The organism is Bradyrhizobium sp. 62B (assembly GCF_030272265.2).
GTDB lineage: Bacteria > Pseudomonadota > Alphaproteobacteria > Rhizobiales > Xanthobacteraceae > Bradyrhizobium.
The window spans coordinates 6,402,313-6,458,833 of the sequence record NZ_CP092841.2; the positions used below are offsets into that span (position 1 = coordinate 6,402,313).

Genomic DNA, 56,521 nt, shown 5'->3' on the forward strand with positions numbered 1-56,521 from the left:
AGATTGGCGTTCATCGATCTTCCTTCGTGGTCGCGCGGATCGCGGCCTGATCCTCGGGCGGTTATTTTGGGCCGTACGAGGAAATCCCCAAGGAATCCTCTCGGTTAGACGCATACAATTTAGGTGCCGCCCCGGTCGCTGCCAAGGGAACGAGATGGGACTATTTAGCCCATCTTAGAGCGATTCCCGCTGAAATAATGGCGCTTGAGGCGGGGTTTTTCCTGCCTGGTTAAGGTGTCCTGACGCTGCGGGGCCGAAATGGCCGGTGTCATGATCCGACTTCATGCGGCCCTCGGGGCCCTTCATGCACCCTTGCGCCGCCGGGCCGGCGCCGGCGCGATCTGGATACGCCCGCCAGCGAGGCTGATCAAGGCTCCCGCAAGCGTCTGCCTCATGGCTGGCCGGCCATTTGGGGCTGCGCGAGGAGGTGCGGCGATGGCCTGATCGAGCGCCGCCAGGAGGGTTTCGACCTTGCCGAGTTCCGCAGGACCTTCATGCCCGAGCGCGTTGATGGCCCGCAGCAGGAGCCGCAGCCGGACCTCGTCCGGCAGGGCGGCAAAGGCCGAAGCCTCGAAGCTTCGCACCCCCACCTGCGGCGCTTCGCCGCGATCACGCAAACGGAGGAAGCGCTCGGCGCCGTCGGCCAGCACCTCGACCGCCGCATTGGCCCGCGCCAACCTCGTCGCAAGCCGCGCCAGATTCCTGACATCGCCGCCCTCGGCCGCGAGAAGCGGCAGCAGCGCGCGCAGCCGCGGCCGGGTGAAGGCGGTGTCGCGGTTGGTGGGGTCGTCGGCGAAACCGATCTTGGCCCGCTTCAAGGTCGCGATCAGCTGCGCCTTCGGAACGTCGAGCAGCGGGCGCGCCAGCACGATGCCGTCGCGCTCAGTCAGCTGCGCCATCGCCGAGAGCCCGGCAAGTCCGCTGCCGCGGAGCAGCCGCATCAACAATGTCTCGGCCTGGTCGTCGCGGGTATGGGCGGTCAGCACATGGCTCGCGCCGAGAGCACGCGCGGCCTCTGCGAGCAGGCGGTAGCGCGCTTCGCGCGCGGCGGCCGGCACTCCCGTCTTCGGCTTGGCCCCGCGCCAGCGCAGGGTCCGGTGCGGCAATCCAAGCTCGGTGGCAAGCCGCTTGACCTCGCGCGCCTCGCGCGCCGCCTCTTGCCGGAGGCCGTGATCGATCGTGACGGCGGTGAGAACCGGCGCGCGCGCCAAGCTGCGCTGCCAGCGCTCCGCAAGCCACATCAGCGCGACCGAATCGGGGCCGCCTGAGACGGCGAGCACCAGCGCCGGCGCGCTTCGCAGGCCGGCGAAGAGCCGCCTCGCCTCGCGTGCCGAGATCGGAGAATTGTCGTCGTCTGACATGACGTTGCCCAGCAATCGCCAGCGAATGGCGGGCGCAATCTAGCGCAGCACCATCCGCGTTGTCAGGACCCAGGCGTCAGCACTTCACCCGCTTCTGCTCGCGGTCGACGGCGGCTTTGACGCCGGCGGAGGCGCGCGGATATTTGCGGCCGACCTCGCCGAAGGCGGCGCAGGCGGCCTCCTTCTCCTTCAGCGCGGCGAGCGACTGGCCGAGCCGCAGCAGCGCATCCGGCGCCTTGGCCGATTTCTCGTACTTCGTGGTGACGGCGAGGAAGGCTTCCGCGGAGTCGCGATATTGCTGGCGCTGGAAATAGCTCTCGCCCAGCCAGTATTGCGCGTCCCCGAGCAGCGGATCGCTGGGATATTTCTGCGTGAAGTTCTTCATGGTCTGCTCGGCGAGCGCATAGTCCTTGCGCTGCATGTAGCCGATGCCGAGGTCGAACTCGTCGCGCGGCGTTGCCGAGGGCGGCAGCGTGGTCAAGGCCGGAGCGCCAGCTTGTGGCGGATAGCCTTGCTGGGCGGGCGGATAGCCCGGCTGGGCCGCCGGCGGGGCGGCCTGCGGCTGATAGCGCGGGCTGGTGTTGGCGAGATCGAGCGGCTCGCCGGCGTTACGCCCGCCCGGAGCTCCTGCCGACATCGGCTGCTGGCCCCCGCCGAGCGCGCGCGGCGCGCCGGGCGCATTCGGGTTCTGGCCGGGGTCGAACGCATCGCCGCGGCGGCTCTTGCCGGGGGCGCCGGGCGCCGGCTGCTCCTGAACGATCGGCGCGGGAGATGCGACCTGCGGCTGCTCGTAATTCGGCTGCACGGCCTGCTGCTGCGGCTGGCGATAGCCCGGCGCGACCTGATTTGGTGCGATGTGGGCGGGCGGCATGGCCGCGACATTGGGCGCCTGTCCGGGTGCGGCCTGCGCGCCGCCTTCGAGCGCCCGCAGCCGCTCTTCGAGCTGGCGGTTGCGGTACTGCAGCTCCTCGTTCTGGCCGGTGAGCTGGCGCAGCTGGTTCTCCAGCCGCTCGATCCGCATCTCGGGATCATCGTCCGTCTGCGCGAATGCAGGCGAGCCCAAAGAGAGCAGCGTGGCCATCGCCACGGTGCCGGTAAAGACCTTAAATCTGGATGACATCTTGCCCTGACGACGAAAGCGAAATGGCCTGCGACGGAACATGCGACGCGCCACACATTGAAGGGGAGTACGCCAAAACTGTGACAGGCACCACCGGGTTTTAGGTCACGGATTGCTGAAACGAAACCGGCGCCCGAGAGGGCGCCGGCATGATCGGTTTCTGAAGATGAACGGCGCCTGACTGAGTGTCAGTGTCCCGGTATCAGGAGCTCGCGTTCAGCACGGTGACGGCGCGACGGTTCTGCGACCAGCAGGAGATGTCGTTACAGACGGCGACCGGCCGCTCCTTGCCGTAGGAGATCGTGCGCATGCGGTTCGGATCTATGCCGCGCGAGGCGAGGAACGACCGCACCGACTGGGCACGACGGGCGCCGAGCGCGATGTTGTATTCGCGGGTGCCGCGCTCGTCGGCGTGACCTTCGATGGTGAAGCTGTAGCGCGGATAGCTCTGGAGCCACTGCGCCTGCTTCTCCAGGGTCACGATCGCCTGCGGGGTCAGATCGGTCTGGTCGCTTTCGAAGAACACGCGGTCGCCGACATTGACCACGAAGTCCTGCTGGCTGCCCGGCGTCGCCGCATTGGCCATCGCATCCGTCGCAGCATTCTTGTTGGCGCAGGCGCCCATCGACAGCGCGATTGCGACCACTGCCGCCAGCTTCAATCCCTGGAGGATACGCATAGGATATTTCATTCCGGAGCCTCCACGCTCACGTTCGTCCACTGCTGTCCGGTCTACAGGGGGTTGGTTAAGCGAACGTTCCGTCAACCTTGACGGAACCTTGCCTCAGCCGGTCAAATGCCCCCAACCAGCGAAAAGCACCCGTCATGGTTAATGGGTTGTAAATGTGGCGCGAGGGTGAAGGCAAGCCGGGCCCGTCAGCAAAAACGCCGCCTTTTGCCGGAATTTTGGGTGGAGGGCGTGGTGCCGGTGGGCGACATGCCGGCACCCGGCTCATGGCCAGGTCCTGCCCTGAGGCCTTGGGATCCCGGCGGGGATCCAGGACCGGGCCGGCACGGTCTCAGGCGTGCGCGGCGTCCGCCAGGTCGGCCACGAGCACCGGCCGCTGCGGCACCTGACGCTGGCCGCCGCGTCCGAACAGCATCCGCCGCTCGAAAGCGGTCGACCGCATGATCGGATAACGCTCGAACACCTTCTTGCGGAAGGTCGGGAAATCCGCCGCCATCAATCCGAACGGCTTGGTGAGGCCGGGAACCAGCCGCGGCTCGGCGATGGTCTCGTGCAGGAAGACCCGCCGGTAGAAGGCCTGATGCTCGGAACGCACGATGGCGAGGCCGAGATCGGCATTGAAATGCTCGCAGGCCATGTAGGCGAGACGGGTCGTCAGATAGGGCAATTCCGGAACCCGCTTGACCTGGTCGGGATCGGCGACGAAGCGGGTCGGGTCGATCATGACCTCGCCGCGGTCGAGCCGCGGCAGCAGGATGTCCGGGAAGACGTCGGCCGAAGTGGATTCGCGCCATTCCGACGTCAGCACGCTGATGCGCACCGAGCTGCAGAGCTCGCCATGGAGATAGACGCCGAAGGTCCACGCGTTCGGCAGCTCGTCGTAGCGGTCGGTGACCCTTTGGTCCGCAGACGGCTTGACGGCGCCTTCCCTCAAATAGGCGCGATAGCGGAGATTGTAGATCTCCTCTTTCTCCGCCGCGGTTTCCGCAAGGTGATAATCGACGTCGGTCAGGAGTTCTGCTCCTCGTCCAACAGCCGAAATGACAGATCTGGCTGAGGACTGCATTCCAACTCCCTTACCCACACTCACGCCGCGGTATTCGAAGGTCTTTCCTGCAAGACAACTTGCGCGCGCGTGGGAATTTATTAACACCTTCTTAACAAGCTTGCAAAGCAATCGAAGGGTTAGGGTTAACCCCCGTAGCACTACGGTGACCCTGCAACGGCGTGAAATGATGAGACGTTTCGGGAAATGGACTTAAGCGATAGAGCGCGAGCCGACGACCTGAAGCTGACCTTCGCCGCGCCGTCCATGCGAAGCGTTGAGCAGCTGGCGCATCCGCACGGCAGGCACCGGGCGGCTGAACAGATAGCCCTGCGCCTCGGAGACGGTGCCGTCGGCGCTGATCAGATCGAGCTGCTCGTTGGTCTCGATGCCCTCGACCACGACGGACATGCCGAGATCGGCGGATAGACGCGCCACGCCGCGCAGCAGCGTCAGCGGGCGGTCGGTGTCGATGCCCTCGAGGAAGGAGCGATCGATCTTCACCTTCTGCATCGGGAAATTGTGCAGATAGCTGAGGCTGGAATAGCCGGTGCCGAAATCGTCGAGCGAGATGCGCACGCCGAGCGCATGCAATTGCGACAGGATGTCGTGGGTGAGCTGGGTGTTGCGCAGCAGCGAGGACTCGGTGATCTCGATCTCCAGCCGATGCGCCGGCAGGCCCGACACTTCGAGCGCGTAGCGGATTTCGCTCAGGACGTCGCGCTGGTGGAATTGCTGCGGCGAGAAGTTAACGGCGACGCTGACGCCCTCCGGCCACTTCATGCATTCCATGCAGGCGCGGCGCAGGATCCAGCGGCCGAGGTCGACGATCAGGCCCATGTCCTCGGCGACCGGAATGATGTCGACCGGCGAGACCGTGCCGCGCACCGGATGGTTCCAGCGCAGCAGCGCCTCGCAGGTGGTGATCTTGCCGGACTTCAGGTTGACCAGCGGCTGATAGAAGAGCTCGAACTCCTCGTTGGCGAGCGCCTTGCGCAGATCGAGTTCGAGGATGCGGCGCGCCTCGACGGTCGCCGCCATCTCGTCGCGGAAGAAGCAGAAGGTGCCGCGGCCATCCGCCTTGGCACGATACAACGCCATGTCGGCGTTCTTGAGCAGCGTGTCTGCGCTGACGCCCTCCGGCGAGGTCAGTGCGATGCCGACGCTAGCGCCGATCTCGACGAGGTGATTATCGATGCGGTAGCGCTCGCTCAGCCGCTCGACGATGCGGCGGGCAAGCGCGGCGGCGTCCTCGGGCGAAGCGATGTCCTGCTGGAACACGACGAACTCGTCGCCGCCGAAGCGAGCGACGAAATCGTCGGGACGCAGCATCTCGCGCAGACGATTGGCGACGGCGCAAAGCAACTGGTCGCCACAGGGGTGACCGAGCGTGTCGTTGACCTGCTTGAACTGGTCGAGGTCGACAAAGAGCAGCGCCGAAAGCCGCTCGGCATGATGCGAATTCTTCAGCAGCCGCTCGATCTCGTCATGGAAGCTGACCCGGTTGGGCAGCGCCGTGAGCTCGTCGTAACGGGCCAGATGGCTGATGCGGGCTTCCGCATTGGTGCGTTCCGTGATGTCTTCCAGCAGCAGCACCGTGCCGCCGCGGGACATCGGCTGGAACGTCCAGGACAGCGTGCGGCCGCGCGAGGAATCCGGATCGGCGGTGACGATCTCGCAGACCCGCGCATGCTCGATCTCCGCCAGGATCTGGTCGCCGCTCTCCGCCGAGATCGATCCGGCGGAAACGCAAGCCGACACGATGTCGGCGGCCGTGGCGCCGCGCTTGACGAGATCCTCCGGCAAGCTCATCAGCTCGCCGAAGCGGTGGTTCATCACCGCAAGGCGGCCGTCGGCGCGGAACATGCACAGGCCGTGCGGCATGTTGTTGAGCGCGGTGTCGAACTGACTCGCCAGCGCGGATTCGCGGAAGCTCGAGGTCAACGCCTTGACGAAGATCGCGTGCAGGCTGAGGTTGATGTTCTTGAGCCCGATGAAGAAGAACACGAGCAGGATGGCAAGACCGATGTGATAAAAGCCGCCGTGCAGCAGCAGAGCGAGCGACATCGGACCGCAGGCCAGCGCGACGTGCCACTGGATGACGCGGGGCTGCCCGTAATTGCGGGCGGCGCCGCCCGCGGTGTAGCCGATGCCGATGGCGACACAGAGCATGTCGGCGACCGGATCGTTGTTGTTGTAGATGACGACGAAGGCCCACACGCCAAGCACCGCCGCGTAGCTCAGCGCGCCGATCCAGTAACGCGGCTCCAGATGCTTGGCTTCTTCGAACGACAGCGGCTGGGTGCGGTTCTCGTATCCGCGCATCTGGAAGGCGCGCGCGGTGCCGATGGCGATCAACAGGAATGCGATCGGCCACAGAAGGACGTCGCCCGTCTTCAGCGCAGTCATCACCGCGGCCACGGCCGCGGAGGCCGAGCCGAGGAAGATCGCCCAGAAATTCTGCACCATGGAGTTGATGAGAGCGGCGAAGAGTATCGGCTCCAGCTCGTCTCGATCACTCTGCTTCTGGTCGGCCAGTTGCATTGGCTTGTTACGCGTCCTGTTTGGCGCGTACTTTTACTCAAGCCATATGAAGTCTTTCTGAGGGAACATCGTTAAAGTCGAGTTGTTTTTCGGTAACGGCGAACCGATTTCCGCTTAAATATCAAGCAACTGGGCAAGCCGTGCCGGGCGCAAGGTGAAGAAAGGATTGCTTTCCTCACCGAATGCCAAGAATCGATGCACTTTTCTTCGAAGAAATCGCGCGTTGCGAACGTGCGAGTCTATTGACCTGCCGTCGAGGACAACAGCGGCGACCAGGCCGGGTCTGAGGCGAAGCCCGGCGTCGGCACCTTGAGCTCGTTACGACCGGAGATGTCGACGCTGTACAGCGATGGCCCGCCATTGCCGCCGGGATCGCGGAAGAACATCAGCACGCGGCCGTTCGGCGAGAAGGTCGGACCTTCATTGTGGAAGCCGGAGGTGAGCAGCCGCTCGCCAGAGCCATCCGGCTTCATGACCCCGATCGAGAACTGGCCGCCGCCTTGCCGGGTGAAGGCGATGTAATCGCCCTTCGGCGACCATACCGGGGTCGAATAGCTGGCGTTGGTGTCGTCCTTGGAGAACGAGATGCGCTGCGCCTGCCCCCCGCCCGCCGCCATCACGTAGATCTGCGACCGGCCGCCGCGATCGGACTCGAAACAGATGCGGGTGCCGTCCGGCGAGTAGGACGGCGAGGTGTCGATCGCCGGCGTGTCGGTGAGGCGCGTGGTCGAGCGCGAGCGCAAATCCATCACGAACAGGTTGGAATTGCCGCCCTGCTGCAGGCTCATGATGACGCGCTGGCCGTCCGGCGAGAAGCGCGGCGCAAAGGTCATGCCGGGGAAGTTGCCGACGATCTCGCGCTGGCCGGTCTCGATGTTGAAGAGATAGACCTTCGGATCGCCCTGGCCGAACTCCATGTAGGTGATCTCTTGCGAGCTCGGCGAGAAGCGCGGCGTCAGCACGAGATCGGAGCCGCGGGTCAAATAGCGCACATTGGCGCCGTCCTGGTCCATCATCGCGAGCCGCTTGACGCGGCGCTCCTTCGGGCCGCTTTCGTCCACGAACACCACGCGGCTGTCGAAATAGCCCTTCTCGCCGGTCATCCGCTCGTAGATCTGGTCGGAGATGATGTGGGCGATCCGGCGCCAATATTCCGGCGAGGTGAAATATTGCTGGCCGGCGAGTTGCTGGCCGGTGACGACGTCCCAGAGACGGAATTCGGCCTTGAGCCTGCCGTCCGGCTGGCGCGTCATCCGGCCTGTGACCAGCGCCTGTGCGTTGATGGTCTTCCAGTTCTGGAATTGCGGCGCGACGTCGATGTTGCTGATGCGCTCGATGAAGGCGGCCTGGTCGATCGGCGCGAACAGGCCCGAGCGTTTCAGGTTGTTGGTGATGACCTGTGTGACGCCATTGCCAACGTCGCCGTCGGAGGGCGAGCCCGGCACAAAGCCGGAGATCGCGATCGGGATTGGCTGGAATTCGGTTGGATCGATGCGAAGGCGCCCCTGCTGGGTCTGGCCAAAAGCATGCCCGCCCCCGAGCATCGCGAGCGTCGACCCCGTCAGGGTCATGAAGCGGCGGCGGTTCATCGATCGGACGTCATTCATTGCAAAATTCTTTTGTTCGGATGTCACAACATATCTTTCAGGCCGAAAGTCATCGGGATGAGCTTCCAGCTGTCGTACTGCTGCTTCGGCAGGAACGAATAGACCTGGCACTGCACGATGGCGCGCTTGGCGCTCTCGGCGACCGCCTGGGCGATCGACCGCGAGGGCCCTCGCACCGCGACGATGATGGGCTCGGAGGCGAGCGAGCCATCGACCTTCATGGGAATGTCGATGTCGGCTTCATAGAGATTGGCGTCCTGCCCATTATAGGTCGGCGTGAAGCAGCGCTTGACGGCGCCCTGGAAGGCGCCTTGCCAGGTCGCAACGTTGTTGGCGGAAGTCCCTGTCGCTGCCCCCAGCGAGGCTGACGCATTCAGCGCCGAGCCGGTCTGCTCGTGCCGGGTCGCAGCGCGCTTGTCGAGATCGCGCTGGATCTGCGCGGGATCGAAGCTACGCTCCTTCGGCTTCGGCTGCTGCTGCGGCTGCACCGCCGCGACCTTCTGCTCCACGGGCTTGGGCGGCGGCTTCTTCGTCTCCAGCTTCTTCTGCAATTCGGCGATCGGATCTTCCTTGGCCGGGTCAGGCTTCTTTTCCTGCGGCTTCGGCTCTTCCTTCGGCTTGGCCTCAGCCACGGGCTTCGGCGGCTCGGGCTTCTTCTCCACCGGCTTCTCGACGGGCTTCGGCGGCGGCTCCGGCTGCGAATTGGTCTTGATCAGCTCTTTCTTCTCGGTGACCTTGCCGACCGCGTCTTCCTCGGGCTTCGGCTCCGCGATCTTCTCGACCTTCGGCTTCGGCTCTTCCTTCTTGCCGGTCTTCTGTCCCGCCATCATCTTGGCGAGCTGATCGGTGGAGATGATGTCGACCGGCAGCGACTCTTCCGGCGCGATGTAGGCCTTGCTGCTGAAGGTGACGAGCCCCCATCCCAGCACGAGGACGTGGAGGGCAATCGACGCAACGAGTGTCTTGTCGACGTTCACCTTCACGGCTTACCCCTGATCCGCTTCCGTGACGAGGGCGAGCTTCTTGAAACCGGCGCCGGACAGCAGGCCCATCACCTTGGCCACCGTGCCGTAATCCGCCTTCTTGTCGGCGCGCAGATAAATGCGCTCCTCGAGCCCGCCGCGCGCGTCCGTGATCGCCTTGAGCTTGGGGATCAGTTCGTTGATCGCGATCTCGGCATCGTTGATGAACACCTTGCCCTTGATGTCGACCGACATCTGGATCGGCTTCTGGTCGTTGTTTTCGAGGCTCTTGGCCTGGGTCTGCGGCAGGTCGAGCGGCACGCCGACCGTTAGCATCGGCGCCGACACCATGAAGATGATGAGCAGCACCAGCATCACGTCGACCATCGGCGTGACGTTGATCTCGGCCACGACCGGCTTGCGCCGGCCTCGGCGCCCGCCGCCGCCGCCGGACGAACTCGCAACGTTCATCGCCATGATCGCGTGCCCAAATTGCCCTTCACACTATACATGCCGCCCGTCAGCCCCGCTCGTCGATCTGACGCGACAGAATGGCGGAAAATTCATCAGCGAAGCCCTCCAGCCGCTGGGCCTGCCGGTTCACCTCGGACGTGAACTTATTGTAGAAGATAGTGGCAGGAATGGCGGCGATAAGGCCGACGGCGGTCGCAAACAGCGCCTCCGCGATGCCGGGCGCCACCACCGCCAGAGAGGTATTTTTCGACGCCGCGATCGACTGGAAGCTCGACATGATGCCCCAGACCGTGCCGAACAGGCCGACGAAGGGGCCGGCGGAGCCGACCGTCGCGAGCACCAGCAGGCGGCGCTCCAGCCGCTCGACCTCGCGCGCGATCGAGACGTTCATGACCTTGTCGATACGCATCTGCAGGCCCGCGACCGAGCGGGCGTGGCTCTCGAACGAGCGCTTCCACTCGCGCATCGCCGCGACGAAACAGGCCGCCATCGAGTGCGTCGGCTTGGCGGAGAGCGTCCGATAGAGCTCCTCGATCGACTCGCCGGACCAGAACGCCTGCTCGAACCGGTCCATCGAGCGGCGGGTGCGGGCAAACAGGAAGATCTTGTCGATGGCGATCGCCCAGACCCAGACCGAGCAGGACAGAAGTCCCAGCATCACCGCTTTCACGATCCAGTGAGCCTGCCAGAACAGCGCGATCAGCGACACGTCCGCGGAAGCGGCAACCGGAAGGGCTGACTGAGCCACGTCGGCCGGATTCATAAGCAGTATCCTCTCAAGGCGATCGTTACCCGATGTGCCGGCCAGCAAATGGCTGCCGGTTCCCCAATGGGCCGCGTCAGAACCGGCGCGGCCGGCAAGCCCGCTCAAAGCCTTGTCTTTCTGGGGTGCAGGGGCTCATCCAAAGCGGCCGTCTGCATTCCCTGCCAAGATGTCAAAACTATGGGCCTTTGGCCCCGGGCCTTGACGGGGCTCGGCTGCGGGCTTTGGGCGCGACTGTCCGCCCTTACCAGAGCCCGGCGTTGGTTAATGCCGGGTTACCAGAGTTGAATTAGGCCGCGGGAAAGGTAGGCGGCGCAGGCGGTTGGGGGGTGGTGGGCAGGCCTGGCCCGTGTCCCGGTTCGACCCGAGGAACCACGCCCACCCCGGAAAATTGTCCCGAAAATCACTTTCCGCCAATCGCCGCGACGTGGCCCGGGGTTACAGGCGGCGCCGCCGGCGCAGGCTGAACGCGTACAGCCAGCCACCAGCGGCGATCAGCACGGGCAGACCGAAGAGGGTGAAATCGCGCAGCAGGATCACGGGTCAAGACCCGCTTCGGCGAATGAGACCGCACGCCTGAGCGCGAAGGCGGCGAGTTGATAGAGGGCGCCGCTGAAAAAGAGGTGCCAGGCACCGCCGTCTACGAACTCCTGATAGGTTTTGACCTCTGTCGGCCATCCATTGAGGAATGCAAGCGCGAGCGGCAGCCAGCACCCGAACCGCTCGAACAGATCTGAGGCACGCGCGAACAGAGCGATGCGCTGCCTGGTCTCCTTGCATTCAGCAATGGTCATGGCCCTACCCGTCGGCACAGGCGAAAAAGCCGCCGTTGCGGCTTGGTCGGATCTCGTCGCGACCAGGTTCTATGGGGCGCACGTTTTCAGACGGGCACCGGGACCGCGACGTCGCCATTGGAGGCGTGTCAGGCCGCCGAGGCGGGCTCGGGGCAGTTGGTCAATCGCGCGGGATTTCCGACCGCGGTGCAGCCGCCGGGAACATCGGAGATCACGACCGTATCGGCGCCGATCCTGGCGAAGTCACCGATCCGGATATCGCCCAGAATGGTCGCGCCGGCGCCGATGAAGACATGGCGGCCGATGCGCGGCGAGCGCGGCGGCAGCTCGTGGCTGCGGCCGATGCTGACATTCTGCAGGATCGTGACCTCGTCGCCGATCACGACATCGGCGCCGATCACGATGCCCGTGGCGTGATCGAGATAGACGGACGAGCCGATGCTGGCGGCCGGATGAATGCTGACCTGCAGGACGTTCGACGCCTCGTTCTGAAACAAGAGCGCGGCATCGCGCTGGTCATGGCGCCAGAGCCAGTTCGAGACGCGCCAGGCCTGCAACGCGACATAGCCCTTGAAATGCAGCAGCGGCGCCAACAGACCGCTGATGGCGGGATCGCTGCGCACGATGGCCTGCAAGTCGCGGCCCGCAGCTTCGATCAGTTCCGGCGAGGCGTGAAACGCGTTGCGGGCAAACGCTGCGAAGCGCGCCTGCTCGGCGAGGTTGCCGCCAAGCCTGCGCCCGATCAGATCGGCGAGAGCCGCGGCAAGACTCTCATGCACGAGGACGGTCTCGGCCAGCGACTTGCCGAAGACGGGATCGGATGCAAGCGCACGCTGCGCCTCGTCGCGAATCTTCTGCCAGAGGCGATCTTTCGTCGCGGTCACAGCTGGCGTCATCGCCGCCTCCGGTGCTTGGGTACTTGCTTCACATCTCGAAATATAGGCCGTAGGCAGCCCGCTCGCCACGCCGCGAGCACGGCGCGCGACCCGAGCACCATGCCGCAGCTCCCCGTGAGGCTACGAGCTTGCATGCCAGGCATCCACGCCCATATAGTCCGTCGAATGTCCGGCCGACGCTGCTTTGGCCGGGACTGCCCACGTCAAGCAGCTGGTTCAACCCCGCGGTGGTCCGCCATCCGCGGGTTTTTCGTACCCGGCGGCTCGCAACGCTGCCGACACGAATCCCGGATCCCCGTTACCTGAGGTCACGCCAAGACATGTCGCCTAACGCGCCCGCCGACGACCACCACGACGACGTCATGTACCCCTCCGCCATACCGTTCGTGCTGGTTCATCTCGGCTGCTTTGCCGCCATCTGGACTGGCGTCACCTGGCAAGCCCTGGCGATCTGCGTTTCACTGTATGTCGTGCGCATGTTTGCCATCGGGGCAGGCTACCACCGCTATTTCTCGCATAAGGCTTTTGCCACCGGCCGGGTGTTTCAGTTCATTCTGGCCTGCCTTGCGCAGAGCACTGCCCAGAAGAGCGTGTTGTGGTGGGCCGCCAAGCATCGCCACCATCATCTGCATTCCGACACCGAGCTGGACGTGCATTCGCCGCGTCAACGCGGCTTCCTGTACAGCCATGTCGGCTGGATCTTCTATCGCGAACACGATGCGACCGACCTCGTGAAGGTCGGCGATCTCACGGCCTATCCGGAGCTGTTGTGGCTGCATCGGCTGGAGCTGCTGCCGGCCTTCGTGCTTGCAGGACTCTGCTTCCTGGTTGGGGGATGGTCGGGCCTGGTGGTCGGCTTCCTGTGGAGCACGGTGCTGGTCTATCACGCGACCTTCTGCATCAATTCGCTCGCCCACGTTCACGGACGCAAGCGCTATGTGACCGGCGATGATTCCCGCAACAACTGGCTGCTTGCGCTCCTCACCATGGGCGAGGGCTGGCACAACAATCATCACGCCTACCAGAGCAGCGTGCGACAGGGCTTTCGCTGGTGGGAGATCGACGTCACCTATTACGTCCTGACAATGCTGTCGTGGTTCGGAATCGTCTGGGACATGAAGGCACCGCCCGAACAGGTGCTACGCAACGAGCAGCCGCTCGGCGCCCGGGTGATCAATCGCGCCGCCCGCGAGCTGGCCGGACGGTTCGATGCACAGGCTCTCGCGCACGCGATCTCGTCGGCGCTGCACCGGGCCGACCTCGCCCAGCAATTGCCGACGCTGCACGACATCCTCAATCGCGCGCATGACGGGGTGGACGCGCTGACCCACCTGCATCTGCCGAAGATACCGACCCGCGAAGAGTTTCTCACGGAGGCCAAGGCGATCTTCGCGCGGACGCGATCGCTCAACGAGATCGTTGATCACGCCTACGAGCACTTCCTGGCTTCGGTTCGGTCGCAGCTCGTGACGGTGCGCTGAAGCTTTTCTCAGGTGAAGCAGCTCGGAGCCGGTGCTGCTGCCGGCGCGTGCGTCGTACGCGCCGGCAACTGAAAGAACTGCGCCAACCCTAGAGCTCGACCTTCAACCGCTTTGCCGTCTGAGGCCCGACCTGGCCGTCGACGACGAGTCCCTTGGTCGCCTGAAACGCCGCGACCGCCGCCACCGTCAGGTCGTTATATTCACCGCCGATCGGCCCCGGATTGAACCCCAGCTCCTTCAGGGCGCGCTGAATATCGCGAACCACGGACGCCTTCATGCCCGGGCGCCCGAGCGCATAGAGCTGGGTCGGCTCGGCCACATCGAGATCTTCACCGGCCTCCCCGTATGTGAAGTTTGGGAGAAAGACGCCCGTATCCCAATTCCGGCCCGACACCTTGCCGCGACGGACGCCATAGGCCGAGCCCATCGCCTCCACGGTGCCTCCCTCGCCGTCACATACGACGATGTGTCCCATCATGCCGGGCCCGGGCGGGTAGCGAAGCAGAATGCCTCCGACCGTTGCAGCTGCCTTCTGCCACGGAACACGCTTTCCGAGTCTCTGTGAATCGCTCTTCCAGGCGCCGGTATAGGCCTCGACCGTTGCGGGATTGCCGTTGTCGTCGACGCAGCCGTACAGAAATCCGCCGACCTGATACACCAGCCAGGACATGAACTCCGCACAGTCCCATGGACCGTGCCAGTTCTTGTTGTTCTTCGGCACGCAGACGTTGACGTATTTCTCGCCGATGCGGGACTCGGCCAGCTTCAGCATCTTTTCGCCGTCGGTCATGCTATTTCCCTTCTGCGTGATCAATTCGCTAAAGTTCGGCCCTCAATATCGAGACATCCATCTGCGAAGCTCTGGCGAAGCTCGCACGTCAAAGGCGACGAGCGCTCAAGCGCGCTCTGAAGCAGTCCTCGCGTTCAAGCGGAGCTTCAGCGCCGCCAGCGTGACCATGCCGGCATTTCCATCGACCGGTATCTTGGCCTGGCGTTGAAACCACGTGACGGCCTTCTCGGTGGCAGGACCATATCGTCCGTCCACGACAAGCGCCGGGTCGGCGCCAAGATCGTTCAGGGCCTCCTGAAGCTCGCGCGTTTCATCCGAAGTAGCCGCGGCTTTCCAGGCCACCTGGTTGGCGCCGCTCTTGCCGATTGCGCTCCACACGGTTTCGAACAGCTCCGTACGACCGCTGAGGCCGTTGTAGCCGCCGTTGATGATGCGCGTGATCGTGCGGATATCGTTCTGATCCGCGTAGGCGTTCAGTCCTCCCTCGTTCCATTCGTGAAGCGCGGGAAGGAGAGATGCTTCGGGTGCGACGATCAGGTCCGGATCATTGTAGAAATCCACGCCTGCAAGTTTGCCCATGCGCAGATAGTTGGCGCCGCCCGTCGTCTGCATCAGGCCGCCGCCGCGATATTTGTACCCGTCTCCGGGCTTGGTGTTGCCGAGCTCCTTCGCCTTCTTTGGATTCCCCAGCCCGTAGACGCGCTCGGCCAGAGCGCGATCATTGTTGAGATATTGATCGACCTCGTCGGAGCGGATGGCCGCGGTGTGATTGCCGACGCCGAAAATCTCGAGGAGGCGCGCTGCCGTCTTGTATTTGAGGTTCTCGAACAGGACCGTACCGCGGCCCGTCTCGTAGAGCGCCTGGGCGAGGAAGTGCGAGATGCGCAGGGGTGTGTTGATCTTGAAGCGGTCGAAGATGTCGTCGCCGTCTTCAAAGGCCTTGAGATAATTGGGATAGCAGCGAGGGGCCACTTTCCGAACGATCGATACGATCCGCACGAAAATACTCCCGAAATATTCAGCCAAATATCATCGCATGAAACGCCCCGAGGTTACGCGTGGCACCCTCTGGTTGCAAGAGCTGATTCAATTTCGGGGCGAGCCGGATCGCCGCAGTCGGCGGCATGAGAGGTGGTTGCCCGGCCAATAACTACGGTTGCTGTCGCGCGCAACTACAACCCGCCGTCCGGATGTCGTCCGAACTCCGCCCCTCCTCTTCGCGCGCGGAGAATCGAAAGCAGATCCTCAAAACCAAACCGCCCGCCTGCGGGTTGCGCAGACGGGCGGCTCGGGGCCATCAGGACTTTGGGGGCATGCGCCTGAAGGCTTTGAGAGATGTCAGGCTTGAAGGTCAGCCCTGCTGCTGATCGGTCGGCGGCGGGGTCGGACGCGTCTTGTGCTGCGCCATGAACTGGTCGAACTCTTCCTTGTCCTTGGCGTGACGCAGACGATCGAGGAAGTTCCTGAACTCGACCTGCTCCTCTTCGAGGCGCTGCAGCGTCTCAGAGCGGTATTCGTCGAAGGCGCGGTTGCCGGAGGACGGCGGGCCGAAGCCAAAACCGAAACCGCGGCGCTCCATGCGGCCGCGCATGCGGTCCATCTTGTACTGCATCTTTTCCATCTTGTTCTGCCAGCGATCCTGGTGGCTCCAGCACGACATTCTTCTGCTCCCGAGTGTGAAAAAGAGAAGGGCAAGTCCGATCGGCCACCAGATGATGAAGCCGAGGATGGTCACGGCGATCCAGCCGGGATGCCAGGGCGTATCGAGCATATGGGGGCGCTCGTAGTTTTGGTCCGAAGGGCCGCGCCAGCGATTGACATCAGCGGTGTAGGCCATTTCCTTCTCCATGACGGCATCAGCCGTTGTGAATGTAAATAACATTTACATAGCTAGACCATCCCGCGATTTTGTCAAGCTGGCTGCAAGACACGCCCGCGTGATGATCTGCGTAATTTTATTTCGGCTTGCCCCACGGACCGCCTGGCGAGCCGCCGGGCGGCACGCCTGAACCGGAGGACGCCTCCGGTGGCACCGGCGGCGGCTCGGCGCTCTTGGCTGGCGGACGGCGATCGGTCGGGAAGCCGAGACCGCGCAGATAGATCAACACCTCGGCTTCGAGCAACTCGTCCGGCGACATCGGCAGTTTTCGTCGCGCGGCGTCGCCACGGGAGAACAGCGAGGCGACGCCGTGCGCCATCGACCAGATGTGCAGGGCCATCATCATCGCCGGCGGTCGGGGCATGCCGGGCGGCGCCAGCGCTGCGAGCCGCTCGGCCGCGGCGCGAATGATGTTGAAAGCGCGCTCGCTCGCGGCCTGCAGCGCCGGATTGGCATCGACCGGCAGACCGGACTCGAACATCGCGTTGTAGAAGGCGGGCTCCTCACGGGCGAAAGCAAGATAGGCCCTGCCGACGCGCTCGAATGCGGTGACCGTGTCGGGCCGCCCGTCGTCCCAGGCCGCGGTCAGGCGCGCCTCGAACTGCTCGAAACCGCGCTGGGCGATCGAGGACAACAGCTCGTCGCGGTCTCGGAAATGCCGATAGGGCGCCGCGGCGCTGACGCCGGCCATGCGCGCGGCATCGGCGAAGGTGAAGCCGGCCGCCCCCTTCTCGGCGATCAGCCCGAGAGCGGCCTGCAGAAGTGCTTCCTTCAGATTGCCGTGATGATAGCCGCGCTCGGCGCGGCGCTGCTCCTTGCGCCAGCTCATGTGAACGACTTTTACATGAGCCGGCGGTGAAGGTCACTAGCGGGAATCGGGGGTGATTAACCCCGTGCTTCCACGGCGATGCCGGGCCGGAGGGACGACATCGCCCGGAATTGGGCCTCGTCCGCAGCTACATCTGCGGAATCGGCAGCACGGGCATGACTTCGATCGCCTCGCCCGGGAAGATCGCAAAATGCGGATGGTTCTCGAACAGTTTTGCGGCTTCCTCCTGCGAGGCGGCGCGTACCACCGTGAAGCCGGTCAGCGCATTGCTGATCTCGGAGATGCCGCGGCCGTCGATCCTGCGGGTCTTGCCGAGCGGGCCGCCCAGCTCGACGATGACATCCTTGTGCTTCTCGACCCAGCCGTGCCAGGCGGCCATGCCCTCGCGCTCCTTTGCCTTACGCTCCGCCTCGGGCATCGCATGCCAGGCCTTCATCTTCTCGCCACTCATGCTGCCGAGGTAAATGGCGAGGAATCTGTGTTCGGTGCTCATCGGTCTCTCCCTTGTTGATATCGACGGCCGCGATCTCGTCGCGGCCAATGCGGGCTATGTCTTCAGGTCGCCAAAACCGGCGGCAGCGGCCTGCACGTCAGGCGGAAAGTCGGCCATCTCCTGCACCTGCCGGATCTCGATGATTTCGTTCGGCGATGCCGGACACCGCTTGGCCCAGGCAATCGCCTCGGCCCGCGAGGCCACCTCGATCATCCAATACCCGCCGAGGACTTCCTTGGCCTCGGCGAACGGGCCGTCGGTGACAATGGGCTCGCCGGTCGCAAACGACACCCGTGCGCCCATCGACGGCGGATGCAGACCGTCGAGCGTGATCAACACGCCGGCGTCCTTCAGCGCCTCATTGTAACGCATCATCGCCGCGACCCGCTCGGGATCGAGCTGCACGTCCGGCGGCGCGGTCTCGTAACCGAGCGGGATCATCAGCATCATGAATCGCATGGAGTTCCTCGTTGTTCGTCCTGCCGGGCTCGCGCCCGGGTCGCGCTCGCCTTCAAGACGAACGGAACCCTACGGAACCGACACGAGAGTGAAATTATTTCGAGGAGCCTCAGCGCGGCTGCGGCAGGAACCGACCGTCCTTTCTGGCAGCGCCGAAATAGACCTCAATGCGCCGGACCTTGCCGGCTGCGAAGGTGAAGAACTCCGTGTTGCGAAAACTCCGGCCATCCGTCGCAAAGCAGAGATAAGTGACGAAGGCCTCCTCGCCCCGGACGAAGATGCGCTCGATGTCATGGCGCGCGATCCAGCCGCTGTCGCCCCAGCAGCGCTCGAAATAGGTCGCCTTGTCGAGATCGCTGTCAAACGGGCTGGTGAAGCGGAAATCGTCGGCCAACGCGTCGGCAACCCGCGGCCGGTCGTTGGCGAGATAGGCGGCGAAGAGGTCTCGGATCAGGCGTTCATTGTCGTCGGGCATCAATCGTCTCCGCAGACAAACATCCTATAAGGACGGTTCACGCCTGAGCCTGCCGACACCGCCGGCCGTGCGCGGTTACACGACGCGAAAAATATTTCGCCTGGGCCTCCGTAAAAGTGCGGGTCCGAGTTATGAACTCCGCCGTGCATACAGATCAAAAACACCCGTTAGTTGAAGGAGTTGGACCGGCGCACATCGAATTGCGGAACCGGCGGAGGATTGAGCATGGTTTACAGATGATCAAGAAGAGCCTGCAACTTTCAGTTCGGGATAACGGTATTGCCGATTCGTTTCTGAGCATTGCGGAGCCAACGTGTTTAATTTCCAGAGCAAGAAGATCAGACATGCGATCGCGGAGGTCGAGGCACTCGACCGGTCACAGGCGGTGATCGAATTCGGTCTCGACGGCACCATCCTCGATGCCAATGAGAACCTGCTCAAGATGAGCGGCTACACGCTGGCCGAGATCAAGGGCAAGCATCACAGCATCTTCGTCAGCCCGATCGAGCGCGACAGCGCGCGCTACCGCGACTTCTGGGCCAGCCTGAACCGCGGCGAATTCCAGACCACGCAATACAAGCGTTTCGGCAAGGGCGGCAAGGAGGTCTGGATCCACGCCTCCTATGCGCCGCTGCGCGACGAGAACGGCAAGGTCATCAGCTTCATCAAGTTCGCCACCGACATCACGGCGTACAAGATCAAGACCATGGAGGATTCCGGCAAGATCGCCGCGATCAATCGCGCCCAGGCCGTGATCGAGTTCAACATGGACGGCACCATCGTCACCGCCAACGAGAATTTCCTTGCCGCGATGGGCTACTCGCTCGACGAGATCAAGGGCAAGCATCACAGCATGTTCGTGACGCCCGAGGACCGCGCGAGTGCGGCCTATGCCGCGTTCTGGGCCAAGCTGAACCGCGGCGAGTTCGAGGCGGCCGAATACAAGCGGCTGGGCAAGGGCGGCAAGGAGATCTGGATCATCGCCACCTACAATCCGATCCTCGACGAAGCCGGCAAGCCGTTCAAGGTTGTGAAGTTCGCGACCGACGTCACCGCGCAGAAGATGAAGGCGGCCGACAATGACGGCCAGCTCGCCGCAATTCAGAAATCGCAAGCGGTGATCGAGTTCAACATGGACGGCACGATCCGCACCGCCAACGAGAACTTCCTGAAGGCGATGGGCTATGCGCTGGCCGAGATCAAGGGCCAGCACCACGCGATGTTCGTCGAGCCAAACGAGAAGAACTCGGCCGCCTACCGCCAGTTCTGGGAGACGCTCAACCGCGGCGAATACCAGGCCGCCGAATACAAGCGGATCGCAAAGGGCGGCCGCGAGATCTGGATCCAGGCATCATACAATCCGATCTTGGACCTCAACGGCAAGCCCTACAAGGTGGTGAAATACGCCACCGACATCACCGCGCAGGCGATCGGCCGCAAGAAGGCCGACAATGCCCGCGGACTGATCGAGGCGGTTGCCGCCGGCAGCGAGCAGATGAGCGCCTCGATCCGCGAAATCTCCGAGACCATGGCGAAGTCGCGGGAGACCTCCAAGGTCGCGACCACGAGGGTCGAATCGGCGGATAACCAGGCGCAGAAACTGGCCACGGCCGCCCACGCCATGAGCGGCATTGTTGACATGATTTCGGGCATCACCAGCCAGATCAACCTGCTCGCACTCAACGCCACGATCGAATCGGCGCGAGCGGGCGAAGCCGGGCGAGGCTTTGCAGTGGTCGCTTCCGAGGTGAAGAACCTCGCCGGCCAGGCCAAGCGCGCGACCGACACGATCACCTCCGAGATCGACGCGTTGAACACCATCTCCGGCGACGTCGCGAGCTCGCTCAGCGCGATCAAGGTTGCGATCGCCGGCGTCAACGAGTTCATCGCCTCCACCGCCGCCGCGGTCGAGGAGCAGAGCATCGTGACCTCCGACATGTCGGCCAACATGCAGCGCGCCTCGGCAGAGCTGTCATAGGGCGTCGTCTCCGCTGTTTTTAGTCCTGTCCTCCTTCGGGGGCCTCTGAAAAAGTGGCCACCGCAGGGGGACGGTTCAAGCGTGAGCGCGCCGCTCCAGCGCCATAAGCTCTTCCTCATCGATACCGAAGCACAGTAAAAGGAGCGGCTGCTCACGCGCGCCCGTATTTCGACACAGGACAAATCGCCCATGCCCGCCTCCCCGCAAAAAGTCGCCCTCGTCACCGGAGCCGCGCGCGGCATCGGACTTGCGACCGCGAAGAAGTTCCTGGCCGAGGGCTGGCGTGTGGCGCTGCTCGACATCGAGGGCGAGTTGCTCGGCCGGGCGGTCGCCGGGATCGACCAAAACGAGGTGACGCTGGCGCTGACCTGCGACGTCTCCGACGCAGCTGCCGTGAGCGATGCGATGACGACGATCGAGCGGCGGTTCGGCCGGTTGGATGCGCTGGTCAACAATGCCGGCATTGCCGTGTTCGCACCGCTGATGGAGACATCCGAGACCGATTGGCGCCGCGTGCTCGAGGTCAATCTCACCGGCCCCTTCCTCTGCACCAAGGCGGCCGTGCCCTTGATGCGCGAGGGCCATGGCGGCGCCATCGTCAACATCACCTCGATCTCGGCGGTGCGCGCCTCGACGCTGCGCTCGGCCTACGGCACCAGCAAGGCCGGACTCGCACACCTGACCAAGCAGCTCGCGGTCGAGCTCGCCTCTCTCAACATCCGCGTCAACGCGGTCGCGCCGGGGCCGGTCGACACCGCGATGGCCAAGCAGGTGCACACCAAGGAGATCCGCGCGGACTATCACGACGCCATCCCGCTCAACCGTTACGGCCTGGAGGAGGAACTCGCGGAAGCGATCTACTTCCTGTGCTCGGCAAATGCGAGCTACATCACCGGCCAAATTTTGGCCGTTGATGGCGGCTTCGATGCGGCCGGGATCGGCCTGCCGACGCTGCGCGGTCAAAGACGGAACGGGTAGGTACGAAAATTGTAAGGTAGGTAACGGCGCGTGAGCGCCGTATCCACCACGTGACATTGGTGGACACGGCGCGCTTTGCCCACCCTTACGAAACCGAGCTTGTGGAGTGCTCCATGCGACGCGCTTTCGTCAAAGCCCTGATGCTCGCATCGGCACTTCTTGCGATTTCGCCGGCCGCCGCCGAAATCCGCATCATCCAATCTCCGGGCGGACAGGTCGGACCGTTCCTCGATTTGTTCGAGAAGGTACGCGAGAGCGGCGAGCGCGTCGTGATCGACGGTCCCTGCCTGTCTGCCTGCACGCTGGTGCTGAGCATCGTGCCGGAGGAACGCATCTGTGTCACCAAGCGCGCCGTGCTGGGCTTCCACGCAGCACGTTCGGTGGACCGGCGCGGGCGCTTTTATGCCGAGCCGGAAGCATCGGTCGCTGTGCTTGCCGCCTATCCCGGCCCGGTCCGCGACTGGATCAGCCGCCGCGGTGGCCTCACCTCGCGGCTGCTTCTGCTCAAGGGGCGTGATCTCGCCGCGATCTATCCGCGCTGCCGCTGACGAATGTGGCAACCGCGCCGCATGTGACGTGAACGAGTTATGTGAACCGCGTCACACCAATGGCATTTGGCTTGGCTGGCGCGAGGCCATACGGCAGGTTCCCTGTGCTCGCACCGAATGTGCGCACCGGGTCTGCTACGCCATCACGCTTGGCTGCCTTCAATAAAGAGTCTGGATCACCGGCCCCAGCTTCATGCTGACGCAGATAAGCATCCCCCACAGGGCAAAATTGATCTGTAGCGCCGCCGCCATCGGTCGCTCCCCTTCCACAAGTGACGTCCACCCCAGCTTTTTAGATTTTATGAGTCACCAATAGCGATTCTGACGTGCTCATCACAGCCCAATATTGCGTCAATTGTTGTGCGATGCAGTCCGCGCGGTTTCACGAAGCGGCCTCACTGCTCCCGCAAAGTGATGCGACTCGTTGAGTTCATTCCGCGGCCATGCCGGCCAACTCGTTTGCCTTAAGTTCCATTTCACCGACGCGATGCGAGTTCCCTGTGCGGAGCGTGCGCATTGCGCGAACTTTGGGTCCGGCATGCTGCGACACGGCTTCATCTTGCTCACCTTCTGCACAGCGCTGCTCGGATGTGCAGTCGCATCGGCGCAGGAGCGTCGTCCGATCGCGTGGGATGGCCTTGGCCAAGACCCCAATAAGAGCGCCGCCAACAAGAGCCGCCCTCATAACGCGAAGCGGCAAGCAGCGAGTCCCGCGCCTGCGGCGAGCGATCCAAATCAGGAACGGGAACGCGTGCTCGGCACCTTGCGGCCCTACTCCGAGGCGTGGTGGGCGGTCCACGACGAGATCGAAGCGGAGAACGACAGGCAACTCGGCACCAAGCTCGTCATCTGCCCTCGCTGCGTGCAGCCCTCGCCGCAAGGCGAGGAGGTGACCGGATCAATCCGGTAAAAGGGAATCGGCCGATCGGCGCGTGACGGAACGACGCTTGCGCCCTGTGACGGCTCCCTGTGTCCCCTCTCCCGCAGCATTTGGAGAGAGGGGATTTCCAACTCAACCCATGCGCGTCACATGCCTTCCGCCGGACAGTTCACCATCCAGGGAATGCCGAACTTGTCGACGCACATGCCGAAGCCCTTCGCCCAGAAGGTCTTGCTGAACGGCATGGTGACGCTGCCACCGTCGGCGAGCGCGTTGAACTTGCGCTCGCCATCGGCGGGATCCTTGACCGTGAGCGAAATCGAGAAGCCCTGCGGCTTGTGAAAATGCTCCGGCGGAGCGTCGGAGGCCATCAGCACGCTGCCGTCGGGCAGCGACATCCGCGCATGCATGATCGTCTTCTCGCGGCCGGGCGCGGCGGGCATATCCGGCGGCGCCTCCGAGGCACGCATCATCGCATCGATCTTGCCGCCGAGAACCTTGGCGTAGAAGTTGAACGCGGCTTCGCAATTATCCTGATAGAACAGATAGGCGTTGAGCATCGTTTCTCTCCTCTTCGTTTGCAGTGAGGTTTATTGTTTCTCGGCCAGCTTCTTGAGGCTGACGAGACCGGCCTCGAAATCCTTGCCGATCATGCTGTCCATGTTGATGAACACCTGCATGATCTTGGACATGAACGGAGCCGGACCGTACATCGCCCATGTGACCAGAGTGGCATCGCCTTGCGGCACAAAGGTGAACTCGGCGGTGTTGTGACCTTCGAAAGGCCGCTCGAAATCGAGCTTGATGCGAAGCTTGGACGGCCCGTTCGCCTCGAGGATCTCCATGCGGCCGGCGCCGACATTGTTGTTGCCGTCCCAGGCATAGGTCGCGCCCTTGCCTTCCTCAGGGCCACCGAAGCTGCGCTTCATGGCGGGATCGCGGTTCTCGTAGGGGGACCAGCCGGTCCAGCGGTGGAAATCGGCAACCTGCGGGTAGATCGCACCGGCCGGCGCCTTCACCGCGAGGCTGCGCTCGACCCGGAAGGTGTCGGGTTTCGTCAATGCGAAGACGAGGACGCCCGCGATTCCGACCGCGAGCACGATGGCGATGATGGCAATGGCTTTCAGCATGGATGGCTCCGTGGATACGGGCAAAGGACGAAGCGGGAGGGCTGGAGCCGACAATTGATGGAATGTTTTTTGATCGTCATTTCGGAACGGTCCGAAGGACCAGTCTCCGGTGCGCAATTACGCCCCTGAGAATCTCGAGATTCCGGGTCCGATGCTTCGCATCGCCTTGGAATGACGAGGCGCCCCTATTTCGCCTTCGCAGTTTCCTTTGCCTTCGGCTGGCTGTCCCGGATCAGGCGATCGAGATGCATGCGGATATGGGCGGCTTCCGCGGATGTGTTGGCGAGGGCAATGGCGCGGTCGAAGGCGATGCGGGCTTCGTCGTTGCGGCCGAGCTGCATCAGGAAGGCGCCGCGTACGCCGTAGAAATGGAAGTAATTGGCGAGCTTGGGCGCCAGCGGCTCGATCAAATCGAGCGCGGCTTGCGGCCCCCGCACCTTGGAGACCGCGACCGCGCGATTGAGCGTCACCACCGGCGAGGGCTGCACGACCTCGAGCGCGCCGTAGAGCAGGTCGATCTGCGCCCAATCGGTCTCTTCCGGTGCCGCCGCGCGGGCATGCAGCGCGGCGATCGCAGCCTGGATCTGGTACGGCCCGCTGCGGCGATGGCGCATCGCCTTGTCGATCAAGGCAAGCCCCTCCGCGATCATGGTCCCGTTCCACAGCGAACGGTCCTGATCGTCCAGCAGGATCAGCGAGCCGTCCGCGGCAAAGCGCGCGGCGCTGCGTGCATGCTGCAGCAAGATGAGCGCGGTGAGCCCCATGATCTCCGGCTCGCTCGGAAACAGCCGCAGCAGCAGCCGTGCCAGCCGGATCGCCTCCTCGCAGAGCGGCTTGCGGATCTCGGCGGTGTCGCCGCTCGCCGAATAGCCCTCGTTGAAGATCAGATAGATCATCGCCGCGACACCGGCGAGCCTCTCGGAGCGCTCGACCGCGCCGGGCGCTTCGAACGGCGTCCCCGCCTCGGCGACCTTCGCCTTGGCACGGGTGATACGCTGCTCCATCGCCGCGTCCGAGACCAGGAAGGCACGCGCGATCTGCTTCACGGTCAGGCCCGAGACGATGCGCAGCGCCAGCGCGATCTGCTGCGTCGCCGGCAATTGCGGATGGCAGCAGATGAACATCAGCCGCAGGATGTCGTCGCGGTAGTGCGAGCCGTCGAGCCGCTCGGCGAGCGCCCCCTCGGCGTCGTCGAGATCGGAGATTGCCTGGTCGTCCTCAGGGAGCGGCTGCTGCCTGCGCGTGCGCCGCACCTCGTCGATGGCGACGTTGCGGCCGACCATGATCAGCCAGGCGGCCGGATCGCGCGGCGGCCCATTCTGCGGCCAGGTCTTCAACGCGCGCAGGCACGCGTTCTGGAAGGCCTCCTCGGCCGTGTCGAGGTCGCGGAAATAGCGCAGCAGCGCGCCGACCGCCTGGGGGCGCGCCGAGGTCAGCGCAGTCTCGATCCAGGCGGTGTCGGCTTCGCTCACGTCGAAAGTCCTCCCGGCCTGAACACGCCCACGGGGCGCACCTCATAGGCGCCGCCGGGATTGACGGCGCCGAGATCGCGGGCGACGTCGAGGGCCTCGTCGAGATTCTTGCAATCGACGATGTAGAAGCCGAGCAACTGCTCCTTGGTCTCGGCATAGGGGCCGTCGAGCACCAGCGGCGGGTCTTCCTTGCGCAAGGTCGCCGCCGCCGTGGTCGGCAACAGCCGCGCCACCGGGCCGAGCCGGCCTTGTTGGGTGAGCTTCTCCTGCACCACGGCGAGCTTCTTCATCACGGCTTCGTCCTGCTCCTTGCTCCAGGAGCCGACGAAGTCCTCATCGTGATAGCAAAGGATGGCATAAAGCATAGGCGGCACTTTCCTCGTCTGTTCTAAAGACGCGCCAATATGCCCCGCTCCGACAGGACTGCGGAAAAAAATTGCAGGAAAAATCAGGCAGATCGTGCCAAGGAGGGCCTTCTCCAGCGGAACTTTGACGAGGCACTTCGCATGACCATGGGCACCCTGGCCGTCCTGATCAACAGCACGCAGCAGAACTGGTCGCCGGAGCGCTGGAAGGCCCGGTTCGACGCCGTCTGCGGCGACCGTCGCGTGGTGCTGCTGCCGGATGCCGGGCTCGACCCGGCCGAGGTGCACTATGCCGCGGTGTGGAAGCCGGTGCCGGGCGCTCTCGGCGCGTTTCCCAATCTGCGGGCCATCTTCAATCTGGGCGCCGGCGTCGATGCGCTGATGGCGGACAAGAGCCTGCCTGGCGTGCCGCTGGTCCGCGTCGCCGTGCCAGATCTCACCAACCGCATGACCGAATATGTCGTGCTGCACGTGCTGATGCACCACCGCCAAGAGCCCTATTTGCGGGCTTCGCAGCGCGCGAAGCGCTGGGAGCCGAGATATCAATGGCCCGCGAGCGCCGTGACGGTCGGCATCATGGGGCTGGGAACGCTGGGGTCCGATGCCGCCGACGTGCTGCGGCGGCTCGGCTTCCGTGTCGCCGGCTGGAGCCGCAGCCCCCGCACGATCGACGGCGTCGAATGCTTCCATGGCACCACGGGCATGGATGCGTTCCTGCGCAAGACCGACATCCTGGTCTGCCTGCTGCCGCTGACGCCGGAGACGCACGGCATCCTCAACCGCAACGTCTTCGCAAAGCTCAACCACAACAGCCCGCTCGGCGCACCTGTGCTGATCAATGCCGGCCGCGGCGGCCTGCAGAATGAGGCCGACATCCTGGCCTGCCTCGACGACGGCACGCTGGGCGCCGCCTCGCTCGACGTCTTCGTGCAGGAGCCGCAGCCGCAGGACAGCCGGTTCTGGACCCACCCCAAGGTGGTGCTGACACCGCACAACGCAGCCGACACCGATGCGGACGCGATCTCGGCCTATGTCGCCGAGCAGATCGCACGGTTCGAGGCTGGCGGCGCGCTGGACAACGTGGTGGACCGGACGCGGGGGTATTAGGCTTTAGCTGGCCGGAAGAGGCACGCGCGCCTCATGCCAGGTGGGTCAGACAGCCCTGCCCCGACGATCTCTCCCCACAACCACTGCGCTCCGGCGGTATCCCGTTCATCCTCTCTTAGCGAGAACTTGATATGCGTCCTTAACCAACGGTCAACGAACGAGTCGGATATGCGCGCGAGCCTCGGTCTCAGGATGCGGATCACGGTTGCCCTCGCGGTGACGGCGGCGGCGACGGCACTGTTTGCCGTGCTCGGGGCGATGTGGATCATCGCCGGGATCATCGACCGCGCCGACCAGCGCGAGCTGCGCAGCCATTACGATGCCCTGCTGTCGCGGATCGCGGAAGAGTCGCACCGCGCGGCCGCCATGAGCACGGTCGTGGCCGCGATGCCGGCGACGCAGGATGCGATGGCCAAGCAGGACCGCAGCGCCCTGACGGCCCTGTTCGGGCCGGTCTTTGCCGCGACAAAATCGGAATACGGTGTCGAGCAGTTCCAGTTCCATACGGCGCCGGCGACCTCGTTCCTGCGCGTGCACCAGCCCGCGAAATTCGGCGACGACCTCTCCGGCTTCCGCAAGACCGTTCTGGTCGCCAACCAGGAGCACAAGGTCGTCGTCGGCCTCGAAGGCGGCGTCGCCGGGCTCGGCATCCGCGGCGTGGTGCCGATCGCGCAAGGGGGCAAGCAACTGGGCACGGTCGAATTCGGCCTGACCTTCGGCCAGTCCTTCCTCGACGATTTCAAGGCGAACCGCCACGTCGACATCGCCTTCCATCTGGCCGACGGCTCGGCCTTCAAGCTGTTCGGCGGCACGCTGAAGGGCAAGAGCTTCTTCGACGCGGCTGATTACGGCCGCGCCACCGCCGGCGACTTCACCGTGAGACAGGCCAAGCTCGACAACATTCCGGTCGCCGCGCTGCTCGGACCGATCAAGGATTTCTCCGGAAAGCCGCTCGGCGCCGTCGAGCTGGTGATGGACAATGCCGATTACGTGGCCTCGGCCGACCGCGCCTGGCTGCTTGCCTTCGGCATCGCCGCGCTCGGCCTCGTGCTGGCCGCGATCGTCGGCTATCTCATTGCCCGCAGCATCTCGCGTCCGATCCTCGCCATCACATCCGTCATGCGCGAGCTTGCGGACGGGCGCATCGACGTCCCCGTTCCCGCCAGCAAGGCGAATGACGAGGTCGGTGCGATGGTGAAGGCGGTCACGGTGTTCCGCGACAATGCCGTGAGATTCAACGAGCTCCAGGCCGAGCAGCTGGAAGCCAAGGCGAAGTCGGAGGCGGAGAAGCGGCGCGCCTTCGCCGCGCTTGCCGACAATTTCGAGGCCAGCATCCGCGACGTCGTCACCACGGTGTCCTCGGCCGCGGTCGAGATGGAGCATACGGCCCGCTCGATGTCGGCCATCGTCGAGCAGTCGAGGCAGCAGACGCGCGCGGTGTCGTCGGCCTCGACACTGGCCTCGGAGAACGTGCAGACCGTCGCCGCAGCGGCGGAGGAACTGTCCTCGTCGATGACCGAGATCAGCCGCCGCCTCGCCCACGCGACCGAGGTCGTCGGCAAGGCCGCCAACGACGGACGGCAGTCGAATGCACGCGTGCAGAGCCTGGCGGAAGCCGCACAGAAGATCGGCGACGTCGTCTCCTTCATCAACGGCATCGCCGGCCAGACCAACCTGCTCGCGCTGAACGCGACCATCGAAGCGGCGCGTGCGGGCGAAGCCGGCCGCGGCTTTGCCGTGGTCGCTTCCGAGGTCAAGGCGCTGGCGACGCAGACGGCGAAGGCGACCGAGGAGATCGGCGCACAGGTCACGGCCGTGCAGGGCGAGACGTCAGGCGCGGTCGACGGCATCCAGTCGATCTGCGCGACGATCCAGCAGGTCGACGAAATCTCCGCCGCGATTGCGGCTGCCGTCGGCCAGCAGGGCACGGCGACACAGGAGATCGCACAGAACGTCCAACAGGCCGCCGCCCGCACCGGCGAGGTCTCGCAAAACATCGCGGGCGTCACCGACGGCATCGCCGCCACCGGCACGGCGGCGGAGGAAGTGCTGGGTTCGGCGATCGAGCTGTCGAAACAGTCGCAGCGGCTGCGCGACGAGGTGGATCGCTTCCTCGGGCAGATCCGCGCGGCGTAGGGGACGAAACCAACGCGGCGACTTCAGTGTCGTCCCCGCGAACGCGGGGACCCATAACCACAGGGAGAAGTTGCGGCGCAAGGTGGCGACTCCGAGTCCTCGCCCAATGACTGCTGCGGCGTATGGGTCCCGGATCTGCGCTCCGCTTCGCTGCGCTTGTCCGGGACGACAGCCTACTCCTTGGCTCCCACCATCACGTCGATCGCGCCCTTGACGATTGCTTCCAGCTCGTTGCGGGGAACGCGGGCGCGCGAGCGGATGGCGATGGTGTGGACGGTGGCTGATGCGATCTGGGCCAGCACGGCTGGATCGGCGCTCTCCGGCAACTCGCCCTTCTCCTTGGCGCGGCGGAAGCAGTTCGCAAAGGCCTTGTCGAGTTCGGTGAGCCCGTCGAGCACCATGGCGCGGATCTCGGGATCACCAACGGCTTCCGACGCCGCGGTCACCACCGTGAAGCAGCCGCGCGGACCGGTCTCGCCGGACAGATAGATGCTCAGCGCCGAGGCGAAGATGCGCTCCAGCCGCTGGCGCACCGGCATCTCCTCGCGAAAGATGGCAGCCATGGAGGCCCGCGCTTCCTCGCGGTAGCGCTGATAGCTCTTGATGTAGAGCTCGCGCTTGTCCCCGAAGGCGCCATAGAGGCTCGGGCGGTTCATGCCGGTGGCCTCGCTGAGGTCGTCGAGCGAGGTCGCGGCAAAGCCCTGCCTGCGAAACAGGTCGAGCGCCTTGCCGAGCGCGACCTCCGGCTCGTAAGCGCGCGGCCGACCGCGGCGCTTGGGCTCACTGGCAACAGCTGGCGGCTTCGGTTTTTGTACCATTTCGCAAAATAATCCTTGACCGACCCTATATTATGCAAGACAGTACAAAAATCAATCTGGCCAGGTTGAGCGAAACCTCAAGAATTGCCCAAGGAGGCTACAGATGGATCTCTATTTCTCGCCGCTCGCCTGTTCCATGGCGACCCGCGTCGCGCTGTATGAAGCCGGCGCCCGGGCGAATTATCTCGAGGTCGACCCGGCGACCAAGAAAGTGCTGAGCGACGGCTCCGACTTCCGCGCCGTCAATCCGCTTGGACTGGTGCCGACGCTGCGCACCGACGAGGGCGTGGTCCTGACGGAGAATGCGGCGATCCTGCAATACGTCGCCGACCGCTTCCCGCAATCCGGGATCGGCGCCGCAGAGGGCATCGACCGCACGCGCCTGCACCAATGGCTGTGCTTCATCGGCACCGAGCTGCACAAGGGCCTGTTCATTCCCGTGCTCGATCGCAAGGCGCCGCAGGAAACCAAGGCCTATGCGCTGGAGAAGAACCTGTCGCGGCTCGACTATCTCGACAACTACCTGAAGGGGCGCGACTTCCTGCTCGATCATTTCAGCGTGGCGGACGCCTATCTCGTCACCGTCATCAACTGGACCATGGCGACGCCGCCGATCGAGCTTGCGAAATGGCCGAACGTGAAGGCCTATTACGAGCGCCTGCGCCAGCGGCCTTCGGTGGCAAAAGCGATTGCGGAAGAGTTCGAGCTGTACAAGGCCGAGCTCGCGCGCAAGAAGGCGGCGGCATAGGCCGGACTGAACGCTGCGCTGTCGTTCAAGTCGTTGTCCCCACGAGGGGACAACGACTTGCTGCAGGTCCGAGATGGTCCGCAGGCAAGCCGCAGGCACACTCCCTCGAAATTCGCTCAGGCCGCCCTGACACCATCAAGGAAGCGACCGACCTCCGTCCGCAACCGCTCGCTGTCGCTTGAAAGCGCTTGCGCCGCATTGAGAACCTGGGACGAGGCCGAGCCGGTTTCGGTCGCGCCACGCTGGACGTCCGTGATGTTCGACGAGACCTCGTGGGTGCCTTGAGCGGCCTGCTGCACGTTGCGTGCGATCTCCTGGGTCGCCGCGCCCTGCTCCTCGACAGCCGCCGCAATGGTCGACGAGATCTCCGACAAGGACTTGATCGTGCTTCCGATCATCTTGATGGCGTTGACCGAGTCCTGGGTCGCGCCCTGAATGCCGGAAATCTGCTGGGAGATCTCGCCGGTGGCCTTGGCGGTCTGCTCGGCCAGGGCCTTCACCTCGGAGGCGACGACGGCAAAGCCGCGGCCGGCTTCGCCGGCCCGCGCAGCCTCGATCGTTGCGTTCAATGCGAGCAGATTGGTCTGACCCGCGATCGTGGTGATGAGCTCGACCACGTCGCCGATCCGCGCCGCAGCCTTGGACAGCTCACCGACCTTCTGATCGGTGATGCGCGCCTGCTCGACCGCCTCATTGGCCATTCGCGCGGATTCCTGGACCTGCCGGCCGATCTCGTTGACGGAGGATGACAACTCCTCCGTCGCGCTCGCGACGGACTGCACGTTGGTCGAGGCTTCTTCGGAAGCCGCCGCAACCATCGTCGCGAGCTTCTCTCCGCGCTCCGCGGTCGAGGTCAGCGTGTTCGCCGAGGCCTCCAGCTCCGTCGAGGCCGACGAGACGGTTTCGATGATCTCGCCCACCGCGCTCTCGAAACTGCCGGCGAGCTTGATCATCTCCAGCTTGCGCTGGGTCGCTGACCTCTTCTCGGTCGCCTTCAGCTCGTCGCGGTCGAATCGAACGATGGCCTGTAGCGTCTGCAGGTTTCGCAAGGCAACGCCGAGCTCGTCGTCTCTTTCGACAACGATGCGGTTGTCGAGCTTGCCCTGATTGATGCTGAGCATCGCATCGTTCAGGCGCTGAAGCGGGCGGACGATGGCACGGATGGTTTGCCGGCTCACGAGCCCGCCGATGGCGATGCTCGTCACCAGGAGGGCAAGCGCCGCGCCGACCAGCCAGCCATATTCGTGTTCGGCCGCGTCGTATTCGGCCTTGGCTTCCTTGACCTGGATCGCCACGAGCTTGTCGAGATCGGCTTTCGCCGCCTCGTACAGCTCGCGCGCCTGCCCGGCCAGCACGGCGGCGAGCTCGTCGTACTTTCGCTCGGCAGCGAGCGACAGCGCCGGCTTCAGCCCTTGCTCGACATATTTCACGCGCTTGGGCGTGAAGCTGTCGGCAACACCTTTTTCTTCCGGCGTCAGGTAGGTCGCCATGTAGTCGGCCCAGGCCTTCCCAACCTTCTCCAAATTGGCGTTCACCTTGGCTGTGATTCCTTCGACCGGCTTTCCGGCGCGTCCATTGGCGGCCGCCTCGAACAGCAGCACCGTGTTGTCTCTCATCCGGTCATTGATTTCGAAGAGCTGTGCCAGCGGCACCGCGCGGTCCTCGTAAATCGATTGCAGCCGCGAATTGCTTTGGCGTGTCCCCTGCAAGCCCATGACGCCGATCACGAGCAGGAACAGCGAGAGGATGGCGACAAGCGTCACCAGGCGCGCATTCAGCGTGCCCGGGAAGATGGCCAACCGATCGCTGAACGAACGTCTGCGGAGCATGCCGGCGTCCAGCCTATAGTCGTGCGGCTTGTTCTCCCGGATCTTCGCATACACCTGCTCGGCTTCGGCGCGCTGGTCGGCAGGCAGCTTGGTGCGGATGGAGCTGTATCCGACGATCTGTCCGTTCTCTCGAATGGGAGACGCCGTCGCCAGCACCCAATAGAAGTCGCCGTTCTTGCGCCGGTTCTTGACGGCACCCGACCAGGGCTTTCCTTGCTGGAGCGTGGCCCACAGATTTTCGAAGGCCGCTGGCGGCATATCCGGATGGCGGATGATGTTGTGAGGCTGCCCCATCAACTCCGCCTCGGCAAACCCGGAGGCCTCGACGAACTGATCGTTGAAGTAGGTCAGTTTCCCTTTCGTATCGGTGCGCGAGACGATGAGGGCTTCGTCGGTAATGGGATATTCGGTGGTCGTGACCGGAAGATTGGTCCGCATGGGAGCCTCCAACGTGGCATTCGCAAAAATCGAACCTGTGAACTTCAGGTAAGCGCCGAAAGGATTTAATTTGCCTAAAGACCGAGCAGCGATCCGAACAATGAAATCATTTTGTCGCACGGTTTTCGGCAAAAGCGCATCTCATACGGGAGACCGTAGAACCACGGCAACCGCAGGATGGTCGAGATGATCCTGCAGTGTCACATGCATTCGCGATCGCGCGTTGCAACTCTGATCGCATGAACATTGCAGCCGCTTCTCGTTCGCAGCTAGCCGCACGGCACGCGCGGTAAAATCGTGACGATGCCGTGCCGCGGCGTCAGCAACAAGACGAAGCGTAGCTACGGCGCGTCACTCGTGTCCCGGACGCGCTGCAGCGTTCTTACGCTGCTGCTCCAGGAGCGAATTACCCGTACAGCATCCGCGGCAGGATCGTGACGATGCCCGGCCACAGCGTCAGCAGCAGCACGAAGCCGACCATGATCATCAGATAGGGCATCGTGACGCGCGCGATGTAGCCGAGGCCGTCGTCCGTCAGGCCCTGGATCACGAACAGGTTGAAGCCGACCGGCGGGGTGATCTGCGCCATCTCGACGGCGAGCACCAGGAAGACGCCGAACCAGATCTCGTCGAAGCCCGCACCCTTCACGATGGGCAGCACGATCGGCAGCGTCATCACGATCATCGAGAAGCCGTCGAGGAAGCAGCCGAGGACGAGGTAGAAGATGACCAGCACGACGATCAGCATGAAGGGCGACAGGCCGAGCCCCTTGACGAAGGCGGCGACCGCTTGGGGAATTCCGAGGAAGGCCGCGGCGTTGCCGAGGATCGAGGCCCCGAGCACGATCAGCGCGATCATCGAGCAGGTGACGACCGAGCCGATCAAGACGTCGCGCATCACCTGCTGCGACATCGCGCCCTGCGCCCAGGCCACCAGCGCCGCGCCGAGCACGCCGACGGCGGCGGCTTCCGAGGGCGTTGCGAGCCCGCCATACATAGAGCCGAGCACGCAGGCGATCAGGAACAGCGCGGGCGCGAGATCCTTCAGCGCGGCGAAGCGCTCACCCCACGGCACCTCCGAGAGCTTTGCTTCCGTCTCCGGCACCATCGCGGGCTTGAGGCTGGTGTGCAGCATTACCCAGGCCATGAAGGTGGCAGCGAGCAGGAAGCCCGGCAGCACACCGGCCGTGAACAGCTTGAGAATCGAGACGTCGCCGAGCACGCCGTAGATGATCATGATGTTGGACGGCGGAATCAGGAAACCCAGGGTGCCCGCGCCGGCGAGCGAGCCGATCGCGATGTCGCGGGAATAGCCGCGGCGCAACAGCTCGTTGAGCGACATGCGGCCGATCACCTGCGTGGTCGCGGCCGACGAGCCCGAGATCGCCGCGAAGATGGTGCAGCCGATCACGTTGACATGCAGAAGACGGCCCGGCAGCAGCCCGGCCCAGGGCGCCAGCCCCTGGAACAGCGAGCGCGACAGGCGGGTGCGGAACAAGAGCTCACCCATCAGGATGAACAGCGGCAGCGCCAGCAGCTCCTGCGTGGTCAGGATGTTCCAGGCGTATTGCGGCAGCAGCTTGTCGAGCGGGATCGACCGGAACATCGCGAGCAGCAGCGTCGCGGTGAGCGCAAGCGTCAGGCCGATCCACACGCCGCAGGCCAGCAGCGCAAACAGGATCGCGAACAGGGCAACGACTTCGATGGTCATGCGATCCTAAATCCGGGAGCGGGCAAGGCGGTCATTCGACGGGCGAGGCCTTCATGCGGTGATCTTCCAGCGGCAGGCCGAGCACGGCCTGGATTGCCCGCGCCAGGAACTGCAGCGTGAGCAGCAGCATGCCGAAGGTGACGACGGCTTCCGGAAACCACAGCGGCGTATCGCTCGAGGTCGAAACCTGGCCGCGCGTGTACGCGGCAAAGGCGAACTTCGCCATCGACGATGTCAGGAAGGCCATGAAGGCGAAGCCGGCCGCGGCCGAGAGGATCTCGAGCCCGCGCTGCACCGCCACTGGGGCGTTCTTCAGGAGCAGCACGACGCGGATGTGGCCGCCGACCCGCAAGGTCATGGCGGCGCCGAAGGTGAACGACGCCGCCATCAGATAGGAGGAATACTCCCAGGCGATCGAGATGCTCGGCGGAAAGAACGGCAGAAAGTTCGACAGGAATCGCGTCGCGACCTCGCACAGCATCAGCAGCGTCAGCATCAACAGGCAGCCGCCGCCGATCCAGCCGTCGAGCCGGCCGAGACGATCGATGCCGTCGAGCAGGATGCGCAGCGGCGCGGGCGCCGCTGCGTTGAGGCTCTGTGGTGCTTCGGGCGAAACGCTCACCACGACGCCGCCCTCAGCCGCGCTTCATGTCGGCGAGATAGGCCCGCACCGGCTTGTCGGCCGCCGGCACGCGCTTGAGGAAGGCGTCCAGCTGCGGCGCGGTCTTGGCGCGGATGTCCTTCATCATCGCGTCAGAGACCGGCACCACCTCCATGCCGCCCTCCTTGAGGCGGTTGAGGCTGTCGACGTCGGCCTTGAGCGAGTTCGCCCAGAAGCCCGGCTCCATCTTCGCGGCGATATCCGCCACGAGCTTCTGCTGGTCCGCGGGAAGCGCCTTCCAGGAATCGAGATTGACGGTGAGCATCTGCGACGACCAGACGTGGTTGGTCGGGTAGACATATTTCAGGAATTCCCAGAACTTGCCGTCGACACCTGATACCGACGAAGTGGAGACGCCCGATACGGCGCCCGAGGCGAGCGCGGGAATCGTCTCGCCCCAGGGGATCATCACCGCCGCCATGCCGATCGCATTCAGCATGTCCACCGCATTCTTGTCGGGCACGCGGATCTTGATGTTCTTCAGGCCCTCGACGTCGGCGACCTTGGCCTTGAGGTGCAGATACTGCGTCGGCCACGGCACGATGTAGAGGATCTTCTGGTTGTTGCGCGCGGCGATCTTCTCGTATTCGGGCCGCACATATTTGTGCAGCACCTTCAGCTCGTCCACGGAGCCGCAGAGGAACGGAATGCTCTCGACGCCCATGAAGGGCTCGTCGCCGACCTGCTGGATGTTGAGGACGTCGGCGAGCGGCACCAGGCCGTCGCGCACCGCGCGCAGATGCTCGGGTCCCTTGAAGCCGAGCTGGCCGCCGGCCTTCACGGTGATGGCGACCGCGCCGCCCGTCTGCTTCTTCACCTCCTCCGCGAAGGCCATTGCGTTCTGGGTGTGGAAATTGCCGTCGGGCCAGACCGTCGACATATCCCAGTTCGTCGTCGCCGCCCGCGCGCGGGTCGAGATGTGGCCGGCGGCGAGCAGCGTCGCTGCGCCCGCGGTGAAATTCCGTCGCGTGATCATCGAGCCCCTCCGTTTGTTACCACGTGCACTGACACCGTCAGCGCGCGTATCCATAAACTGCAACAGCATTGTCCGCGGACACGAGCCCGCTTTCGATATCGTTCTGGACCGCCGCACGATCGCGCTCGGTCGGCGCGCCGATGCCGGCACCGCCGGGCGTCAGCACCACGAGGCGGTCGTCCGGCGGCACCTGCTGAAAGCCCTTGCCGCGTAGCTTCTTGCCGGACTTGAGGCCGACATAGCCGGCTTCGCCGTTCTTGCCGCCATCGCGTCCGCGCGGCGGATGATCGATGCGGTCGAAGGCCGCGAGGATGTCGAACGGCGCATCGACGCCGCTGCCGACCTCAATGATCTGGCCGAGACCGCCGCGGGTGCGCCCTGCCCCGCCGGAATCCGGACGCAGCTCCTTGCGCCAGAAGATCAAAGGCGTCTGCGTCTCCGCGATCTCCACCGGCGTGCCGCGCACGCCGCTTGGATAAGCGGTGGCTGACAGGCCGTCCTTGCCGAAGCGCGCGCCGGTGCCGCCATTGGACGTCACCGCCATCGAGAACCCGTAATTGCCGCCGACGCCGGAACGGGTCTGGCCGCGGACGTTGAGATTCCACAGGCAGGAGGTGCCCTCCGCCGGCACGCGCTCGGGGATGATCTGACGCAGGCAGCCGAACACCACGTCGGGCAGCATCTGGCCGATGATGTGGCGGGAGGCCACGGGCGCCGGCTTCGGCGCATTGAGGATCGCGCCCGCCGGCGCCGAGACCGTCAGCGGCGAGAGCGAGCCGGCATTGTTCGGGATTTGCGAGGCGACGACGCAGCCGAGGCCGAACACGGTGTAGGCGGTGGTGTAGGACAGCGGCACATTGATGCCGAATTTCGAGGCGGCGGACGTGCCGTCGAAATCGACGTGGATGCCGTCGTCCGAGATCGTCAGCGTCGCCGCCAGCGTCACCGGGGCATCATAGCCGTCGACGACCATCGTGTTGCGCCAGCTGCCCTTCGGCAGCTTTGCGATCTCGGCCAGCACCGCCTCGCGCGAGCGATCGCAGATGTAGTCGCCGAGCTCGTCGAGCGTGTCGATGCCGAACTCGGTCATCATCTCGACCAGGCGCTCGCAGCCGACGTCGTTGCAGCCGGCGAGCGAATAGGTGTCGCCCTCGGTGTCGATCGGCAGGCGCGTGTTGGTGCGGATCATCGCCATCAGCGTCTCGTTGACGACGCCCTGGTCGATCAGCTTCAGCATGGGGATGTAAAGCCCCTCCATGAACACGTCGGTGGCGTCAGGGCCGAAGCCGATGCCGCCGATGTCCATGAGATGGCTGGTGCAGGAGAACAGCGCCACCGGCTTGCCGTCCTTGAAGCAGGGCGTGGTGACGACGAAATCGTTGAGGTGGCCGGTGCCCATCCAGGGGTCGTTGGTGATGTAGGCATCACCCTCCTTCATCGTCGCCAGCGGAAAATGATTGATGAAGTGCTTGACCGATTCCGCCATCGAGTTGACGTGACCGGGCGTGCCCGTCACCGCCTGCGCCAGCATGCGCCCCCTGAGGTCGAACACGCCGGCGGAGAGGTCGCCGCATTCGCGCACGATCGGGCTGAAGGCGGTGCGGAGCAGCACCTGCGCCTGCTCCTCGACCACGGCGATCAGCCGGTGCCACATGATCTGAAGGTCGATCAGGCTCGCGCCATTTGCCTTGCTCATGATCAGGCCGCCTTTCGTTCCATGACGATGCTGCCGGCACCGTCGATATGCGCGTTGAAACTGGTGGAGACAAAAGTAGATGTTTCGTCCTCCGCGATCACGGCGGGTCCCGCAATGGTCGCGCCCGGCGCCATGTCCTCGCGGCGATAGAGCGGGATCTCGATGACCTCGCCGGCGCGGCCGTCGAAGAACTTCCGGCTGCCGGACGCCTTGGCCGCGGGCTTGCGCGCGACGGAAGCAACGGCCGGCGGATTGCGCGCCTCGGTGGTCGCCAGCACCGACCAACTCAAGACTTCGATCGCCGCGCCTGGAATGGCCCGCTCGAACATCGCGGAATAGTCCGCCTCGAACTTCTGACGCAGGCCCGCGAGATCGGCTGTCGTCAGCCGCCGGTTCGGCAGCTCGACGGATATCTCATGACCCTGGCCGACATAGCGCATGAAGGCGGCACGGCGCTCGCGCACCGGCGCACCGGCAGCGCCAGGCTCGACCAAAGCGCGCGCTTCGGTCACCATCTCCTGCAAGAGGTCGGAGACCCCCTCGGTGTCGAAATCGTCGAGCCGGACATGACGGCTGCGCACCAGCTCATAGGCGATGGGAGCTGCCAGGAAGCCGACGGCCGAGCCGACGCCGGCATTCGACGGCACGATCACCCGGGAGACGCCGATCTTCTCGGCAACGCGCGCCGCATGCAGCGGCGCGGCGCCGCCAAAGGCAATCAAGGTGTGCTGGCCGACGATCTCACCGCGCTCGACCGCGTGGACACGCGCCGCACTCGCCATGTTCTCGCAGACGACTTCGTGCACGGCATAGGCCGCGGTTTCCGCGGACAAGCCGAGCGGCTCGCCGACGTCACGCAGCAGCGCCTGCTTCGACAGCTCGGGGTCGAGCTTGATCGTGCCGGCGGCGAACGCATCGGGATCGATCATGCCCAGCGCAACGTCCGCATCGGTCACCGCCGGACGCTGGCCGCCGCGGCCGTAGCAGGCGGGGCCCGGCTCCGACGAGGCGCTCTCCGGGCCGACCGTGACGCGCTTCATGGCGTCGACATGCGCGATCGAGCCGCCGCCGGCGCCGATCTCGACCATCTCGATCACGGGGATGCGCACCGGAAGGCCGGAGCCCTTGAGGAAGCGCGCGGCGCGATCGACCTCGAACACGCGCGAGGTCTCGGGCTGGTACTTCTCGATCAGACAGATCTTTGCGGTGGTGCCGCCCATGTCGAAGGACAGCACCTTGCTCTCGCCAAGCCTTGCCGCGATCTGCGCCGCGAAGATCGCGCCGCCGGCGGGGCCGGATTCGACGAGACGCACCGGAAAACGCCGCGCCGTCTCGATCGAGGTGACGCCGCCGCCCGAGGTGACGAGGTAGATCGCGCCGCGGAACTGTTCGACCTGCAAGGCGTCGGCCATGCGGGCGAGATAACCGTCGATCAGCGGTTGCACATAGGCATTCGCGACCGCAGTCGATGTGCGCTCATACTCACGGATCTCGGGACAAACGGCGGAGGACACGGTCAAGGAGATGCCGGGCATCTCCTCGGCCAGGATCGCGGCGGCGCGGCGCTCGTGCTCGGGATTGGCGTAGGAGTGCAGGAAGGCGATCGCGACGCTCTCGACGCCCAGCTCGCGCAATCTTGGCGCGAGGCCTCGCACCGAAGCTTCGTCAAGCGGGAGGCGGACGGCGCCGTGAGCATCGACGCGCTCCGGCACGGTGAAACGCAGGGAACGCGGCGCCAGCGGCCTCGGCTTGTCGATGCCGAGATCGTACTGGTCGTAGCGGCTTTCGGTGCCGATATCGAGCACGTCGCGGAAGCCGTCGGTCGCGATCAGGGCCGTCCTGGCACCGCGGCGCTCGATGATCGCGTTGGTCGCGAGCGTGGTGCCGTGAATGAAGACGTCGATGTCGCTGATATGGGCGCGCGCGTCGGCAAGAATGAGACGCATGCCGTCCAGCACCGCCTGCTCGGGCCGCTGCGGCGTCGTCAGCAGCTTGCGCGTCTTGCGCGCCTCGCCCACGTCCAGCACGATGTCGGTGAACGTGCCACCGATATCGACGGCAAGCCGCACCTCGGCTCCCTCAAGCATTCCAAATTCTCCGTGCTGATCGTCTAGACTGTGGCTGAAAGCGCAGCAATTCCCGTGCCATGAGGCATGCCGGCAACGCCGTGCCCGGCTATTTTGCGCGGCACCTATGCAATAGGCAAGGCGTGTTCGCAGCCTGCGCGATCAGAGCAGGAATGCAAGCGCCGCCTCGCAGCGCTCCTCGACCTTGAGCGTCAGGAGATCGTCGGCGCGGGTGCGGCCGAGATTGACCGCCGCAATCGGAATGTTGCGCTGCGCGGCAGCCTTTACGAAGCGGAATCCGGAATAGACCATCAGCGACGAGCCGACGATCAGCATGGCATCGGCCTGCGACAGATGGTCCTGCGCGGTCGCGACGATGTCGCGCGGGACGTTCTCGCCGAAGAACACGACGTCGGGCTTGAGGATGCCGCCGCAGGCTTCGCAAGCAGGTACCGTGAACGACGAGAACTCCGCGTGCTCCAGATCGGCGTCGCCATCGGGCGCATCGGCGGCATCGAGCGTCAGCCATTCCGCATTGGCGCGGCCGAGCGCATCCTGGAATTCGCTCCGCGGCGTCTTCGCCCCGCAGCCCATGCAGCGGACCAGATCGAGCCGTCCGTGCAAATCGATCACCTGGCGGTGGCCGGCGGATTGATGCAGCCGGTCGACGTTCTGGGTCAGCAACATCTCGCAGCGCCCGCTCGCCTCGAGCCGCGCCAGCGCGTGATGCGCGTCGTTCGGCTTCGCCTGGCCGAACCGCCGCCAGCCGATCAGGCTGCGGGCCCAATAGCGCTGGCGCGTAAGCTCGTCCGACATGAAGGACTGGAAGTTGACCGGCTGGGTCCGCTTCCAATTGCCATTGCTGTCGCGATAATCGGGGATGCCCGAATTGGTGCTGCAGCCGGCGCCGGTCAGCACGAACAGCTTGTCGTGCCGATCGATGAAATCCTGGAGCGGAGGGGTTGCCAGCGGAGCGTTTGCCATGAGGCAGATGTAGGCTGCGCCGGGCGGTTTTGCCAGATCACGTCCTAGCTCGCCCAGTTCTCGCGAAACTCCGGGAATAGCGTCAGGCCTCCGCAGGCATAGAGGGTCTGTCCGGTGATGTAGCTCGCATCATCGGAGGCGAGGAAGGCGAAGACGGCGGCGATCTCCTCCGGCGTGCCGACGCGTCCCATGGGAATGTGGGAGGTGACGACGCCGCGTTTCTCCGGATCGCCGGTCCAGGCTTCATTGATCGGCGTGTCGATCGCGCCGGGCCCCACCGCGTTGACGCGAATACCACGGCCGGCGAACTCCAGCGCCAGCGTACGGGTCAGATTGGCCATGCCGCCCTTGCTGATCGAATAGGCGAGATAGCCGGGCTTCGGAATGATCTGGTGGACGCTGGAGCAGTTGATGATGCTGCCGCCTCCGCCGCGCTTGACGAAATGCGCAAGAGCCTTCTGCGCGCAGAGCACGGCGCCGTTCAGGTTGACGTCGATGATCCGGCGATAGGTTTCGACGTCGAGCGCCTCGCTCGGCGATTCCTTCTGAAAGCCGGCATTGTTGACGAGACAGTCGAGGCGCTTGAAGCGCGACAGGACCGTCTCGAACATCGCGGCGATGTCCTGCTCGCTGCCGACATTGGCCTTGACGATGCAATGATCGGGCTCGCCGTGACCGCGATCGCGCGAAGCGGCGCGCGCAAGCGCGCGCGTCTCCTCGGCCCGCTCCTCGTGCTCGAAATAATTGATGGCGACCGTTGCACCCTCCTGGGCAAGCCTGACGGCAACCGCGCGGCCGATGCCTTGTGAGGCGCCGGTCACCAGCGCGTATTGGCCGACGAGGCGCGAGGGAAACGAAGTCGAGCGATCGGGTTGCGGCATGGGTTCTCTCCGGAATGCCTCATCATCGACGGAAAGCGCCTTTTGTTCCATCCCTTCAGTGCATCCCTGGGATTCATTCCGCGCGGCGCGCGAGTGGCGAGGTCAGGATCTGATAGAGGATGATCGCGCCGAAGGTTGCGGTGCCGATCCCGCCGATCGTGAACGCACCGAATTTGAGCGTGAGATCGCCGGCGCCCGCGGTCAACGCCACGGCGACGGTGATCAGGTTTGCAGGATTTGCAAAGTCGACCTTATTCTCGACCCAGATCCGGCCCGCCATCGCCGCGATCAGTCCGAACAGCACGATCGAGAGGCCGCCGATGACGGGGCCCGGGATCGACAGGATCAGCGCGCCGAATTTCGGCGAGAAGCCGAGCAGGATCGACACGATGGCAGCGAAGGCGAACAGCAATGTCGAATAGACCTTGGTCGCGGCCATGACGCCGATATTCTCGGCATAGGTGGTGACGCCCGTGCCGCCGCCGCAGGCGGCGACGATGGTCGCAAGGCTGTCGGCGAACAAGGCGCGACCCAGATAGGCATCGAGACTGCGGCCCGTCATGGCGCCGACGGCCTTGATGTGGCCGAGGTTCTCGGCAACCAGAATGACGGCGACCGGCGCGATCAGGAAGATGGCGTCGGCCTGGAACGTCGGCGCTGTGAAGTTCGGCAGGCCGAACCACGGCGCGGCCGAAAGCTGGGTGAAGTCGATCGGCTTGCCGAAGCCGAGACCGTTCGCGAACAGCAGATACAGAAAATATCCACCGATCGCGCCGAGGATGATCGGCAGCCTGCGCCACAGGCCAGGGGCTGCGACGGCGACCACGCCGATGATCAGAACGGTCGCGAGCCCGATTGCCGTGTCGAACGTATTGGCGCTCACCGCCTTGACCGCGACGGGTGCGAGGTTGAGGCCGATCGCGGCGACCACGGCGCCGGTGACAGCCGGCGGCAGCAGCCGCTCGATCCAGCCGACACCGGACCACATCACGATCAGCGCGATCACGCCGTAGAGCACGCCGGCGCCAACGATGCCGCCGAGCGCAACCGAAATATTGGGATTCGCCCCCTGCCCGGCATAACCGGTGGCGGCGATAACGACGGCGATGAAGGCGAAGCTCGAGCCGAGATAGCTCGGCACGCGCCCGGCGACAATGACGAAGAAGATCAGCGTGCCGATGCCCGAGAACAGGACCGCAACGTTGGGATCGAACCCCATCAGCAGCGGGGCGATGATCGTCGAGCCGGACATCGCGACGCAATGCTGCAGACCGGAGACGATTGTCTGCCCCCATGACAGCCGCTCCTCCGGCATGATCACGCCCGAGGTCCTGAGTTTCCAGCGCGGAAAATAGCCCGGCGTTTGCTGGCCGGAGCCGGTTGCAGTCGTCATGTTCCCCCCAATTGCGGTGCAGCGATCGATCTTCGTGCGATCCGACAAAAATGTGATTGTCACTTCTGCGGTGGCCATCACATGGTGCAGATCATGCACGAGCCGAATCCTGCACCATCAATGCGTTCAGGGCACACTCTATGACACAAGTCGCGATCCAGCCAGCCATCCTCCGCCGGCACCAACCCTGGTACAAGATCCTCTACGTCCAGGTCCTGATCGCGATCGCGCTCGGCGTGCTGATCGGCTATGTCTATCCCGATCTCGGCAAGGCTCTGAAGCCGCTCGGCGACGGCTTCATCGCGCTGATCAAGATGATGATCGCGCCTGTCATCTTCTGCACTGTGGTGCACGGCATCTCCTCGATGGGCGACCTCAAGCGCGTCGGCCGGGTCGGGCTGAAGTCGCTGATCTATTTCGAAGCGGTCTCGACCGTCGCGCTCGCCGTCGGCCTGCTGGTCGGCGAAATCCTCCAGCCGGGCCACGGCTTCAATATCGATCCCGCCACGATCGATCCGAAATCGGTGGCGACCTACGTCACCAAGGCCAAGGAAGAGGGCATCGTCGCCCATCTGATGGCGATCATCCCCGACAGCTATCTGGGCGCGATCGCCCGCGGCGACCTGTTGCAGGTGTTGCTGATCTCGATCCTCTCGGGCTTCGCCATCGCCTTCCTCGGCAAGGCCGGCGAACCCATTGCGGATGCGATCGACAAGGCCGCGAAGATGTTCTTCGGCATCATCCGCATCATCGTGCGCGTCGCGCCGATCGGCGCCTTCGGCGCGATGGCGTTCACCGTCGGCGCCTATGGCCTCGGCTCGCTGCTCAACCTCGCCGCGCTGATCGGCACGTTCTATCTCACGAGCATCCTGTTCGTGCTGATCGTGCTGGGCGCGATCGCACGGCTCGCCGGCTTCTCGATCCTGCGCTTCATCGCCTACATCAAGGACGAGCTCCTGATCGTACTCGGCACCTCGTCCTCGGAGACGGTGCTGCCGCAGATGATCCAGAAGATGGAGCATCTCGGCGCCTCGCGCTCGGTGGTCGGCCTCGTGATCCCGACCGGCTACAGCTTCAACCTCGACGGCACCAACATCTACATGACGCTGGCGACGCTGTTCCTGGCGCAGGCGACCAACACCCATCTGACGATCTGGCAGGAGCTCGGCATCCTGGGCATCGCCATGATCACCTCGAAGGGTGCCTCGGGCGTGACCGGCGCCGGCTTCATCACGCTCGCCGCGACGCTCTCGATCGTGCCTGACATCCCGATCCAGTCGATCGCGATCCTGGTCGGCATCGACAAGTTCATGAGCGAGTGCCGCGCGCTGACCAATCTGATCGGCAACGGCGTTGCCTGCGTCGTGATCAGCATCTCCGAAGGCGAGCTCGACCGCGAGGCGCTGCACGAGACCATGGCCCACCCGCTGGAGATCGGCGAGGCGCTGGAGCCGGGTGGAAGCACGGCCTCATAGGCCAGCGCACCGCGAAGCCCCAGGTTCCGACGCGGTAGTTTCCCGGAGTAGTAAAATGATGCGGCAGGCGTCACAACAATCGGGTTGGGATCACGAAATTCATACTCATTTTTTCCACCCGACGCGCTGGGGGCAGGGCGTCGGGTTTTTGAAAATCACTGCCAAATTCAAAACTGCAAGGCGGGGTCAGATGATCCCGCCATCGATGCGCGGCAACTTGCCGGCAACATCGATCCGCCGCGTGATCCCGATTGCCTGCAAGAACGCTTCGTCGTGGCTGACGACGAGCAGCGCACCGTCATAGGCCCGCAATCCCGCTTCGACGGCTTCGATGGACTCGAGGTCGAGATGATTGGTCGGCTCGTCCAGGATCAAGAGGGACGGCGGCGTCTGCCCGCCCAGCACGCAAGCGAGCCCCGCGCGAAACATTTGCCCGCCGCTCAAACGTCCGGCGCCTTGCAAGGCGGCATCGGCGCGAAACATGAACCGGGCCAGCGCGGCATGGCACTCGTTCGCACCCGCTGCCGGATTGAGGCGCCGAAAATTGTCCAGGATGGAGAGCCCTGGGTCGAGCAGACTGACCCTCTGGTCGAACAGCGCGAGATCCGGCCTGACCCGTACCACGCCTGAAAGCGGTCGCAGCTCGCCCGCGACGAGTTTCAGCAGTGTCGTCTTGCCGGAGCCGTTGGGCCCGACCAGCGCGACGCGCTCCGGCCCGACGATCGCAAATGAGAGATCGCGCAAGATAGGCTGCTCCGGCCGGTAGCCGGCACTGACGCCGTCGAGCCAGAGCACCTCCCTGCCCGCCGGCAGACCCGTCGCCGGCAGCTTGACGGAAAGCGGCTGAAGGATCTCGACGCGCCGGCGCGCCGCGTCGACGGCCTCGCGCGCGTTTGCGCGCTGCCGCTCGGCGATCTGCGCAGTCTTGCCGCCGGTGTCTTCGCTGCGATCCTTGCGCGCTCCGGCCAGGATGCGCGGCATGTCGCCCTTGGCGCGCTTCTTTCTGCCGCCGCTGTCCTTGCGCGCCTTCTTCTCCGCGGCCTCCTGCGCCTTGCCGTCGATCTCGGACAGCCGCCTCTCGGCATGCGCGAGGTCGTGCCTGACGGCGGCGAGCTCGACGGCTTTCTGTTCGCGAAAGCTGCTCCAATTGCCGCCGTAGCGCGCGGCGCCGAGTGACGTCAGCTCGACAATCGCATCCAGGGTGTCGAGCAGGTCCCGATCGTGGCTGACAACGATCGCACCGCCGCGCCAGGCTGCCAGCAGATCGGTTACGGCCTTGCGTCCGTCCCGGTCGAGATTGTTGGTGGGCTCGTCCAGCAGCAGGAAGTCGGGCTCTGCGAAGATCAGCGCAGCGAGCCGAACCCGCGTGATCTGGCCGCCGGACAGGAACGACAGCTCGGTGTCGGGAGAGGAAGCGAACCCGAGGCGCGCCAGCGCGGCCTCCAGCCGCGCATCGAGTGTCCAGTCGATCGCAGCGATGTCGTCGGCGGAGGCCTCGCCCCGCTCGGCTCGGCGCTGCAGCTCGAGCGCCGGCCGCACGCCGAACAGATCGGCCACGGTCGCGCTTGCCGGCCATTGCACGTCCTGACGCAGCAGGCCGATGCTGCCGTTGACCAGAACGCGTCCGGACTGAGGAAGGTGCTCCCCTGAGATCGACGCAAGCAGCGTCGTCTTGCCGACGCCATTGCGGCCGACGAGACCGGTCCGCTCGTCCGCAAATGTCAGATCGACGTCGGAGAAAAGAGGACGGCCGTCAGGCGTGGACAGCGACAGGTTCGACAGGATGATGGAAGCAGGCATGGAATTCCCCGTGGGCAAGGCGGATGGGCTTTGCGGTCGGGGTGAAATCCATGGCTGGAACGATCCTGGTTGAGGGAGCCCCTAACTATTCTCTTCGAAGGGCGAGATCAAGGCACGGCGCGAGGAGACGACAGCGCGAGAGGCGCTATCGTCCCTGGTCGCTGTGCCATCAGCCCTTCAGCGCGGTGACCACCACCTCGATCAGCGCGCTGCCGCCGAGATCGGCGACGCCGACGGTGGCGCGGGTCGGCAGATTGTCGCCGAAGAACTCGGTCCAGGCCGCGTCCATCTCCTTCTTCTTGGAGAGATCGGTGACGAAGATCGAGGCGCTGACGACGCGGCTCTTGTCGGTTCCCGCTTCCTTCAGATAGCCGGCGATCTTGCCGAGGATGTTGCGCGTCTGCTCGCCCATCGAGACCGAGGTGTCGTCGGCGATGGTGCCGCCGAGGAAGACGAAGCCATTGGCTTCGACGGCGCGGTGCATGATGGGCGTGCGGATGCTGCGGGTGATGCTCATGATGTTCCTCTTTAGAGCGTGGAAGGATGGAAACGGTCGATGCCAAGATCGCCAATGCGGGTCTGGGTGCCGCCGTTGACGATCAGCTCCGCCATCACGGCGCCAGCGCCGGGGCCAAGCTGGAAGCCGTGCAGCGAGAAGCCGAACTGGTGATAGAGGCCCTTGTGACGGCTGCTCGGACCGAACACCGGAATGTCGTCCTTCATCTTGGCCTCGATGCCGGCCCAGGCGCGGACGATGGTGGCGCTGCGCATCACCGGGAACAGCTCGAACACGGTGCGAGCGCTGGTCGCGAGACTCTTCCAGTCCAGCACCGTCTCGTTGCGATCCTGATAGGGCGTCGCCAGATGACCACCGCCGATCAGCACGGTGCCGTTCTTGAATTGCTTGAAGGAGAGCTTTCGCCCCCGCAGGATCACGACGGGATCGATGAAGTGCGGCACGCGCGAGGTGATCATCAGCATCGGTGCCACGGTCTCGACCGGAACGGGCTCGCCGAGATCAGCCGCGATCTTGCCGGCCCAGGCGCCGGCGGCATTGACGAGCACCGGCGCGGCAAATGTCTCAGGGCCGACATCGACATGCCAGAGGCCGTCGTCATAGCGGATGTTGCCGGCGGCCATGCCTTCGCGCACGGTCGCACCCAGCTGCTCGGCCTTGCGACGGAACGCCGTCGTCGCCTGCGCCGGATTGGCCGCGCCGTCGCGGCGCGACACGACGCCGCCAGGGCAGGTTTCGGCGACTGCCGGCACGAGACGCCGGAGTTCGGCAGCGTCAATCAGCTCTTCATGGGTGAAGCCGAGCGCGTTGAGCTCGGCGACACGCGCGCGGCAGACCGCGAGCTCCTCCTCGTTCTCCGCGACCAGCACCTGGCCGTAGCTTTCAAAGCTGCAATCGTCGTCGACGAGATCCGAAATCTTCTCCCAGATTCCCATCGAGCGGATCGAGAGCGGGATCTCGGGAATATGCCGCGCGAGCTGGCGCACGCCGCCGGCGTTGACGCCGGAGGCATGGCGGCCGGCATAGTCCTTCTCGATCAGCACCGGCTTCAGCCCGGCGAGGCAGAGATGCAGCGCGGTCGAGCATCCGTGGATGCCGCCACCAATGACGATCGCATCCACATTTCGAGTCATCCGCGCACCACCGCCTTGATATCGTCTTCGCTCTTCGGGACGGCGGCGAGCTCGGCGAGCGTGATCGGCTTGACCGGTGCGCGCAGCCGGTAATAGCCGATCTCCTGCGGCGTCTTCCCGCGCGCCTGCGCCATCAGCTCCGTGACGGTGAGGCCGCAGAGACGGCCCTGGCACGGGCCCATGCCGGTGCGGCGATAGGCTTTGAGCTGATTGGGCCCGGTCGCGCCGATCGCGACGGAATCGAGCACGTCCTTTGCCGTCACCTCTTCGCAGCGACAGACGATCGTGTCGCCCGAGGGGATCCGGAATTGCGGCGCGGGGCGGAACAGCGTGTCGAGGAAGACGCGGCCGCGTTCCGCCTTGGCGAGATCGGAACGGAGCGTTGCCATCGGCGCAAGCTTCGCGGCAGAAGCGGGGGCCAGCGCTTCGACCGCCGCGCGCGCGGCGATGCGGCCGCGCACAACGGCCGCATTGGCGCCGCCGATGCCGGCGCCGTCACCGGCGATCGCGATGCCGGCAACTGACGAATTGCCGCTCGCATCGAGCACCGGCGACCAGCACAGTTGCAGATTGTCCCAGCGGTGCTCGACGCCGGCCGCCATCGCCAGATTGACATTGGGCACGACGCCCTGATGCAGCAAGAGCAGATCGGCGGCAATGGTCTCGCGCTTGCCGCCCGCGACATAGCTCACGCTCGCGAGCTGGCCGTCGCCGGCCGCCGCAAGCTCGGTGACGCCGGAGACGACCTGCACCTTCGCCTTCACCTCGCGCATCATCGACAGGCCCTTGGCGAAATAGGGCGAGGTCAGGAAAGCAAAGGCATGCGGCAGCGCCGCGAAATAATTGCCGCGCTCGGTGGTGTCGAGGATGCGGTCGATGCGGCCGCCGAGCCGCAGGATCTGCGCGGTGAGCAGCCAGAGCAGCGGGCCCTGCCCCGCGATCACCGTGCGGCCGTCGGGCACGAGCGCCGAGGATTTCAGCATGGTCTGCGCCGCGCCGGCGGTCATCACGCCCGGCAAGGTCCAGCCGGGAATCGGGAACGGCCGCTCCAGCGCACCGGTCGCGAGGATCACGCGCTTCGCCCTAACGAAGGCGGAGGCGCCGCCGATCGAAACCGCGATGTCGAGATTGCGATCGAGGCTCCAGACGGTCGCGCGATGGATCACTTCGGTGCTGCCAGCGCGCAGCGACTGCACGAGATCGGCACCGACCCAATAGTCCTCGCCGAGCTGCTTGCGATCAGTCACCGGCGTCGAGGCGATGGCGCGAAACACCTGACCGCCCGGACCGGCATTCTCGTCGAGCAGCAGCGTTGCGAGGCCGGCTTCGGCAGAGGTTGCCGCGGCGGCGAGGCCCGCAGGTCCCGCGCCGATCACCACGACGTCATAGTCTTCGCGCTTGGGAGCCACAGTCATTTTCCGATCTCCCGCTTGCCCTTCTGGATTTCGACCTGCATGCCCTCCGCGACGGGCACAAGACAGCCCTGGCGGTTGCCGACACCGTCGATGGTGACGAGACAGTCGAAGCACACGCCCATCATGCAATAGGGCAGGCGCGGCGCGCCGCTTACCGCCGTCGAGCGCCGTGCGTCGACGCCGGAGGCCAGCAGCGCGGCAGAGACGGTGTCGCCCTGGCGTGCCGCGACGGCGACGCCGTCGACGAAGATTTGCACGGCCGGCCGTTTGTCCTGTTCGGATCGTCTGAACATCCTGGCTTCCTCAATATCTCTAGTAGCCGCTGTTGTTCGCCGCGCCGGCGGCGCCGAAACGGCTCGCCGAGAACGCGCCGACCAGCTCGGGCTCGAGCGCGCCCTGCACGACCATGCGCGCGATCTCGAAGGCGTGGTTGGACGCGAGCGTCACGCCGGAATGGCAGCAGGCGACGAAGGCGCCGGGATGCGTCTCCGACTGGTCGTAGATCGGAAAGCCGTCCTGCGGCATGACGCGGATGCCGGCCCAGCTTCGGACGACGTTGAGCCGCGACAGATGCGGAAACATGCGCTGCGCACGATCGGCCATGACGCCGCTGATCGAGGGCTTCAGGGTGCGATCATCGAGCTCATCCTCCTTGCTGTCACCGATCATCACCGTGCCCTCGTCGGTCTGGCGGATCGTGGTCAAGGGATGCGGCAGGAACGGCATGGTGCGCTCGGTCACCACGACCTGGCCGCGGGTTGGACCCATCGGTGCATAGAGGCCGACCATCGGCGCGAGCGTCTGGTTGGCGTTGCCGGCAGCAAGCACGATCTTGGCGGCGCGCAGTTCGCCCTTTGGCGTGGTCAGGCGGAATTCGCCGCCGCTCTTGCTGATCGCCGAGACCGGCCGCTCCGGAAAGTAGTCGATGCCGAACGCCTTGAACCCTGTATGGAAAGCCCGGAACGTGCGCAGCGAATTGACGTGGCCGTCGAGCGGACAATAGCTGCCGCCGGACACTTCGGGCCCGATCAGCGGCAGCGCCTTCTTCACGTCCGAGGGCCGCAGCATCTCCATCTTGTAGTCGGCCGCGCCGGCCTGGTTGTGCATCCGCTTGACGAGCTCGGCGCGCTGGCCGAATTCGTCCTCGCCAAGGGTGAGATGAAAGCCGCCGTTCTGCTGGAGGGCGACGTCGAGCCCGGTCTGCTGCTTCAGCTCGGACGCCAGCCGGCCCCACGCCTGCGAGGCCTGCACCGTCCACACCGTATAGGCGGGCATGCCGAGCCCCTTGCTCTGCACCCAGACCAGCGCAAAGTTCGCGCGCGAGGCGCGCTTGGTGATGTCGCCTTCGTCGAGCACGGCCACCTTCTTGCCGAGGCGGCCGAGGCCCCAGGCAATGGCGGAGCCGAGCAATCCGCCGCCGACGACGGCGACGTCATAGTCTCCTGACATGGGTTTCTCCTATCGCCCGGTGTCGCCGCCCTTGCCGGCGAGCACGCGGTCGAGCCCGTAGAAGCGGTCGAGCAGAATGAGGGCGGTCATGGTTCTTTTGCTGGGCCGAGGCGGCCGAAGGGGCCGCGATGAGCGCTGCGATGCTGACCGCGGTCAGAAGGCGAAAAGTTGTCATGTGGACCGATCTCCATACCGGAATGAGGTGACGTGCCGACAAATCTCCGGCTGGGGCGCCTTCCGCATTTCCTTCCGCGCAAATCCCTCTCGGATCAGGGCTCCGGCCCCTGTTCGGCGGGTCTGGCGCGATTTGGAGGTCAAAACCCCTCCAATCTGCCGAAAAAGCGGGCTGGCTCCAGCTCTGATGAAAAAGATCGCAGACCTTTACTTCCATCGTCCAATGAATAATGGCACCCTCTGCATGCCGAAATGTTATGATTGGATGACGAGATGGCGCGGATCAATTCACGGCAGGTCGAGGCCTTCCGCGCGATGATGCTGACCGGCAGCGTCACGGAGGCTGCGAAGCTGATGGTGGTGACGCAGCCGGCGGTGAGCCGGTTGCTGCGCGACCTCCAGGCCCTGCTGAAGATGGAGCTGTTCGAGCGGCGCGGCACTGGCCTGGTGCCGACCGCGGCGGCGATGGCGCTCTATACCGAGGTCGAGCGCTCCTTCGTCGGTCTCGAACGCATCACCGCCGCCGCCGAGGAGATTCGCGGCCGCCGCACCGGCTCGCTGCGCATCGCCGCGCTGCCGGCGCTGGCGAACGGCTATTTGCCGCGCCTCGCAGGGCACTTCCTGCAGGAGCGGCCGAACCTCAACCTCGCGTTCTTCGGCGTGATCTCGCCAATCGTGGTCGACTGGGTCCTGAACAACCAATGCGACATCGGCTTTGCCGAGGTGCCGATTGCCCATTCCGGCCTGCCAAGCCTGCGACTGCCGGCGCCTGCGCGCGTCGCGGTGCTGCCGACGGGCCATCGCCTCGCGGAGAAGGAAGTCCTGGAGCCCAGCGATTTCGAAGGCGAGACCTTCATCTCGCTGTCGGCGGGATCATCGAGCCGGCATCTCGTCGACCAGGTCTTCAATCGCCATGAAGTCCGCCGCGTGCTCAGGGTCGAGACCACCTTGTCGGAGATCATGTGCGGCATGGTGTCGTCAGGGCTCGGCGTTGCGATCTGCGACCCCTTCACCGCGCGGGAATTTTCCACCCGCGGCGTCGTCGCGCGTCGCTTCCTGCCGCGCATCGACTTCGAATTCTCCGCCGTCTTCCCGGCGCAGCGCAGCCCGTCGCCGGTGGCGCTGGATCTCGTCGAGACCATGCGCAAGGCGCTCGAGGAGTTCGAGGACCAGACGGCAAGCCAGCTTGCAGGCGGTTGACGTGGACGCCATTGGTGCAGTGTTATAGCTACGCAACCGAAGCAGGGCACATGGCACGCATCACCATCATCGAGACCGGCCTCGTTCCCAAGGAATATCGCGAGCGTCACGGCTCGTTTCCCGACATGTTCGAGCGCATGGTCCGCGCCGAGGATCCGGCGGCCACGGTAGACGTCGTCAGCATCCCGAATGGCGACGCGCTTCCCGATCCGGGCAAGCTCGACGCCGTCCTGATCACCGGGGCCGCTGCCGGCGTCTATGACGGCCTCGACTGGATCGCGCCGCTGGAAGATTTCGTGCGCACGGCCTACGCCAACAAGACGCCGATGGTCGGCGTCTGTTTCGGTCATCAGTTGATCGCGCAGGCGCTCGGCGGCACCGTGCGCAAGTCGGACAAAGGCTGGGGCATCGGCCGGCACGTCTATCAGGTGCTGCCGGAGAACGGCGTCGTCGACGGCGACGCGGTCGCCATCGCCGCCTCGCATCAGGACCAGGTGATCGAGCCCCCGGACGATGCGCTGACGATTCTGTCGTCGGAGTTCACCCCGCATGCCGGCCTGCTCTACGCCAACGGCACGACGCTGACCGTGCAGCCGCATCCGGAGTTCGACGTGGCCTTTGCGCAAGTGTGCTGCGATCTGCGCGACGGCAAGGCACCGGATGCGGTGGTCGCAACAGCAAGGGCGTCGCTGGCGGAGCCGATGGACAGTGCGAAACTGGGTGGGGCGATTGCGCGGTTCTTGGCGCGGCGCGCGGCGCCCTAGGCGCGGCACTCGCGAACTTCAGAACGGGTCCGTCCCCAACCCCGCCACGTCCGCCGGCCGCGGCCCTGGCGCCGCCCAGTGAAAGCGGCGATCTTTCTCGGCGATCATGATATCGTTGATCGACGCTTCGCGCCGCTTCATCAGGCCCTGCGCATCGAACTCCCATTGCTCGTTACCGTAGGAGCGATACCACTGGCCGCTTGCATCGTGCCATTCGTACTGGAAGCGCACGGCGATGCGGTTCTCGTCGAAGGCCCAGAGGTCCTTGATGAGGCGATAGTCGTGCTCCTTCTCCCATTTGCGCGTGAGGAAGGCGACGATCGCCTCGCGGCCCTGAAAGACCTCGGAGCGATTGCGCCAGCGGCTGTCCTCGGTATAGGCCAGCGAGACACGCACCGGATCGCGTGAATTCCAGGCGTCCTCCGCCATGCGCGCCTTCTGCGCGGCGGTCTCACGGGTGAAGGGCGGAAGCGGCGGACGCGACATGGTGGCCTCATCGGTTTGGCGGGAGCGGCAATCTACGCCTGCATGCCGCGGAGTCGAGAGGCCATCCCCTATCGAGCGATCAGGAAATCACATCGGCCTTCATCAGCGTGCGGATCGATTTGGGGATCGGCTGGGCGCGTCCCCCGCTGATGAAGGCGACGCGGACCTCGGCTTTCACCAGCACGTTTTCACCGCGCCGCACCTCCTGCGCGAGCACGATGGAGGCGCCCTTCACCGCAACCGGCCAGGTCACGACGTCGAGCACATCGTCCATCCGCGCAGGCTTGAGAAAATCCAGATGCATCGAGCGCACCACGAAGGCGAAGCCCGTGCCTTCCGTCTCCGCCTGCTCGAACAGAGCCTGCTGCTCGGCGCCCATCAAGCGCAAATGATTGGTGCGTCCACGCTCCATGTAGCGCAGATAATTGGCGTGGTAGACGATGCCGGAAAAATCCGTGTCCTCGTAATAGACGCGCACCTGCATGTGGTGGCGGCCGTCGCGGATCTCGCCGTCGAGATGGGCAGTCACGTCGCGAGCCTCTTTGCTTGTCGATATCAGCCCGTTTTGCGCAAAAACCGCCGCCCGCGCAAGCGGGTCAGGACACAACCGACATAGCTCGCCCCAGCGTCACCTCGACGATCTCGGGCGGCACGCCGACGCGGACCGGCATGATGCTGCAGCCGAGGCCGCCGGAGACGATGAGATCGCATTTCAGGCGGAAATGGCCATAGGCGAGCCGCATACCGTTCTTGGGCGAGACGGCCGGCGACCAGCCGAGCAGGCGGACCTGGCCGCCATGGGTATGGCCGGACAGTTGCAACGCGACGCGCGCAGGTACCAGCGGTGCAATGTTGGGCTCGTGCGCGAGCAGGATGATTGGCGCATCGTCGGTGACTTTCGCCAGCGTGCCCGCGAGATCGTCGGCGCCGAAGCGCCCGGTGCTGCGAAAGCGCCGCGCCGGCAGGAAGGCCAGCTGATCGCCGAGCCCGGCGAGCCAGAACGGGCGGCCGTCCTTGGAAAGGCGCACGACATCGTTCTCGTAGACGGGGATGCCGGCCGCCTCCAGCGCCCGATGCGCGATGGTCGGCCCGTGTCCCGCCCGCTGCACGGTCTTGTCGTCCCAATAATCGTGATTGCCCATCACGGCATGGACGCCGAGCGGCGCCTTCAGGCCGGCCAGCACCCTCGCCCATTCGCGCGACGGAATGAAGCGCGTGACGTGATGGAGGCCGGCGACATAGTCGCCGAGCAACACGATGAGATCGGGTTTCAACGCGTTGGTGCGTTCGACGATGCCCTCGATCCGTTCCAGCGACATCCAGGGATTGCAGGCATGGATGTCGGCGATGGCGGCGATCTTCAACGAAAGATCCGCCGGCCATTGCCGCGGCTTGGGATGATAGCGGGTGACGCGGAGCCGCAGCACCGGCTCGATGCCGACGCCGTAGGCGGCGGTCGAGACGCTGAGGGCGGACAGCCCGCCGATGGAACGGATGAAATGACGGCGCGTGATCATGAAAACCCGATCGGAATGCGCTCTTTTGATGCGGTCCGAATGGAGCGGAATTGGGGTGCGCTCGTGCAGATCGTCTGCACGAGATCACCAGAAGTTCATGAAAGGAGCGCGCCGTTTGCGCAGATCAGTCGTCGCTCTCGTCGGTGCCGAACAGGCCGAACTGTGCCGCCGCATCGCGCGAGGGCTCGGCGATGCCGAGATGGCGGAAGGCGTGCGAGGTGAGCAGGCGGCCGCGCGGGGTGCGCTGGAGGTAGCCGCACTGGATCAGATACGGCTCGATGATGTCCTCGATCGCATCGCGCGGCTCGGACAATGCCGCGGCCATGGTCTCGACGCCGACCGGTCCGCCGCCATAGTTCATCGCGATGGTGGTGAGATAGCGGCGATCCATGGCGTCGAGACCCGCAGCGTCGACCTCGAGCGCGCTCAGCGCGTGATCGGCGATCTTGCGATCGATCTTGTCGGCATCGGCAGCGGAAGCAAAATCGCGCACGCGACGGAGCAGGCGCCCGGCGATGCGCGGCGTGCCGCGGGCGCGGCGCGCGATCTCGTTGGCGCCGTCAGCGCTCATGCCGACATTGAGCACGCGCGCGCCGCGGCTGACGATGCTTTCCAATTCCTCGATGGTGTAGAAATTCAGGCGGACCGGAATGCCGAAGCGATCGCGCAAGGGATTGGTGAGCAGGCCTGCGCGCGTCGTGGCGCCGACCAGCGTGAATTTCGACAGCTCGATCTTCACCGAGCGCGCTGCCGGACCTTCGCCGATGATGAGGTCGAGCTGAAAGTCCTCCATCGCGGGATAGAGCACCTCTTCCACCGCCGGGCTGAGGCGATGGATCTCGTCGATGAACAGCACGTCGCGCTCTTCGAGATTGGTCAGCAGCGCGGCGAGGTCGCCGGCTTTGGCGATGACAGGTCCCGAAGTGGCGCGAAAGCCGACGCCGAGCTCCTTCGCCACGATCTGCGCCAGTGTGGTCTTGCCGAGGCCGGGCGGGCCGACGAACAGCACGTGATCGAGCGCCTCGCCGCGCTTGCGCGCAGCCTCGATGAAGATCGAGAGATTCTTGCGCGCCTGCTGCTGGCCGACGAAATCGGACAGCGATTGCGGACGCAGCGCGGTGTCGCCGACATCGTCG

The 56,521-nt window shown here is 64.9% G+C and carries 54 protein-coding genes and 1 pseudogene (2 of these 55 running past the window's edge); 11 read left to right on the forward strand and 44 right to left on the reverse strand.

Annotation, left to right across the window (positions count from 1 at the left end; genetic code table 11):
* From ftsH to ML401_RS30755, 12 genes are all read right to left on the reverse strand, one after another.
* Positions 1-14, reverse strand: the start of a protein-coding gene (gene ftsH / locus ML401_RS30700) for an ATP-dependent zinc metalloprotease FtsH (RefSeq protein WP_097659839.1). 1,912 nt of this gene lie to the left of the window's left edge; 14 of the gene's 1,926 nt are visible here — the first part of the coding sequence; it begins with the start codon at positions 12-14; its stop codon lies off the left edge, out of view.
* 288 nt (positions 15-302) lie between these two features.
* Positions 303-1,361 carry a tRNA lysidine(34) synthetase TilS gene (gene tilS, locus ML401_RS30705; RefSeq protein WP_285807921.1) on the reverse strand — a complete coding sequence of 353 codons (1,059 nt, stop codon included), beginning with the start codon at positions 1,359-1,361 and terminating at the stop codon, positions 303-305.
* A gap of 76 nt (positions 1,362-1,437) precedes the next feature.
* Positions 1,438-2,481, reverse strand: coding sequence for a tol-pal system protein YbgF (gene ybgF, locus ML401_RS30710; protein ID WP_194404338.1), 1,044 nt, complete (start codon positions 2,479-2,481; stop codon positions 1,438-1,440).
* A 202-nt stretch (positions 2,482-2,683) separates the two neighbouring features.
* The gene (pal, locus tag ML401_RS30715; RefSeq protein WP_151647458.1) at positions 2,684-3,172 is read right to left on the reverse strand and encodes a peptidoglycan-associated lipoprotein Pal; all 489 of its coding nucleotides are present in this window, start codon (positions 3,170-3,172) and stop codon (positions 2,684-2,686) included.
* A gap of 328 nt (positions 3,173-3,500) precedes the next feature.
* A complete protein-coding gene (locus ML401_RS30720) occupies positions 3,501-4,235 on the reverse strand; it encodes a hypothetical protein (protein ID WP_194404339.1) in 735 nt (244 codons plus the stop codon).
* A 192-nt stretch (positions 4,236-4,427) separates the two neighbouring features.
* A complete protein-coding gene (locus tag ML401_RS30725; protein WP_211415962.1) occupies positions 4,428-6,758 on the reverse strand; it encodes an EAL domain-containing protein in 2,331 nt (776 codons plus the stop codon).
* 239 nt (positions 6,759-6,997) lie between these two features.
* The gene (tolB, locus tag ML401_RS30730; protein ID WP_285812772.1) at positions 6,998-8,347 is read right to left on the reverse strand and encodes a Tol-Pal system beta propeller repeat protein TolB; all 1,350 of its coding nucleotides are present in this window, start codon (positions 8,345-8,347) and stop codon (positions 6,998-7,000) included.
* Between the two features lie 41 nt (positions 8,348-8,388).
* Positions 8,389-9,348 (reverse strand): protein TolA, encoded by a 960-nt coding sequence (locus tag ML401_RS30735; RefSeq protein WP_211415961.1) that lies wholly within the window; start codon positions 9,346-9,348, stop codon positions 8,389-8,391.
* A 3-nt stretch (positions 9,349-9,351) separates the two neighbouring features.
* Positions 9,352-9,804, reverse strand: a complete 453-nt coding sequence (gene tolR, locus ML401_RS30740) for a protein TolR (protein ID WP_285807922.1) — start codon at positions 9,802-9,804, stop codon at positions 9,352-9,354.
* Between the two features lie 43 nt (positions 9,805-9,847).
* Positions 9,848-10,564 (reverse strand): protein TolQ, encoded by a 717-nt coding sequence (gene tolQ, locus ML401_RS30745; protein ID WP_018641591.1) that lies wholly within the window; start codon positions 10,562-10,564, stop codon positions 9,848-9,850.
* Between the two features lie 536 nt (positions 10,565-11,100).
* Positions 11,101-11,358, reverse strand: a complete 258-nt coding sequence (locus tag ML401_RS30750) for a hypothetical protein (protein ID WP_285807923.1) — start codon at positions 11,356-11,358, stop codon at positions 11,101-11,103.
* A gap of 128 nt (positions 11,359-11,486) precedes the next feature.
* On the reverse strand, positions 11,487-12,254 hold the full coding sequence (locus tag ML401_RS30755) for a serine acetyltransferase (protein ID WP_285807924.1): 768 nt from the start codon (positions 12,252-12,254) through the stop codon (positions 11,487-11,489).
* Positions 12,255-12,574: 320 nt separating this feature from the next.
* Here ML401_RS30755 and ML401_RS30760 point away from each other — a divergent pair, with 320 nt between their 5' ends.
* Entirely contained in the window at positions 12,575-13,735 is a 1,161-nt protein-coding gene (locus ML401_RS30760; protein WP_285807925.1) for an acyl-CoA desaturase, read from the forward strand.
* Positions 13,736-13,823: 88 nt separating this feature from the next.
* Here ML401_RS30760 and ML401_RS30765 read toward each other — a convergent pair whose 3' ends face one another.
* From ML401_RS30765 to ML401_RS30795, 7 genes are all read right to left on the reverse strand, one after another.
* On the reverse strand, positions 13,824-14,525 hold the full coding sequence (locus ML401_RS30765) for a peptidoglycan-binding protein (RefSeq protein WP_285807926.1): 702 nt from the start codon (positions 14,523-14,525) through the stop codon (positions 13,824-13,826).
* A gap of 105 nt (positions 14,526-14,630) precedes the next feature.
* Complete coding sequence (locus ML401_RS30770) at positions 14,631-15,524, reverse strand: peptidoglycan-binding protein (protein WP_285807927.1); 894 nt, start codon at positions 15,522-15,524, stop codon at positions 14,631-14,633.
* A gap of 352 nt (positions 15,525-15,876) precedes the next feature.
* Complete coding sequence (locus ML401_RS30775) at positions 15,877-16,362, reverse strand: DUF2852 domain-containing protein (protein WP_194404347.1); 486 nt, start codon at positions 16,360-16,362, stop codon at positions 15,877-15,879.
* A gap of 118 nt (positions 16,363-16,480) precedes the next feature.
* Complete coding sequence (locus ML401_RS30780) at positions 16,481-17,233, reverse strand: TetR/AcrR family transcriptional regulator (protein WP_259216395.1); 753 nt, start codon at positions 17,231-17,233, stop codon at positions 16,481-16,483.
* A 127-nt stretch (positions 17,234-17,360) separates the two neighbouring features.
* Positions 17,361-17,726, reverse strand: a complete 366-nt coding sequence (locus ML401_RS30785) for a YciI family protein (RefSeq protein WP_211415955.1) — start codon at positions 17,724-17,726, stop codon at positions 17,361-17,363.
* Positions 17,727-17,780: 54 nt separating this feature from the next.
* On the reverse strand, positions 17,781-18,185 hold the full coding sequence (locus ML401_RS30790) for a YciI family protein (protein WP_212067415.1): 405 nt from the start codon (positions 18,183-18,185) through the stop codon (positions 17,781-17,783).
* A 109-nt stretch (positions 18,186-18,294) separates the two neighbouring features.
* Positions 18,295-18,660 carry a nuclear transport factor 2 family protein gene (locus ML401_RS30795; protein WP_259216394.1) on the reverse strand — a complete coding sequence of 122 codons (366 nt, stop codon included), beginning with the start codon at positions 18,658-18,660 and terminating at the stop codon, positions 18,295-18,297.
* A 313-nt stretch (positions 18,661-18,973) separates the two neighbouring features.
* On the opposite strand from ML401_RS30795, the gene ML401_RS30800 reads away from it, so the two are divergent.
* From ML401_RS30800 to ML401_RS30815, 4 genes are all read left to right on the forward strand, one after another.
* The gene (locus ML401_RS30800; protein ID WP_259216393.1) at positions 18,974-20,638 is read left to right on the forward strand and encodes a PAS domain-containing methyl-accepting chemotaxis protein; all 1,665 of its coding nucleotides are present in this window, start codon (positions 18,974-18,976) and stop codon (positions 20,636-20,638) included.
* A 189-nt stretch (positions 20,639-20,827) separates the two neighbouring features.
* On the forward strand, positions 20,828-21,616 hold the full coding sequence (locus ML401_RS30805; protein ID WP_211415953.1) for an SDR family NAD(P)-dependent oxidoreductase: 789 nt from the start codon (positions 20,828-20,830) through the stop codon (positions 21,614-21,616).
* Between the two features lie 113 nt (positions 21,617-21,729).
* The gene (locus tag ML401_RS30810; RefSeq protein WP_212067419.1) at positions 21,730-22,164 is read left to right on the forward strand and encodes a hypothetical protein; all 435 of its coding nucleotides are present in this window, start codon (positions 21,730-21,732) and stop codon (positions 22,162-22,164) included.
* 538 nt (positions 22,165-22,702) lie between these two features.
* Positions 22,703-23,074, forward strand: a complete 372-nt coding sequence (locus ML401_RS30815; protein WP_285807928.1) for a hypothetical protein — start codon at positions 22,703-22,705, stop codon at positions 23,072-23,074.
* A 116-nt stretch (positions 23,075-23,190) separates the two neighbouring features.
* On the opposite strand, the gene ML401_RS30820 is transcribed toward ML401_RS30815, so the two are convergent.
* The 4 genes from ML401_RS30820 to ML401_RS30835 form a co-directional block, all read right to left on the reverse strand.
* Complete coding sequence (locus ML401_RS30820; protein WP_211415950.1) at positions 23,191-23,604, reverse strand: VOC family protein; 414 nt, start codon at positions 23,602-23,604, stop codon at positions 23,191-23,193.
* Between the two features lie 30 nt (positions 23,605-23,634).
* Positions 23,635-24,174 carry an SRPBCC family protein gene (locus ML401_RS30825; RefSeq protein WP_285807929.1) on the reverse strand — a complete coding sequence of 180 codons (540 nt, stop codon included), beginning with the start codon at positions 24,172-24,174 and terminating at the stop codon, positions 23,635-23,637.
* A 185-nt stretch (positions 24,175-24,359) separates the two neighbouring features.
* A complete protein-coding gene (locus ML401_RS30830) occupies positions 24,360-25,646 on the reverse strand; it encodes an RNA polymerase sigma factor (RefSeq protein WP_212067421.1) in 1,287 nt (428 codons plus the stop codon).
* On the reverse strand, positions 25,643-26,011 hold the full coding sequence (locus ML401_RS30835; RefSeq protein ID WP_194404359.1) for a YciI family protein: 369 nt from the start codon (positions 26,009-26,011) through the stop codon (positions 25,643-25,645). The genes ML401_RS30830 and ML401_RS30835 overlap by 4 nt, the downstream gene beginning before the upstream one ends.
* Before the next feature lie 141 nt (positions 26,012-26,152).
* Between ML401_RS30835 and ML401_RS30840 the strand changes: the two genes are divergently transcribed.
* Positions 26,153-27,118, forward strand: coding sequence for a glyoxylate/hydroxypyruvate reductase A (locus tag ML401_RS30840; RefSeq protein ID WP_285807930.1), 966 nt, complete (start codon positions 26,153-26,155; stop codon positions 27,116-27,118).
* Between the two features lie 168 nt (positions 27,119-27,286).
* Positions 27,287-29,254: a methyl-accepting chemotaxis protein gene (locus ML401_RS30845; protein ID WP_285807931.1), complete on the forward strand. Its 1,968-nt coding sequence runs from the start codon at positions 27,287-27,289 to the stop codon at positions 29,252-29,254.
* Positions 29,255-29,427: 173 nt separating this feature from the next.
* On the opposite strand, the gene ML401_RS30850 is transcribed toward ML401_RS30845, so the two are convergent.
* Positions 29,428-30,072: a TetR/AcrR family transcriptional regulator gene (locus ML401_RS30850; RefSeq protein ID WP_285807932.1), complete on the reverse strand. Its 645-nt coding sequence runs from the start codon at positions 30,070-30,072 to the stop codon at positions 29,428-29,430.
* Between the two features lie 103 nt (positions 30,073-30,175).
* On the opposite strand from ML401_RS30850, the gene ML401_RS30855 reads away from it, so the two are divergent.
* The gene (locus ML401_RS30855; RefSeq protein WP_211415944.1) at positions 30,176-30,820 is read left to right on the forward strand and encodes a glutathione binding-like protein; all 645 of its coding nucleotides are present in this window, start codon (positions 30,176-30,178) and stop codon (positions 30,818-30,820) included.
* Positions 30,821-30,936: 116 nt separating this feature from the next.
* Here the strand turns inward: ML401_RS30855 and ML401_RS30860 are convergent, their stop codons facing one another.
* From ML401_RS30860 to ML401_RS30900, 9 genes are all read right to left on the reverse strand, one after another.
* On the reverse strand, positions 30,937-33,087 hold the full coding sequence (locus tag ML401_RS30860) for a methyl-accepting chemotaxis protein (protein ID WP_285807933.1): 2,151 nt from the start codon (positions 33,085-33,087) through the stop codon (positions 30,937-30,939).
* A 406-nt stretch (positions 33,088-33,493) separates the two neighbouring features.
* Entirely contained in the window at positions 33,494-34,798 is a 1,305-nt protein-coding gene (locus ML401_RS30865) for a TRAP transporter large permease (protein ID WP_285807934.1), read from the reverse strand.
* 31 nt (positions 34,799-34,829) lie between these two features.
* A complete protein-coding gene (locus ML401_RS30870; RefSeq protein WP_211415941.1) occupies positions 34,830-35,423 on the reverse strand; it encodes a TRAP transporter small permease subunit in 594 nt (197 codons plus the stop codon).
* Positions 35,424-35,433: 10 nt separating this feature from the next.
* The gene (locus tag ML401_RS30875; RefSeq protein WP_285807935.1) at positions 35,434-36,435 is read right to left on the reverse strand and encodes a TRAP transporter substrate-binding protein; all 1,002 of its coding nucleotides are present in this window, start codon (positions 36,433-36,435) and stop codon (positions 35,434-35,436) included.
* 37 nt (positions 36,436-36,472) lie between these two features.
* Positions 36,473-38,131 (reverse strand): hydantoinase B/oxoprolinase family protein, encoded by a 1,659-nt coding sequence (locus tag ML401_RS30880; RefSeq protein ID WP_285807936.1) that lies wholly within the window; start codon positions 38,129-38,131, stop codon positions 36,473-36,475.
* A 2-nt stretch (positions 38,132-38,133) separates the two neighbouring features.
* Positions 38,134-40,218 carry a hydantoinase/oxoprolinase family protein gene (locus ML401_RS30885; RefSeq protein WP_285807937.1) on the reverse strand — a complete coding sequence of 695 codons (2,085 nt, stop codon included), beginning with the start codon at positions 40,216-40,218 and terminating at the stop codon, positions 38,134-38,136.
* A 141-nt stretch (positions 40,219-40,359) separates the two neighbouring features.
* Entirely contained in the window at positions 40,360-41,181 is an 822-nt protein-coding gene (locus ML401_RS30890) for an NAD-dependent protein deacetylase (protein WP_211415937.1), read from the reverse strand.
* A gap of 44 nt (positions 41,182-41,225) precedes the next feature.
* The gene (locus ML401_RS30895; protein WP_285807938.1) at positions 41,226-42,062 is read right to left on the reverse strand and encodes a glucose 1-dehydrogenase; all 837 of its coding nucleotides are present in this window, start codon (positions 42,060-42,062) and stop codon (positions 41,226-41,228) included.
* A gap of 73 nt (positions 42,063-42,135) precedes the next feature.
* On the reverse strand, positions 42,136-43,455 hold the full coding sequence (locus tag ML401_RS30900; RefSeq protein WP_285807939.1) for a solute carrier family 23 protein: 1,320 nt from the start codon (positions 43,453-43,455) through the stop codon (positions 42,136-42,138).
* A gap of 140 nt (positions 43,456-43,595) precedes the next feature.
* On the opposite strand from ML401_RS30900, the gene ML401_RS30905 reads away from it, so the two are divergent.
* Entirely contained in the window at positions 43,596-44,930 is a 1,335-nt protein-coding gene (locus ML401_RS30905; RefSeq protein WP_194404373.1) for a dicarboxylate/amino acid:cation symporter, read from the forward strand.
* A gap of 186 nt (positions 44,931-45,116) precedes the next feature.
* Here the strand turns inward: ML401_RS30905 and ML401_RS30910 are convergent, their stop codons facing one another.
* The 7 genes and pseudogenes from ML401_RS30910 to ML401_RS30940 all read right to left on the reverse strand — a co-directional run.
* Positions 45,117-46,730 carry an ABC-F family ATP-binding cassette domain-containing protein gene (locus ML401_RS30910; protein WP_285807940.1) on the reverse strand — a complete coding sequence of 538 codons (1,614 nt, stop codon included), beginning with the start codon at positions 46,728-46,730 and terminating at the stop codon, positions 45,117-45,119.
* Positions 46,731-46,899: 169 nt separating this feature from the next.
* The gene (locus ML401_RS30915) at positions 46,900-47,247 is read right to left on the reverse strand and encodes a RidA family protein (RefSeq protein ID WP_018317734.1); all 348 of its coding nucleotides are present in this window, start codon (positions 47,245-47,247) and stop codon (positions 46,900-46,902) included.
* Positions 47,248-47,258: 11 nt separating this feature from the next.
* A complete protein-coding gene (locus ML401_RS30920) occupies positions 47,259-48,380 on the reverse strand; it encodes an FAD-binding oxidoreductase (protein WP_285807941.1) in 1,122 nt (373 codons plus the stop codon).
* Positions 48,377-49,795, reverse strand: a complete 1,419-nt coding sequence (locus ML401_RS30925; protein WP_211415931.1) for an NAD(P)/FAD-dependent oxidoreductase — start codon at positions 49,793-49,795, stop codon at positions 48,377-48,379. The genes ML401_RS30920 and ML401_RS30925 overlap by 4 nt, the downstream gene beginning before the upstream one ends.
* Positions 49,792-50,088 (reverse strand): (2Fe-2S)-binding protein, encoded by a 297-nt coding sequence (locus ML401_RS30930; RefSeq protein WP_194404377.1) that lies wholly within the window; start codon positions 50,086-50,088, stop codon positions 49,792-49,794. The genes ML401_RS30925 and ML401_RS30930 overlap by 4 nt, the downstream gene beginning before the upstream one ends.
* A 19-nt stretch (positions 50,089-50,107) precedes the next feature.
* Positions 50,108-51,244, reverse strand: a complete 1,137-nt coding sequence (locus ML401_RS30935) for an FAD-binding oxidoreductase (RefSeq protein WP_211415929.1) — start codon at positions 51,242-51,244, stop codon at positions 50,108-50,110.
* 9 nt (positions 51,245-51,253) lie between these two features.
* A pseudogene (locus ML401_RS30940) lies at positions 51,254-51,337 on the reverse strand (ABC transporter permease); the annotation flags it as partial.
* Between the two features lie 354 nt (positions 51,338-51,691).
* On the opposite strand from ML401_RS30940, the gene ML401_RS30945 reads away from it, so the two are divergent.
* Complete coding sequence (locus ML401_RS30945) at positions 51,692-52,618, forward strand: LysR substrate-binding domain-containing protein (protein ID WP_063203811.1); 927 nt, start codon at positions 51,692-51,694, stop codon at positions 52,616-52,618.
* 50 nt (positions 52,619-52,668) lie between these two features.
* Entirely contained in the window at positions 52,669-53,382 is a 714-nt protein-coding gene (locus tag ML401_RS30950; RefSeq protein WP_285807942.1) for a type 1 glutamine amidotransferase, read from the forward strand.
* Between the two features lie 18 nt (positions 53,383-53,400).
* On the opposite strand, the gene ML401_RS30955 is transcribed toward ML401_RS30950, so the two are convergent.
* The 4 genes from ML401_RS30955 to ruvB form a co-directional block, all read right to left on the reverse strand.
* Positions 53,401-53,868, reverse strand: coding sequence for a nuclear transport factor 2 family protein (locus ML401_RS30955; RefSeq protein WP_211415923.1), 468 nt, complete (start codon positions 53,866-53,868; stop codon positions 53,401-53,403).
* Positions 53,869-53,947: 79 nt separating this feature from the next.
* Entirely contained in the window at positions 53,948-54,352 is a 405-nt protein-coding gene (gene ybgC / locus ML401_RS30960) for a tol-pal system-associated acyl-CoA thioesterase (protein WP_285812773.1), read from the reverse strand.
* 112 nt (positions 54,353-54,464) lie between these two features.
* Complete coding sequence (locus tag ML401_RS30965) at positions 54,465-55,385, reverse strand: metallophosphoesterase (RefSeq protein ID WP_212069488.1); 921 nt, start codon at positions 55,383-55,385, stop codon at positions 54,465-54,467.
* Between the two features lie 124 nt (positions 55,386-55,509).
* Positions 55,510-56,521: the 3' portion of a Holliday junction branch migration DNA helicase RuvB gene (gene ruvB, locus ML401_RS30970; RefSeq protein WP_177237050.1), read on the reverse strand. It continues 23 nt past the right edge of the window; 1,012 of the gene's 1,035 nt are visible here — the last part of the coding sequence; the start codon falls outside the window, past its right edge; its stop codon occupies positions 55,510-55,512.

Bases quoted from the DNA above. Each gene is read 5' to 3' on its own strand.
- tilS (WP_285807921.1), bottom strand. From the start codon at position 1,361: ATGTCAGACGACGACAATTCTCCGATCTCGGCACGCGAGGCGAGGCGG.
- ybgF (WP_194404338.1), bottom strand. From the start codon at position 2,481: ATGTCATCCAGATTTAAGGTCTTTACCGGCACCGTGGCGATGGCCACG.
- pal (WP_151647458.1), bottom strand. From the start codon at position 3,172: ATGAAATATCCTATGCGTATCCTCCAGGGATTGAAGCTGGCGGCAGTG.
- ML401_RS30720 (WP_194404339.1), bottom strand. From the start codon at position 4,235: ATGCAGTCCTCAGCCAGATCTGTCATTTCGGCTGTTGGACGAGGAGCA.
- ML401_RS30725 (WP_211415962.1), bottom strand. From the start codon at position 6,758: ATGCAACTGGCCGACCAGAAGCAGAGTGATCGAGACGAGCTGGAGCCG.
- tolB (WP_285812772.1), bottom strand. From the start codon at position 8,347: ATGAACCGCCGCCGCTTCATGACCCTGACGGGGTCGACGCTCGCGATG.
- tolR (WP_285807922.1), bottom strand. From the start codon at position 9,804: ATGGCGATGAACGTTGCGAGTTCGTCCGGCGGCGGCGGCGGGCGCCGA.
- tolQ (WP_018641591.1), bottom strand. From the start codon at position 10,564: ATGAATCCGGCCGACGTGGCTCAGTCAGCCCTTCCGGTTGCCGCTTCC.
- ML401_RS30750 (WP_285807923.1), bottom strand. From the start codon at position 11,358: ATGACCATTGCTGAATGCAAGGAGACCAGGCAGCGCATCGCTCTGTTC.
- ML401_RS30755 (WP_285807924.1), bottom strand. From the start codon at position 12,254: ATGACGCCAGCTGTGACCGCGACGAAAGATCGCCTCTGGCAGAAGATT.
- ML401_RS30760 (WP_285807925.1), top strand. From the start codon at position 12,575: ATGTCGCCTAACGCGCCCGCCGACGACCACCACGACGACGTCATGTAC.
- ML401_RS30765 (WP_285807926.1), bottom strand. From the start codon at position 14,525: ATGACCGACGGCGAAAAGATGCTGAAGCTGGCCGAGTCCCGCATCGGC.
- ML401_RS30775 (WP_194404347.1), bottom strand. From the start codon at position 16,362: ATGGCCTACACCGCTGATGTCAATCGCTGGCGCGGCCCTTCGGACCAA.
- ML401_RS30780 (WP_259216395.1), bottom strand. From the start codon at position 17,233: ATGAGCTGGCGCAAGGAGCAGCGCCGCGCCGAGCGCGGCTATCATCAC.
- ML401_RS30785 (WP_211415955.1), bottom strand. From the start codon at position 17,726: ATGAGCACCGAACACAGATTCCTCGCCATTTACCTCGGCAGCATGAGT.
- ML401_RS30790 (WP_212067415.1), bottom strand. From the start codon at position 18,185: ATGCGATTCATGATGCTGATGATCCCGCTCGGTTACGAGACCGCGCCG.
- ML401_RS30795 (WP_259216394.1), bottom strand. From the start codon at position 18,660: ATGCCCGACGACAATGAACGCCTGATCCGAGACCTCTTCGCCGCCTAT.
- ML401_RS30805 (WP_211415953.1), top strand. From the start codon at position 20,828: ATGCCCGCCTCCCCGCAAAAAGTCGCCCTCGTCACCGGAGCCGCGCGC.
- ML401_RS30810 (WP_212067419.1), top strand. From the start codon at position 21,730: ATGCGACGCGCTTTCGTCAAAGCCCTGATGCTCGCATCGGCACTTCTT.
- ML401_RS30815 (WP_285807928.1), top strand. From the start codon at position 22,703: ATGCTGCGACACGGCTTCATCTTGCTCACCTTCTGCACAGCGCTGCTC.
- ML401_RS30820 (WP_211415950.1), bottom strand. From the start codon at position 23,604: ATGCTCAACGCCTATCTGTTCTATCAGGATAATTGCGAAGCCGCGTTC.
- ML401_RS30825 (WP_285807929.1), bottom strand. From the start codon at position 24,174: ATGCTGAAAGCCATTGCCATCATCGCCATCGTGCTCGCGGTCGGAATC.
- ML401_RS30835 (WP_194404359.1), bottom strand. From the start codon at position 26,011: ATGCTTTATGCCATCCTTTGCTATCACGATGAGGACTTCGTCGGCTCC.
- ML401_RS30840 (WP_285807930.1), top strand. From the start codon at position 26,153: ATGACCATGGGCACCCTGGCCGTCCTGATCAACAGCACGCAGCAGAAC.
- ML401_RS30845 (WP_285807931.1), top strand. From the start codon at position 27,287: ATGCGCGCGAGCCTCGGTCTCAGGATGCGGATCACGGTTGCCCTCGCG.
- ML401_RS30850 (WP_285807932.1), bottom strand. From the start codon at position 30,072: ATGGTACAAAAACCGAAGCCGCCAGCTGTTGCCAGTGAGCCCAAGCGC.
- ML401_RS30855 (WP_211415944.1), top strand. From the start codon at position 30,176: ATGGATCTCTATTTCTCGCCGCTCGCCTGTTCCATGGCGACCCGCGTC.
- ML401_RS30860 (WP_285807933.1), bottom strand. From the start codon at position 33,087: ATGCGGACCAATCTTCCGGTCACGACCACCGAATATCCCATTACCGAC.
- ML401_RS30865 (WP_285807934.1), bottom strand. From the start codon at position 34,798: ATGACCATCGAAGTCGTTGCCCTGTTCGCGATCCTGTTTGCGCTGCTG.
- ML401_RS30875 (WP_285807935.1), bottom strand. From the start codon at position 36,435: ATGATCACGCGACGGAATTTCACCGCGGGCGCAGCGACGCTGCTCGCC.
- ML401_RS30880 (WP_285807936.1), bottom strand. From the start codon at position 38,131: ATGAGCAAGGCAAATGGCGCGAGCCTGATCGACCTTCAGATCATGTGG.
- ML401_RS30885 (WP_285807937.1), bottom strand. From the start codon at position 40,218: ATGCTTGAGGGAGCCGAGGTGCGGCTTGCCGTCGATATCGGTGGCACG.
- ML401_RS30890 (WP_211415937.1), bottom strand. From the start codon at position 41,181: ATGGCAAACGCTCCGCTGGCAACCCCTCCGCTCCAGGATTTCATCGAT.
- ML401_RS30895 (WP_285807938.1), bottom strand. From the start codon at position 42,062: ATGCCGCAACCCGATCGCTCGACTTCGTTTCCCTCGCGCCTCGTCGGC.
- ML401_RS30900 (WP_285807939.1), bottom strand. From the start codon at position 43,455: ATGACGACTGCAACCGGCTCCGGCCAGCAAACGCCGGGCTATTTTCCG.
- ML401_RS30905 (WP_194404373.1), top strand. From the start codon at position 43,596: ATGACACAAGTCGCGATCCAGCCAGCCATCCTCCGCCGGCACCAACCC.
- ML401_RS30910 (WP_285807940.1), bottom strand. From the start codon at position 46,730: ATGCCTGCTTCCATCATCCTGTCGAACCTGTCGCTGTCCACGCCTGAC.
- ML401_RS30915 (WP_018317734.1), bottom strand. From the start codon at position 47,247: ATGAGCATCACCCGCAGCATCCGCACGCCCATCATGCACCGCGCCGTC.
- ML401_RS30920 (WP_285807941.1), bottom strand. From the start codon at position 48,380: ATGACTCGAAATGTGGATGCGATCGTCATTGGTGGCGGCATCCACGGA.
- ML401_RS30925 (WP_211415931.1), bottom strand. From the start codon at position 49,795: ATGACTGTGGCTCCCAAGCGCGAAGACTATGACGTCGTGGTGATCGGC.
- ML401_RS30930 (WP_194404377.1), bottom strand. From the start codon at position 50,088: ATGTTCAGACGATCCGAACAGGACAAACGGCCGGCCGTGCAAATCTTC.
- ML401_RS30935 (WP_211415929.1), bottom strand. From the start codon at position 51,244: ATGTCAGGAGACTATGACGTCGCCGTCGTCGGCGGCGGATTGCTCGGC.
- ML401_RS30945 (WP_063203811.1), top strand. From the start codon at position 51,692: ATGGCGCGGATCAATTCACGGCAGGTCGAGGCCTTCCGCGCGATGATG.
- ML401_RS30950 (WP_285807942.1), top strand. From the start codon at position 52,669: ATGGCACGCATCACCATCATCGAGACCGGCCTCGTTCCCAAGGAATAT.
- ML401_RS30955 (WP_211415923.1), bottom strand. From the start codon at position 53,868: ATGTCGCGTCCGCCGCTTCCGCCCTTCACCCGTGAGACCGCCGCGCAG.
- ybgC (WP_285812773.1), bottom strand. From the start codon at position 54,352: ATGCAGGTGCGCGTCTATTACGAGGACACGGATTTTTCCGGCATCGTC.
- ML401_RS30965 (WP_212069488.1), bottom strand. From the start codon at position 55,385: ATGATCACGCGCCGTCATTTCATCCGTTCCATCGGCGGGCTGTCCGCC.